Source organism: Acidiplasma sp., assembly GCF_038728925.1.
GTDB classification, from domain to species: domain Archaea; phylum Thermoplasmatota; class Thermoplasmata; order Thermoplasmatales; family Thermoplasmataceae; genus Acidiplasma; species Acidiplasma aeolicum.
Genome location: NZ_JAVYSZ010000001.1, coordinates 1 through 57,671, shown reverse-complemented (window position 1 = coordinate 57,671; position 57,671 = coordinate 1). Strand labels below are relative to the sequence as shown.

At 34.7% G+C, this 57,671-nt stretch carries 62 protein-coding genes and 2 tRNA genes (1 of these 64 running past the window's edge); 37 read left to right on the top strand and 27 right to left on the bottom strand.

The genetic code is table 11. From position 1 onward, the window contains the following. From QXW15_RS00320 to QXW15_RS00300, 5 genes are all read left to right on the top strand, one after another. Positions 1–941: the 3' portion of a DHH family phosphoesterase gene (locus tag QXW15_RS00320; protein WP_048101706.1), read on the top strand. Its footprint begins 394 nt before the window's first position; 941 of the gene's 1,335 nt are visible here — the last part of the coding sequence; the start codon falls outside the window, past its left edge; it ends in the stop codon at positions 939–941. Between the two features lie 37 nt (positions 942–978). Then, on the top strand, positions 979–2,139 hold the full coding sequence (locus QXW15_RS00315) for a M20 family metallopeptidase (protein ID WP_054964112.1): 1,161 nt from the start codon (positions 979–981) through the stop codon (positions 2,137–2,139). Then, the gene (locus tag QXW15_RS00310; protein ID WP_048101704.1) at positions 2,126–3,055 is read left to right on the top strand and encodes an LD-carboxypeptidase; all 930 of its coding nucleotides are present in this window, start codon (positions 2,126–2,128) and stop codon (positions 3,053–3,055) included. The genes QXW15_RS00315 and QXW15_RS00310 overlap by 14 nt, the downstream gene beginning before the upstream one ends. A 72-nt stretch (positions 3,056–3,127) precedes the next feature. Next, positions 3,128–4,012, top strand: coding sequence for a hypothetical protein (locus QXW15_RS00305; protein WP_054964113.1), 885 nt, complete (start codon positions 3,128–3,130; stop codon positions 4,010–4,012). Positions 4,013–4,014: 2 nt separating this feature from the next. Then, a complete protein-coding gene (locus QXW15_RS00300; RefSeq protein WP_048101702.1) occupies positions 4,015–5,046 on the top strand; it encodes a methionine synthase in 1,032 nt (343 codons plus the stop codon). Here the strand turns inward: QXW15_RS00300 and QXW15_RS00295 are convergent. Then, a complete protein-coding gene (locus tag QXW15_RS00295) occupies positions 5,030–8,299 on the bottom strand; it encodes a S8 family serine peptidase (RefSeq protein WP_052656765.1) in 3,270 nt (1,089 codons plus the stop codon). The two genes, QXW15_RS00300 and QXW15_RS00295, sit on opposite strands and share 17 nt — an antisense overlap. Positions 8,300–8,394: 95 nt before the next feature. Here QXW15_RS00295 and QXW15_RS00290 point away from each other — a divergent pair, with 95 nt between their 5' ends. Genes QXW15_RS00290 through QXW15_RS00275 form a run of 4 tightly spaced genes read left to right on the top strand, consistent with a single transcriptional unit; the run spans position 8,395 to position 11,023 of the window. Beyond that, positions 8,395–8,937: a hypothetical protein gene (locus QXW15_RS00290; protein WP_048101701.1), complete on the top strand. Its 543-nt coding sequence runs from the start codon at positions 8,395–8,397 to the stop codon at positions 8,935–8,937. 29 nt (positions 8,938–8,966) lie between these two features. Next, a complete protein-coding gene (locus tag QXW15_RS00285; RefSeq protein WP_048101700.1) occupies positions 8,967–9,521 on the top strand; it encodes a UbiX family flavin prenyltransferase in 555 nt (184 codons plus the stop codon). Between the two features lie 4 nt (positions 9,522–9,525). Further along, positions 9,526–9,972 (top strand): Mut7-C RNAse domain-containing protein, encoded by a 447-nt coding sequence (locus QXW15_RS00280; protein WP_162200879.1) that lies wholly within the window; start codon positions 9,526–9,528, stop codon positions 9,970–9,972. A 22-nt stretch (positions 9,973–9,994) separates the two neighbouring features. Continuing rightward, entirely contained in the window at positions 9,995–11,023 is a 1,029-nt protein-coding gene (locus tag QXW15_RS00275) for an mRNA surveillance protein pelota (protein ID WP_048101699.1), read from the top strand. Here the strand turns inward: QXW15_RS00275 and QXW15_RS00270 are convergent. Both QXW15_RS00270 and QXW15_RS00265 read right to left on the bottom strand, forming a co-directional pair. Next, the gene (locus QXW15_RS00270) at positions 11,016–11,378 is read right to left on the bottom strand and encodes a Mov34/MPN/PAD-1 family protein (protein WP_048101698.1); all 363 of its coding nucleotides are present in this window, start codon (positions 11,376–11,378) and stop codon (positions 11,016–11,018) included. The genes QXW15_RS00275 and QXW15_RS00270 overlap by 8 nt on opposite strands. Then, on the bottom strand, positions 11,365–12,180 hold the full coding sequence (locus QXW15_RS00265; RefSeq protein ID WP_048101839.1) for an NAD(+) kinase: 816 nt from the start codon (positions 12,178–12,180) through the stop codon (positions 11,365–11,367). Before QXW15_RS00265 ends, QXW15_RS00270 begins: the two co-directional genes overlap by 14 nt. 222 nt (positions 12,181–12,402) lie before the next feature. Between QXW15_RS00265 and QXW15_RS00260 the strand changes: the two genes are divergently transcribed. Both QXW15_RS00260 and QXW15_RS00255 read left to right on the top strand, forming a co-directional pair. Continuing rightward, positions 12,403–12,969, top strand: coding sequence for a hypothetical protein (locus QXW15_RS00260; RefSeq protein WP_048101697.1), 567 nt, complete (start codon positions 12,403–12,405; stop codon positions 12,967–12,969). A gap of 104 nt (positions 12,970–13,073) precedes the next feature. Further along, complete coding sequence (locus QXW15_RS00255; protein WP_055040924.1) at positions 13,074–13,871, top strand: sulfite exporter TauE/SafE family protein; 798 nt, start codon at positions 13,074–13,076, stop codon at positions 13,869–13,871. Positions 13,872–13,910: 39 nt separating this feature from the next. On the opposite strand, the gene QXW15_RS00250 is transcribed toward QXW15_RS00255, so the two are convergent. After that, the gene (locus tag QXW15_RS00250; protein WP_048101838.1) at positions 13,911–14,876 is read right to left on the bottom strand and encodes a ParM/StbA family protein; all 966 of its coding nucleotides are present in this window, start codon (positions 14,874–14,876) and stop codon (positions 13,911–13,913) included. A gap of 198 nt (positions 14,877–15,074) precedes the next feature. Next, positions 15,075–15,148: transfer RNA gene (locus tag QXW15_RS00245), tRNA-Thr, on the bottom strand. A 94-nt stretch (positions 15,149–15,242) separates the two neighbouring features. Here QXW15_RS00245 and QXW15_RS00240 point away from each other — a divergent pair. From QXW15_RS00240 to QXW15_RS00215, 6 genes are all read left to right on the top strand, one after another. Next, positions 15,243–17,330, top strand: a complete 2,088-nt coding sequence (locus QXW15_RS00240) for a minichromosome maintenance protein MCM (protein ID WP_048101695.1) — start codon at positions 15,243–15,245, stop codon at positions 17,328–17,330. Continuing rightward, positions 17,327–17,629: a DUF424 domain-containing protein gene (locus tag QXW15_RS00235; protein ID WP_231563423.1), complete on the top strand. Its 303-nt coding sequence runs from the start codon at positions 17,327–17,329 to the stop codon at positions 17,627–17,629. The genes QXW15_RS00240 and QXW15_RS00235 overlap by 4 nt, the downstream gene beginning before the upstream one ends. 63 nt (positions 17,630–17,692) lie before the next feature. Then, on the top strand, positions 17,693–18,172 hold the full coding sequence (locus QXW15_RS00230; protein WP_048101694.1) for a 30S ribosomal protein S13: 480 nt from the start codon (positions 17,693–17,695) through the stop codon (positions 18,170–18,172). 10 nt (positions 18,173–18,182) lie between these two features. Then, positions 18,183–18,773 (top strand): 30S ribosomal protein S4, encoded by a 591-nt coding sequence (locus QXW15_RS00225; RefSeq protein WP_048101693.1) that lies wholly within the window; start codon positions 18,183–18,185, stop codon positions 18,771–18,773. Further along, entirely contained in the window at positions 18,766–19,149 is a 384-nt protein-coding gene (locus tag QXW15_RS00220) for a 30S ribosomal protein S11 (protein WP_048101692.1), read from the top strand. The genes QXW15_RS00225 and QXW15_RS00220 overlap by 8 nt, the downstream gene beginning before the upstream one ends. A gap of 1 nt (position 19,150) precedes the next feature. After that, complete coding sequence (locus QXW15_RS00215; RefSeq protein WP_048101836.1) at positions 19,151–19,963, top strand: DNA-directed RNA polymerase subunit D; 813 nt, start codon at positions 19,151–19,153, stop codon at positions 19,961–19,963. Here QXW15_RS00215 and QXW15_RS00210 read toward each other — a convergent pair. Then, positions 19,955–20,302: a helix-turn-helix domain-containing protein gene (locus QXW15_RS00210; RefSeq protein ID WP_048101691.1), complete on the bottom strand. Its 348-nt coding sequence runs from the start codon at positions 20,300–20,302 to the stop codon at positions 19,955–19,957. The two genes, QXW15_RS00215 and QXW15_RS00210, sit on opposite strands and share 9 nt — an antisense overlap. A gap of 12 nt (positions 20,303–20,314) precedes the next feature. Next, positions 20,315–21,250 carry an ROK family protein gene (locus tag QXW15_RS00205; protein ID WP_048101690.1) on the bottom strand — a complete coding sequence of 312 codons (936 nt, stop codon included), beginning with the start codon at positions 21,248–21,250 and terminating at the stop codon, positions 20,315–20,317. A gap of 93 nt (positions 21,251–21,343) precedes the next feature. On the opposite strand from QXW15_RS00205, the gene aspS reads away from it, so the two are divergent. Beyond that, the gene (aspS, locus tag QXW15_RS00200) at positions 21,344–22,630 is read left to right on the top strand and encodes an aspartate--tRNA(Asn) ligase (RefSeq protein ID WP_054964042.1); all 1,287 of its coding nucleotides are present in this window, start codon (positions 21,344–21,346) and stop codon (positions 22,628–22,630) included. 221 nt (positions 22,631–22,851) lie between these two features. Here aspS and QXW15_RS00195 read toward each other — a convergent pair whose 3' ends face one another. Together QXW15_RS00195 and QXW15_RS00190 are read right to left on the bottom strand one after the other, a co-directional pair. Further along, positions 22,852–23,133, bottom strand: coding sequence for a hypothetical protein (locus QXW15_RS00195; RefSeq protein WP_048101688.1), 282 nt, complete (start codon positions 23,131–23,133; stop codon positions 22,852–22,854). 230 nt (positions 23,134–23,363) lie between these two features. After that, positions 23,364–24,008, bottom strand: coding sequence for a fibrillarin-like rRNA/tRNA 2'-O-methyltransferase (locus tag QXW15_RS00190; protein WP_287954960.1), 645 nt, complete (start codon positions 24,006–24,008; stop codon positions 23,364–23,366). A gap of 75 nt (positions 24,009–24,083) precedes the next feature. Here QXW15_RS00190 and QXW15_RS00185 point away from each other — a divergent pair, with 75 nt between their 5' ends. After that, complete coding sequence (locus QXW15_RS00185) at positions 24,084–24,545, top strand: multiprotein bridging factor aMBF1 (protein ID WP_048101687.1); 462 nt, start codon at positions 24,084–24,086, stop codon at positions 24,543–24,545. A 3-nt stretch (positions 24,546–24,548) separates the two neighbouring features. Here QXW15_RS00185 and otsB read toward each other — a convergent pair whose 3' ends face one another. Together otsB and QXW15_RS00175 are read right to left on the bottom strand one after the other, a co-directional pair. After that, on the bottom strand, positions 24,549–25,280 hold the full coding sequence (otsB, locus tag QXW15_RS00180) for a trehalose-phosphatase (RefSeq protein WP_055041012.1): 732 nt from the start codon (positions 25,278–25,280) through the stop codon (positions 24,549–24,551). A gap of 7 nt (positions 25,281–25,287) precedes the next feature. Further along, positions 25,288–26,598 carry a trehalose-6-phosphate synthase gene (locus QXW15_RS00175; RefSeq protein ID WP_055041011.1) on the bottom strand — a complete coding sequence of 437 codons (1,311 nt, stop codon included), beginning with the start codon at positions 26,596–26,598 and terminating at the stop codon, positions 25,288–25,290. 91 nt (positions 26,599–26,689) lie between these two features. On the opposite strand from QXW15_RS00175, the gene QXW15_RS00170 reads away from it, so the two are divergent. Continuing rightward, positions 26,690–27,202, top strand: coding sequence for a DUF2269 family protein (locus QXW15_RS00170; RefSeq protein WP_048101684.1), 513 nt, complete (start codon positions 26,690–26,692; stop codon positions 27,200–27,202). 102 nt (positions 27,203–27,304) lie between these two features. On the opposite strand, the gene QXW15_RS00165 is transcribed toward QXW15_RS00170, so the two are convergent. Genes QXW15_RS00165 through QXW15_RS00145 form a run of 5 tightly spaced genes read right to left on the bottom strand, consistent with a single transcriptional unit; the run spans position 27,305 to position 30,993 of the window. Next, positions 27,305–27,868: a 30S ribosomal protein S7 gene (locus QXW15_RS00165; protein WP_048101683.1), complete on the bottom strand. Its 564-nt coding sequence runs from the start codon at positions 27,866–27,868 to the stop codon at positions 27,305–27,307. Positions 27,869–27,872: 4 nt separating this feature from the next. Further along, positions 27,873–28,301, bottom strand: a complete 429-nt coding sequence (locus QXW15_RS00160; RefSeq protein WP_048101682.1) for a 30S ribosomal protein S12 — start codon at positions 28,299–28,301, stop codon at positions 27,873–27,875. 4 nt (positions 28,302–28,305) lie between these two features. After that, positions 28,306–29,460 carry a YchF-related putative GTPase gene (ychF, locus tag QXW15_RS00155; protein WP_055041010.1) on the bottom strand — a complete coding sequence of 385 codons (1,155 nt, stop codon included), beginning with the start codon at positions 29,458–29,460 and terminating at the stop codon, positions 28,306–28,308. Next, complete coding sequence (locus tag QXW15_RS00150; RefSeq protein ID WP_055032504.1) at positions 29,461–29,892, bottom strand: UPF0179 family protein; 432 nt, start codon at positions 29,890–29,892, stop codon at positions 29,461–29,463. 48 nt (positions 29,893–29,940) lie between these two features. Next, positions 29,941–30,993 carry an NAD(P)-dependent glycerol-1-phosphate dehydrogenase gene (locus QXW15_RS00145; protein WP_048101679.1) on the bottom strand — a complete coding sequence of 351 codons (1,053 nt, stop codon included), beginning with the start codon at positions 30,991–30,993 and terminating at the stop codon, positions 29,941–29,943. Between the two features lie 107 nt (positions 30,994–31,100). On the opposite strand from QXW15_RS00145, the gene xerA reads away from it, so the two are divergent. Next, complete coding sequence (gene xerA, locus QXW15_RS00140; RefSeq protein WP_048101678.1) at positions 31,101–31,943, top strand: site-specific tyrosine recombinase/integron integrase; 843 nt, start codon at positions 31,101–31,103, stop codon at positions 31,941–31,943. Here the strand turns inward: xerA and QXW15_RS00135 are convergent. Beyond that, positions 31,940–32,989: a polyprenyl synthetase family protein gene (locus tag QXW15_RS00135; protein WP_048101677.1), complete on the bottom strand. Its 1,050-nt coding sequence runs from the start codon at positions 32,987–32,989 to the stop codon at positions 31,940–31,942. The genes xerA and QXW15_RS00135 overlap by 4 nt on opposite strands. Positions 32,990–33,329: 340 nt before the next feature. Here QXW15_RS00135 and QXW15_RS00130 point away from each other — a divergent pair, with 340 nt between their 5' ends. The 4 genes from QXW15_RS00130 to QXW15_RS00115 all read left to right on the top strand — a co-directional run bounded on the left by QXW15_RS00130 (position 33,330) and on the right by QXW15_RS00115 (position 37,490). Continuing rightward, on the top strand, positions 33,330–34,031 hold the full coding sequence (locus QXW15_RS00130) for a tetratricopeptide repeat protein (RefSeq protein WP_048101676.1): 702 nt from the start codon (positions 33,330–33,332) through the stop codon (positions 34,029–34,031). 229 nt (positions 34,032–34,260) lie between these two features. Beyond that, a complete protein-coding gene (locus QXW15_RS00125; protein ID WP_048101675.1) occupies positions 34,261–35,862 on the top strand; it encodes an APC family permease in 1,602 nt (533 codons plus the stop codon). A gap of 113 nt (positions 35,863–35,975) precedes the next feature. Continuing rightward, on the top strand, positions 35,976–36,482 hold the full coding sequence (locus tag QXW15_RS00120) for an OsmC family protein (RefSeq protein WP_048101674.1): 507 nt from the start codon (positions 35,976–35,978) through the stop codon (positions 36,480–36,482). 54 nt (positions 36,483–36,536) lie between these two features. Next, on the top strand, positions 36,537–37,490 hold the full coding sequence (locus QXW15_RS00115) for an alcohol dehydrogenase catalytic domain-containing protein (protein WP_342789662.1): 954 nt from the start codon (positions 36,537–36,539) through the stop codon (positions 37,488–37,490). On the opposite strand, the gene rpe is transcribed toward QXW15_RS00115, so the two are convergent. Then, positions 37,485–38,135 (bottom strand): ribulose-phosphate 3-epimerase, encoded by a 651-nt coding sequence (gene rpe, locus QXW15_RS00110; protein WP_342789660.1) that lies wholly within the window; start codon positions 38,133–38,135, stop codon positions 37,485–37,487. The two genes, QXW15_RS00115 and rpe, sit on opposite strands and share 6 nt — an antisense overlap. Before the next feature lie 196 nt (positions 38,136–38,331). Between rpe and QXW15_RS00105 the strand changes: the two genes are divergently transcribed. Continuing rightward, positions 38,332–39,861, top strand: a complete 1,530-nt coding sequence (locus tag QXW15_RS00105; protein ID WP_342789658.1) for an AarF/ABC1/UbiB kinase family protein — start codon at positions 38,332–38,334, stop codon at positions 39,859–39,861. A gap of 1 nt (position 39,862) precedes the next feature. Here the strand turns inward: QXW15_RS00105 and hsp14 are convergent, their stop codons facing one another. From hsp14 to QXW15_RS00080, 5 genes are all read right to left on the bottom strand, one after another. Further along, positions 39,863–40,243 (bottom strand): archaeal heat shock protein Hsp14, encoded by a 381-nt coding sequence (gene hsp14, locus QXW15_RS00100; protein ID WP_052656759.1) that lies wholly within the window; start codon positions 40,241–40,243, stop codon positions 39,863–39,865. Between the two features lie 36 nt (positions 40,244–40,279). Beyond that, entirely contained in the window at positions 40,280–41,188 is a 909-nt protein-coding gene (locus QXW15_RS00095; protein ID WP_055041107.1) for an ArgK/MeaB family GTPase, read from the bottom strand. Beyond that, a complete protein-coding gene (locus QXW15_RS00090; RefSeq protein WP_054964082.1) occupies positions 41,175–41,627 on the bottom strand; it encodes a cobalamin B12-binding domain-containing protein in 453 nt (150 codons plus the stop codon). Before QXW15_RS00090 ends, QXW15_RS00095 begins: the two co-directional genes overlap by 14 nt. Next, positions 41,596–43,302: a methylmalonyl-CoA mutase gene (locus QXW15_RS00085; protein ID WP_048101670.1), complete on the bottom strand. Its 1,707-nt coding sequence runs from the start codon at positions 43,300–43,302 to the stop codon at positions 41,596–41,598. Before QXW15_RS00085 ends, QXW15_RS00090 begins: the two co-directional genes overlap by 32 nt. Before the next feature lie 245 nt (positions 43,303–43,547). Beyond that, on the bottom strand, positions 43,548–44,237 hold the full coding sequence (locus QXW15_RS00080) for a hypothetical protein (RefSeq protein WP_048101669.1): 690 nt from the start codon (positions 44,235–44,237) through the stop codon (positions 43,548–43,550). Between the two features lie 208 nt (positions 44,238–44,445). On the opposite strand from QXW15_RS00080, the gene QXW15_RS00075 reads away from it, so the two are divergent. From QXW15_RS00075 to QXW15_RS00050, 6 genes are all read left to right on the top strand, one after another. Further along, positions 44,446–45,387: a DUF5305 family protein gene (locus tag QXW15_RS00075; protein WP_048101668.1), complete on the top strand. Its 942-nt coding sequence runs from the start codon at positions 44,446–44,448 to the stop codon at positions 45,385–45,387. Then, positions 45,384–46,583, top strand: a complete 1,200-nt coding sequence (locus QXW15_RS00070; RefSeq protein ID WP_048101667.1) for a signal peptidase I — start codon at positions 45,384–45,386, stop codon at positions 46,581–46,583. Before QXW15_RS00075 ends, QXW15_RS00070 begins: the two co-directional genes overlap by 4 nt. A 34-nt stretch (positions 46,584–46,617) precedes the next feature. Beyond that, positions 46,618–47,049 (top strand): hypothetical protein, encoded by a 432-nt coding sequence (locus QXW15_RS00065; protein WP_048101666.1) that lies wholly within the window; start codon positions 46,618–46,620, stop codon positions 47,047–47,049. After that, a complete protein-coding gene (locus QXW15_RS00060) occupies positions 47,000–47,167 on the top strand; it encodes a winged helix-turn-helix domain-containing protein (protein ID WP_342789656.1) in 168 nt (55 codons plus the stop codon). Before QXW15_RS00065 ends, QXW15_RS00060 begins: the two co-directional genes overlap by 50 nt. 174 nt (positions 47,168–47,341) lie before the next feature. After that, positions 47,342–47,947, top strand: a complete 606-nt coding sequence (locus tag QXW15_RS00055) for a winged helix-turn-helix domain-containing protein (protein ID WP_055041036.1) — start codon at positions 47,342–47,344, stop codon at positions 47,945–47,947. A 145-nt stretch (positions 47,948–48,092) separates the two neighbouring features. Beyond that, complete coding sequence (locus tag QXW15_RS00050; protein ID WP_048101664.1) at positions 48,093–48,650, top strand: hypothetical protein; 558 nt, start codon at positions 48,093–48,095, stop codon at positions 48,648–48,650. A gap of 954 nt (positions 48,651–49,604) precedes the next feature. On the opposite strand, the gene QXW15_RS00045 is transcribed toward QXW15_RS00050, so the two are convergent. After that, positions 49,605–49,676: transfer RNA gene (locus QXW15_RS00045), tRNA-Val, on the bottom strand. Positions 49,677–49,887: 211 nt separating this feature from the next. On the opposite strand from QXW15_RS00045, the gene QXW15_RS00040 reads away from it, so the two are divergent. After that, the gene (locus QXW15_RS00040) at positions 49,888–50,946 is read left to right on the top strand and encodes an archaeosine biosynthesis radical SAM protein RaSEA (protein ID WP_048101662.1); all 1,059 of its coding nucleotides are present in this window, start codon (positions 49,888–49,890) and stop codon (positions 50,944–50,946) included. Here the strand turns inward: QXW15_RS00040 and QXW15_RS00035 are convergent. Together QXW15_RS00035 and QXW15_RS00030 are read right to left on the bottom strand one after the other, a co-directional pair. Then, positions 50,929–51,564: a hypothetical protein gene (locus QXW15_RS00035; protein WP_048101661.1), complete on the bottom strand. Its 636-nt coding sequence runs from the start codon at positions 51,562–51,564 to the stop codon at positions 50,929–50,931. The genes QXW15_RS00040 and QXW15_RS00035 overlap by 18 nt on opposite strands. 1 nt (position 51,565) lies before the next feature. After that, positions 51,566–52,138, bottom strand: a complete 573-nt coding sequence (locus QXW15_RS00030; protein ID WP_054963827.1) for a chorismate mutase — start codon at positions 52,136–52,138, stop codon at positions 51,566–51,568. A 115-nt stretch (positions 52,139–52,253) separates the two neighbouring features. On the opposite strand from QXW15_RS00030, the gene QXW15_RS00025 reads away from it, so the two are divergent. From QXW15_RS00025 to dnaJ, 4 genes are read left to right on the top strand one after another with little or no spacing between them, the layout of a single operon-like run. Next, entirely contained in the window at positions 52,254–53,210 is a 957-nt protein-coding gene (locus QXW15_RS00025) for a thiamine-phosphate kinase (protein WP_048101659.1), read from the top strand. A gap of 46 nt (positions 53,211–53,256) precedes the next feature. Further along, the gene (locus QXW15_RS00020; RefSeq protein ID WP_231563421.1) at positions 53,257–53,775 is read left to right on the top strand and encodes a nucleotide exchange factor GrpE; all 519 of its coding nucleotides are present in this window, start codon (positions 53,257–53,259) and stop codon (positions 53,773–53,775) included. A 6-nt stretch (positions 53,776–53,781) separates the two neighbouring features. Next, positions 53,782–55,656: a molecular chaperone DnaK gene (dnaK, locus tag QXW15_RS00015; protein WP_048101657.1), complete on the top strand. Its 1,875-nt coding sequence runs from the start codon at positions 53,782–53,784 to the stop codon at positions 55,654–55,656. Positions 55,657–55,662: 6 nt separating this feature from the next. Then, entirely contained in the window at positions 55,663–56,754 is a 1,092-nt protein-coding gene (gene dnaJ / locus QXW15_RS00010; RefSeq protein ID WP_055032280.1) for a molecular chaperone DnaJ, read from the top strand. A gap of 14 nt (positions 56,755–56,768) precedes the next feature. Here the strand turns inward: dnaJ and QXW15_RS00005 are convergent, their stop codons facing one another. Beyond that, positions 56,769–57,497: a hypothetical protein gene (locus QXW15_RS00005; RefSeq protein WP_055032281.1), complete on the bottom strand. Its 729-nt coding sequence runs from the start codon at positions 57,495–57,497 to the stop codon at positions 56,769–56,771. Positions 57,498–57,671 lie beyond the last annotated feature (174 nt).

The following is a 57,671-nucleotide window of genomic DNA, read 5'->3' as shown; positions in this document are numbered from 1 at the left end:
GCGGTTCAACCATGGCATATATATTTTCACTTGTACTGGACGAATCCAACAGAAATCTATTCCCTTTTTTCCTTTCAGGTGTAACATCAGATAAACAGGATATAGGTGGTTTATCCGGCCTCAATAAAACAATTTACGATGCATATAATACATATAGCATTAAGCACACATTAAACCTTGAGGGAAATCTTGGAGATGCAATTACATACTCACTTGACCCCTTTTTTAATGGGCTCACAGGAAATCCAGATGCAGTAAGGGGTTTTTTGCAGTCACTTAATATTAATTTTGATAAGAATATTCTGGATCTTAACGATGATGAAAATAAGGTCCTTGCAAATGCACTGGCGTTAAAATTACTTGAGAATAATATTGGTTCTGACGGAATCAGGTATATTGAGGGTGACACACTCTATTATTCAGATCTTAATTTTACATCAAAGGAACTTGTTTCAATTATAGACGGAAACAGCAGGGTTGGTGAAAATTCACTTCCTGTCCAGTATTTTTTGGGTGATAATTCAGTAAGGTTAGAGATGCTAAATAATATAAAAATTTATAAAACCAAGTTAATAGATTACATATACCGTGCAAATTCAGAAATAACAGAAGAAAAGTATTTAAGGTATTTTTACGCCCCAGAATCCGAAATGGCAGGGCCAATTGCCGGCGCAATTGCACTCTACCTGATGAGGCCTGATAAGCCTGTAATAGGCTTTAATTCTGGAAATGATGATATCAAAATATCTTCCAGAGGGACCAGGGCCTTAATTGCCCGGGGATTAAACCTATCTGAGGTTATGTCCATTGCATGCAAAAAGGCAGGCGGTTCCGGCGGCGGTCATGATATAGCCGCAGGCGGTGTTATACCACCCGGAAGGGAAAAAATATTTATTGAGGCCGCCAGCGAGATAATAAAATCGCAGATACACCCATTGTAATTATAAATTTATTTAAGTATAATTGGCATTAACTGTTATGTATGATGATAATTTTAGGGAACTCATCCTGGATGTATCCAGTAAAATATACAATTTTGCTGAACTTGGAAGCCAGGAATATAAATCATCCAAACTTTTAATGGATGTGCTCCAATCCAATGGATTTGTAATAACAAACCCATACCTTGGCATGGATACCGCATTCAGGGCAGAATATGGTATAGGTCATCCATCTGTTGGAATACTTGCAGAATTTGATGCACTTCCCAACGGCCATTCATGCGGCCATAATCTTATTTCTGCATGGGCCCTTGGCACGGCGATCAAGGTTGCACAATCTTTAAAGTCAGGCAGAATCGTGGTATTTGGTACACCCTCTGAGGAGGGCATAGGTCCATATGCTGGAAGCAAGGCCATAATGGCGGAAAAGGGTGCATTTAAGGATATAGATTTTGTAATGGGCATGCATCCGGATGACAGATGGGCTGTTGGATCAAAGGCACTTGCTGACGCCGAGATGGAATTTACATTTCTTGGAAAATCTGCCCATATGGCTGCCTCACCATGCTATGGAATAAACGCACTTGATGCCCTTGTTACCAGCTATACAGCAATTAATAATATGAGGGACTGGATAAAAAATGATAAGCATTCTGTCATAGGCATGATAATAAAGGAGGGTGGCAGGGCATCAAACGTTGTGCCTGACCGGGCCGTGCTTGAGGTGGATGTAAGGTCAAGCTCATCAGATTTCCTTAAAAAACTTGTTTTAAAAATAAAGAGGCTTGTCAGTTCTGTTTCAGAGGGTTTTGGAACGCAATTAATTATTAAGGACCTCATGCCGATGTATACAGAATATAAGCCTAACAAAACCATAGATTCCATACTGCTTAAAAATCTTAATAAATTTAATATAAACGCCTATAATATAGATAACGAAGAGGGATATGGCTGCGGCAGTACAGACGAGGCCAATGTGAGTTTAAGTGTGCCGACAGGGCATATTGATATGAAAATAGGAACAAACATACCCGGGCATTCCGATGAATTCAGGAATGCAGCAAATCCAAAGCGCGCAGCTAATAATCTATTTACGACAATAAATGTTGCATATAATTCTATTATGGAAATTTTGGAGAATCAGGAAACCTTGGTTAAAATAAAAAATGAATTTGGTGGTGATCATGGAGAGAATTAAGCCTCCGAAATTAAGGCCGGGGGATGAAATAAGGATAATAGCACCGGCCAGTGCACCTGATATGATCAGGCTGTCCAAGGGTATATCTAGGTTAAAGAAACTTGGCTACAGGGTAACAGTGGGAAAAAATATAAAGAAGCTTAACCAGAGAAATGATCTTGCAGCACCCGCAAAGGACCGTGCTGAGGAGTTAATGTCAGCCTTTAAGGATGATAATGTTAAGGCAATTTTCTGTGCAAGGGGCGGTTATGGGAGCATACATATACTATCACTACTTGATTATGATATAATACGTGATCATCCCAAAATATTTATGGGATACAGTGATATAACCGCACTGCATCTGGCAATAAACAGGAATGCAAATCTTATAACATTTCATGGCCCAATGGTTGCATCAGATATAGAGGATTTTGCAAAACCCAGTATAAAGGATTTTATGGATATACTAACAGGCAATTCCACAAAGATAAATATATACGAGGACCGGCTTATAAAATACATTATACCGGGAAATACGGAGGGCCTTTCAATGGGTACAAATATATCCCTTGTTGCATCACTTCTTGGTACAAATTATATACCGGATACAACCGGAAGAATATTCTTCATAGAGGATACCGATGTAACATCAGGTGACATAGACAGGTATTTCTTCAGCATGAAGCTTGCAGATATTGTGGATAAATTCAATGGTTTTGTCTTTGGTGATTTTAAGGCCATATTTGATAAGGAAGAGCCAATGCCGTCAATAGAGGATGTAATACAAAAATTTATGAACGAAATAAATAAGCCATCACTTTATGGTGCACCATTTGGGCATGGTGAGGAACAGATGATAATACCTTTAAATGCAATGGTCAGAATATCAGATGAGGAACCCTACATAAGCCTTTCTGAAAACGTTGTTGACTAATAAAATTATTACCAGGAATCATAAAAAAATCAAAAACATTTTTTAAACAATATAAAATAAGCGTTTGATAAAATGAAAATAAATACCCTTGTTTATGGCATTTATCCAAAAACAAATGAATTGCGATTAAGCATCAGCAGATGGGAAAAAGGTCTTCTTCCGGACGCGGCACTTAATGATCGCATTGACGATGAAAAGCATGAGTTCTATGACCGGTTAAATAATAATGAAATTTTATATACAGACCCATTATTTAACTGGTATGATATTTTTAGGCCCCTGGTTCTTATTACCGATGGCATGCAGCCAGGTCCCCTTACAAGATATAAGGAAACAAATACATTTTACCGCATGCCAGAGGTATCTGAAATTGGTGGTATAAAGTATTCCCCAGATAAATTCACACCATTAAATGAAAACCCCCCACTCCCCCTATATGCCGAGTATGGTAAAGATTTTAATGCATTTTTGCCATCACCCTATACATTTTTTAAAATGTCCAGGGTGGAAATGGCATATAATGACTTTGAAAAACAGCTGTTAAATAATTATGTACAGATACTTAAAAAATTTAGGACCAGAAATGTGATCCTTTTTGATTCCCTACCATATGAAAAAAACAGTGTATTAAATCTGGAGGATTTTGTTAAGGAATACAATGTAAGGTTAATAACAGCCGGAAATATATATAAGGAGAATATTAGGGGAAGACCAAAATCTATAATATGCGATAATAATGAAAACAATGTAAAAATTGCATCAGAAATTTCTGATGAACCAGGAATAAAATTAATAGACGGATACAACACAAAACTGGAAAAACCTGAGGATATAAGGAATGAGGCCCTAAAATACGATCTTGATTCCATTATTATTACGCATACAGAATATTTTGATTTTCTCCCCAGGATGATTGCAGATAAAAAAATAGAAATTATGTCAAAAATAGGTGATTAAAAATGTCAGAAAAATATTTGATATCACAGGAAATTGGTAGTTTTAGAAAACCAACGTATCTTAGTTCTGTTTTTCATAAAATTCAGGGAACTGAGGAATTTAACGTACTTGCAGGAAGGGCCACCATTGAAACCATAGACCTTTTTAAAAAGGCCGGCCTGGATAATATAGGTGTTGGCGGAGAAATGTTCAGATGGGAAATGTATGAGCATCAGGCAAACAGGATAAACGGAATAACATTCTATGGCCCGGTCAGGTCTTTTGATAACAGATATTACAAGAAAGGTAGCATAACTGATAGGATAGAAAGAAAGGAACCATACCATCTGGATGAGTTAGAATTTCTTCTTGAAAATAATATATCAAATATAAAAATTCCTGTTACAGGCCCTTATACAATGATGGACTGGTCATTTAATGAACACTACAGGGATAGATATGAAACTGCCATGGAATTTGCCAAGCTTCTTAATGAGGATATGAGGGAGCTGAAAAGGGAATGGGATAGAAAATATCCGGGCAAAAAGCTTGAAATTCAGATAGATGAGCCAGCCACCACAACACATCCGGATGAGATGAATATTGTCGTTGATTCAATAAATAAATCCGTTGATGGAATAGATAATGTTGAATTTTCGATGCACGTTTGTTATAGCATTGATTATAGACTTCTTTATGATGTTATGGATGACATAAAAATAGATGGTTTTAACCTTGAATTTGCAAATCGTGATACACTCGAACGTGGTACTGATGATTCCTCCAGACCCGGTTACACTGATTTAAAGTATTTTAATGAACATAATGATAAGAAAAAATTTATGGGTCTAGGTGTAACAGATGTACATATAGATTATATTGAGCCGGTGGAGCTAATAAAGGATAGAATTAATTATGCCTTAAAAATACTCCCGCCCGAATTAATACGCCTGAATCCTGACTGTGGACTTAGAACAAGAACCAGGGAGATCGGATATGAAAAATTAAAAAACATGGATATTGCAAGGCAGGAAATTCTTAAGGAAATTCGTTAAATATATCCCAATCCTCCTCATTTTTCCTTTTTCTAAAGAATATTTTTATCATTATTAAAATGTATGCAATAATGCCACCTATTATTAGTGCATTGATGCCGTAGTTTATCAGGTTATATGTTACCTTAACCTCTGATGTGGAAATAAATGCTCCCTGGGCCGTGTATGCTGATATAATTATATAATATGTTTTCCCCGGCTCTATATTGGTTAGCACCGTAAAATCGACACCCTGTGTAAAAATAGTTTTATCATGATATCCAACCATATTGGGATTTGTTGAATAAAATATTTCATATAGGCCAAAATCAGGACCAGAATATTGATTCCATGACAGGTAAAGAAAATAAAACATGAATGGGAACAAATATGTGATTTTAAATGGTATATATACCAGGTTTATGTTTGCCGGTGCCAATGAAACGTTCTGATTACTCATGTTTTTATTTGCATTAATGTTTAATGTACTGTTTTTATAATATTCCAGTGAAAATTTTAATGTATTTTTCCCTGCCGGTAAAAAGACAATGTAATGTCCCTGTGGGCTTGAATATCCCGATATTCTTCCATTGCTGTACACTGCCACATGCGCCAGTGCATAATTAAACTCTATATTTGTGATATAACCTGTAACTTTATACAATGAAGATTTTGGCAGCAATAAAAATTCCCTGAATACATTTTCTGAGGGATAAAGATTCATGGTAAAGTTTTTTCCGATAAATCCGGGTGAGGTAATATTTACAGCTATGTGTTCTGGCCTAATTGATTCCTTAAAAATACCATAACTTCCAGGAATGTTACGTCCATTAACAATTACGGTTGTGTTGGCATTATAGACAAAAAATGTTATTGTTATATTTTTTGGATTTAGTGTAAATGTTTTAGTCGAATTAAAATGGCCGTAAATGGTATTATAGCCATCAGAATATATTATTATACTGTTATTTCCATTAATTCCATATATACTGAAATTATTGGTATTTCCTGAATATTTAAAATAGTAATCATCAATGATATACTTTGATTCATTAAAGTAAACCGGTTCAGGAATTGTATTTATATTATATATTGATATTTTGGGTATGTATATGGTTCTTGAAACATTAATTCCAGAAATGGTTGCATTGACATTATAAACCCCAGGGTCAAGTTTATCGCTGTTACCTTTTAATCTCAAACCGTTAACATAGAAAACTGTTTTCTGGCCATTATTTGCATAAAGGAACAGCCCCGATGTGCTACTGTATGATAAATTATACAGTATTTCAGGTTTATAGCCATTCTTATACAGATATCCAGGTGTGATATTATATGAAAATGCTGCTGTAAAATTCTTATTATTATATGTTATTCCCAGATCACCGTGGTTCTCAAGGCCGGATACATGGGATTCATAGTATGCATAGGGTATTAAACTGTAACTGTTATTTTTAATTATTAAATTTGAAAAGGTTCCATGCGGTATATATGCATTGTAAATACCCGAATTTTCCTGCAGAACGCCTATGGCCCCTTTATAAAAACCGGCATCATTCAATAATATACCGTTTATTTCATTAACTTTTGAATTATTTGCCTTAAATATTATATTATAATTATTATATAGAATTGTAAGATTCGCTTCCCCGCCTCCATTGAATGTGCCATTAAATTCCACGCCCGCGTCATCTATGATATAATGATAATAATATCCGGAAAGATTTGCAAGTATTCCAAATTCAACGTAATTATTATAAGAACCATACATTGATATGAAATAATATGTGCTTCCATTGAAACCCTCAAGGTTATTATGACCAGCATCTATACTTGCTGAGATTTCAGTGAGATTTTCAGTTCCATTGAGGTAAACAATTGATCCATAACCCTTTAGTATTACCCTGGAATCATTAATCAGATTGCTTACCATGGGAGTTCCAAGGCCATCGACCGGATTCCATCCTGAATGTGCCGAGTAGCCATTATTACTGCCTGATGTAATTTGAGTGAAATCCTTTGAATAAAAATGTGTCCGTGCTATCTGATATAATAATGGATTAACCAATCCTAAAGACCTGTTATTATACTGATCCATTAATGCAATTATTCCTGCCCAGATCGGTGTGCCCACACTTGTACCACCTATTTTGTATGTGGTTCCCGACACAACAATAAGAACCCCTGTGTTGGGGTTTGCCACCATGGATACATCTGGAACACCGCGTTGAGTAGAATTATAGCCTGTTGCGTTCTGATAGTATGGTGTGGAGAAATACGATGAATAGCCACCCCCACTGCCAGACCATGCTGTCTGTGAGTATGTCCCATCATGGCAGTAAAGGCTTGTTCCACCCACTGAAAGAACATAGGGGTCTGCGGCAGGGAAGTTCACAGTTTTTGCTGATGTACCATCATCGGCACCATTATCACCTGACGCAGCAACCACTGTAATATTTTTATCAGCTGCCTCCATATATATGCTGTTAAATACCTTTAATTCGCTTGCATTTAATGAGGATTCGGCAGAACCCCAGCTAAGGGATATCACATTTTCAGACAGGTTGCCAACTGCCCATGCCACAGCCTGAACAAGAGTACTATTTGAATTTGGTGCAAGCACGAGATTTATTTTTGCATCGGGTGCTATGGCATGGCTCCACTCAACATCCACTGCAGTTTCAATGGCCCAGCCAGAATTTTCAGATGTTATTGGGCCTACAGGGGTATATATGCTTAAATTTACAGGGGGTAAATCAGTTATATTATCAAATGATTCAACGTCATACATTATATTTGGATCACCATAGGCATCAACTATCGTTATTGTTGTATTTTGACCTCTGAATCCACTATTTTCAATATAGCCAATGTCATAGGCATTGTATATATCATATGGCGTGTATGCACCACCGTCGAATCTGGATGTATTTACAATTAAATACGGTACAAATCCATTGGAATCATTTGATTTAAATGAGCTTATACCTATATTATTCAATGATGCGAATATGCTTTTTTCATTATAATAATTATATAAATTATATGTTGCAGTTAAAATATTTCCATAATATGTGTAATTAATATTATTATACCTTAAAATTTTATTAACAACAGGATGCAGGTAGGATGGAACGTATGCCATATACTGGCCTGTTTGGCTGGATACGGGCTCCACTGTAATTTGATTTTCATTGAGGCCTGAACTAGCATATGATATAAATGATAGAATCAATATGAATATGAATATGCCGGCGACAATCTTTTTGAGCATATACAGCTAAAAACAATCTTTATTTAAATACTTAATTGTGGTAATTTGGTTTTAAATAAAAAAAGATTTAAATCATATTTTACATACAGTATTAAATGTACAAAATACTGGTAGCAATATTACTATCCATGTTCTTAATCGCCGCACCGGCTGTTGCCAATTCATCCCAGAATTTGCCAGCACCACCAAGCGTGCTTCCGACCATTACGTATTATTATAATGGTACAGAATATAATATATCAAATTCAGTATGGGTTAATTTTTTTTCTAATGTTATTGACAATAAAAAGTATGTAACATATAACTGGTCAGCAGTGGATACGCAGTATCTTATTGTGTTTGATCTTTCATATACATCAATGAATCCATACGGCGCATACTTTCTTTTAAAACTTTCTGAAACAGGCAGTCCAACAATGGCAAACATGACAAAGGCATTTCTTGATACAGAAAATGTGTCCTCTCATGTTAAGGGGTATACAAACATACAGGCACTTGATGCAGGTGCATATCCTGGATTTTCATTTTCAAAACCCGTGGTGGCACGCAAAACAGTTCAGTACGAGGAGGCAGGGGCAATAATAGCCATCATAGCAGGGATGTTTGTTCTTTATTTTATCTTTAATAGAAAAAAATGAATTAAATACAATTTAAGCATTATATAATAATGAAAAAAATTGTTATTGGATTATCCGGTGCATCAGGTTCAATTTATGGCATACGCCTTCTTGAAAAAATAAAAGAGGCTGAAATACATTTAATAATATCTGAAAGTGCAAAAAAGGTAATAGAACTGGAAACTGATTATGATTTAAATTATATAAAAAATCTGGCTGATTATGTTTATGATGATTCCAATATAGCTGCCACAGTAAGTTCCGGGAGTTTTATCTTTGATTCTTATATAATAATACCATGTTCATCATCCACAATGGCCAAAATAGCCGTTGGCATATCTGATACCTTAATATCCAGGGTGGCCCTTGTTGCCATGAAGGAAAGAAGGAGGATTATAATAGTTCCAAGAGAAACACCACTGAGCACAATCATGATAAAAAATATGCTTGCACTTTCAGAAAGTGGTGTGATAATAGCGCCGGCAATGCCGGGATTTTACAGCAGGCCAAAAACAGTTGACGATATGGTTAATTCCATGGTTGGAAGGGTAATGGATTTAGCGGGAATTGAAAATGAAATTTCTAAAAGATGGAGTCACCCATAAATTTATGGCAGACCATATGGCAAAAAGGGCCTGCGAATGGCTCCGCTTTATGGGTTATGATGTTGAATATCCGGATGTACATTATGATAATGAAATACTCAAGATTTGTATTGAAAATAATTTAATACTATTAACAAGGGATATAGAGTTCTATAAAAGGTACTCGCTTTCAATATTTCTGGATAGCACCGATTATAAAGATCAGGTAAGTGAAATAATAAGCCTCTTTCCACCGGATAAAAAACTTTTTTTTACAAGATGCCCGGTGTGCAATTCAATTCTTGTGGATGTTAGCACTGATACGCTGGATCCTTTAAAATATACAATGGTCAGGCAAAAATTTAAAACAGTTAAATACTGTAAGAAATGCAATAAATATTACTGGGAAGGTTCTCATTATAAAAAAATTCTTAATGAAATTAATAAAATTTTAAAATTTAAAAGTATTTAACCGATCTTTTAATTATCATTCATTGAAAATACTGGAAAATAATATTGGAAATGATGAGTTAAAAATACGGATAGAAACACTTGACGATCTCTGGTATATAAAAAATTTACTTGAACCCGGGGATCTAATAGTATCTGATGTTTTTAGAAGGGTTGAGCTTAATGACGACATGGACAGGGCAAAATCAACAGAAAGAAAGAAAATTAAGGTAAAATTAAAGGTTGAAAAAGTAGATTTTCAGCCTTATACCGATAAGATTAAAATTCTTGGCGAGATAATAGAGGGTGATGAAGCCGGTAGCCATCAATCAATCTTTCTTGGTACCGATGATGAATTCCTCCTTATTAAAGAATTTACAGATGAGGATTTAAACCTACTCAGGGAGGCAACCGATACCTCTCAGAGTACTGGAATTTATTTTATTTCCATGGATGATGAGGAGGCAACAGTATGCGCATTAAGACCATATGGAATACAGGAACTTGCAAGCATAAAATCTGGAAAGTCTGGAAAATATTTTGATGTCAAGCAGCAATCATCAGGTTATTACCAGGAAATTGAATATGTTTTAAAAAATATAAGGGATATTATTATTTTAATCATTCTAGGACCTGGATTTGAACACTCTAAGTTTTATAATTTCATTAACCAGAATCCGTATTTTAAAAATTTTAAAAAATATGATTTTGCCGTTGAGGATACGGGCAAAAGAGGAATTTATGAATTCCTGGGGAGTGAAAAAAGTGAAAATATTCTAAAAAATTCAAGGCTCATGAGGGATGAAAAAATTATAAATAAGTTTCTTGAAGGGCTAAATAAAAGCGCCACAAGCATATATGGTTATGGGGATATATTAAAATATGCACAGATGGGTATAATTCAGGATTTAATTATTTCAGAGGAAAAATTTCATGCCCCGGAAACAAGGGAGCTTCTTTCGATTTTAAATGGATCAGCAAACATACATGTTATAAGCCGTTACTCTGATTCCGGTGAAATTATAAAAAAATTTGGGGGATACTGTGCCATATTAAGATATTCAATCAAATAATGTCCAACTTAACAGGAGTTCCTGCTCTGTTATATGCGGAATAATTTTTTAAATCATATGGGTATCCAACAATAATATGAATCTGCCCGGTATTTGAGAACATATGCAGATCAGCATCAGACGGCCTTGTATTTCCGGATGGATGTGAATGCACAGATCCAACATATGAAAAATCAATGGGTATGGAATACATTGGGAAGATAACATGGACATTTCCATTTACAGTGCCCGGAAGTATGGCTATTTCATAAATTATATTTCCCTCAGCCCTGAGCATTGCACCAAACTCATTTGGATATGAATCCTTCGATGCCTCCATTATCATTTCCATTGTCTTCTTTCTAATTAACCACATCCTTAATCAGCTTTGTTCTTAACCTTTCAAAGAAGGAATCCTTCATCTCAATAAATGTTAAATGTTCCCTGGATACCCTGATTTCAACCATGTCATTTTCATTTATCTTTCTTTCCTTCTGGCCGTCCAATATAACTATGGAATCATATTTTCCTATTGATTTAATTTTTACTGAACTGGTTTCAGGACAGACAATTGGCCGGAGCCTTGAACCAAAAGGTGCTATATAGGATATTACCATTGCCCTTAATGATGGTATCAATATTGGGCCTCCAGCACTGTAGGAATAGGATGTCGATCCTATTGGTGTTGCCACAATGACACCATCGGCGCTTGTATTTTCCATAAACTTATCATCTATATACACGCTAAATTTTCTTATTTTAGAAATTTTACCTGTATGTATGACCACATCATTAATGCATTTCCCAAATAACCTATTATTTATAAATACATCAAGTTTCATTACGCTGTACTCCCTGTAATTACCCCTAATTAAATTATAAATTGATTCCTCAATGCTGCCTATTTCAACCTCAGATAAAAATCCAAGACCGCCAACATTTATGCCGAGTATCTTTCCTTTAGAAAACTGGGCTGTTCTCAGTATTGTTCCATCACCACCAATGACTATTAAAATATCAGCTTTAATATTGCTAAAATTATAACCCTTTTTATGAAGGGCCATGGCAAGTTTCATTTCAAGAAAAACCTCCCAGTCCTCAGGAATTATTTCAAGAATCCTCTTTGCTATTTTTATACACGAAGCGCAGTTTACCCTGGTTATTATACCTATCTTCATACCAATTCCCCACGTGGACGGCACCTTAAATATTGGTTTTTCCAAATTCAGGTATAGCAATATAAAAGATATTTATTTAAGATTTTGTAGCAAAATATTATTTAATTATATGTTGTATATAAAATAAGTAAAGTATTATAAATATAGATATAATTCATAAATATGTATTTTATAGAATATTTTCAATAGCAATGAATTTATATTATAAAATAATAAACAATCATGACAAAAATATCAGACGCAGTAAAAGTTATTGTGAATAACAATTTAATTTTTTCCATGGCAATTTCAAGCGGGTTATGCAATTACACTAAAATTGCAGAAAACATTAAGGATAAGGTTGAGGCCATGACCGGAAAGCCTGTAAAATTTAATACCATTGTCAAGGTCCTTGCAAATATGAAGACGCAAAAGCCAGAATACATAGATGATCTTGACATACTTAAAAGGTCGTCATTAACAATAGAATATGAATACAGTGTTATATATTTTGATGACATTAAAAAAATTCCAGATAATGCAATACTTGTAATGAAGGAATCCAATTATTATGTGTGCATAGCAAGCAACAAGGGCAGCGAGAGCAAAATTGCGCTTATTAAGATAATACTTCCAAAGGAATCCTCATTTACACCAGGGTTAACATTGCTGATAACGGATTATCTTATGACCTATGGAATAAAGTTTACCAACATTTACAGATTGGATACAGAAATATGGATAATAATCGATAACTCCAATGCTGGGAAGGCCCTATATCACCTAAGCACGTTATTGCATGAAAATTAATCATAATAATGTATAAAATTAATATTTTTTCATAAATATGAATAATTAATGTATAAACATGAAAAACATATATATAGTAATTAGTTATATACCCTTAGATAAAAATGATAATAACAATCATTCAGTATTTATTTGCACTAATATCCGGTATAGCAGTCGGTTTTAGTTTAGGCTTAATAGGTGGTGGTGGATCAATACTTGCAGTCCCATTGTTTATATATTTTGTTGGTATTAATCATCCACATCTTGCAATAGGTACCACTGCACTTGCTGTTGGCCTGACAGCATTTATTAATTTCTATCAGCATCTCAGAAAGAAAAACGTAAATTTAAAAATAGCACCTATTTTTGCCCTTGTTGGTGTGATAGGAGTTTTACTTGGTGCATATGTTGGGCTTAAGATAAAGGGCGGTCAGCTGCTTTTCTTTTTCTCCATGCTCATGATAGCCATTGGTATATATATGTATATAAGCAAATGCCGTAGCCTGCCAACAGAGGATTGCAAGGAATTAACAAAACAAACAAGATATGACAAGGTATCTGCATTCTCACTTGCAGTGGGTTTTGCCTCAGGTTTCTTTGGTATTGGCGGGGGCTTCTTAATAGTGCCTGCATTACTATCATCCACAAAGATTAAGATAAGTATGGCAATAGGCACATCGCTATTTGCTGTTGGTACCTTCGGGATAGTTACAGCAGCAGAGTACGGATTCCATGGAGAGGTTCTGTATCTTGTTGCCATTGTATATGTGATTGGTGGCATTCTTGGTGGCTTCTTTGGAACAAAAATATCAGTTGGCATGAATAAAAAGCTGCTTAGAAAGATATTCGCAATTATTATAGTTCTGGTCGGAATATATGTTGCATACAGTTCATATCCAGCACTAATACATATTTTATAAAATTTATAAATTAAAATTATTTTTAAAATTATTGTAAAATTATTGACTTGCTGCAATTCTGTATCCAAGGACATTAGTAAATTGCATATCCTCCACGGGAACCTTAACCATGTGCCCGGGTGCAAGTTCATCCAGCTTCTGCCCAACCAGTATTGATCCACCGCCCACAGGAATTAAAGCAGTTATCCTATCAAGGTCTTCACGCATGTTTTCTCTCATATCGTCTATCACCTTCTGTGCAAGTGCGTCTAATAATGGCTGTGAAACAATTGGACCACCAACCTCCTTCTGACTGTAGACAACCTTTGACGATATTGCATCCCTGGCCACATCAGCTGGAACTATAAATCCTGTTTCCTTGGCTATCACCTTGCTTATTCCAGAAACAACATCCCCCACTCCTGCCTGTATTGTAAATGAAAGCTCAACTATTGGTTCCATGTTCTCCATATTTATTGTTAATACATCAGTTGTTCTAAACCCAATGTCTATAATCACCGCATTACCGTATTGTTTCCTAATTAATCCACGGTTTAATAAATATATTGCCGCACCGACACCCTGAGGTCTCATCACAAGTTTGGATATGGTGAATTTTTGTTCCTCACCAGCCGAGGATTTTATTTTTATGGTTTTCCCCTCAAGAAGATTCCTTGCCTTCTCCACCTCCTTTTCAAAGGACCCAAGCTGTGTACCACTGGCCAGTGTTACTTCTGTATTTTCCTTACCAAGATTTGTTACCCATAAGGCCGCTGCGAGCAATGGATATGAATTTGGATCAGAAAGTCTGCTGTCCTCCTGTGGCTGCCTAACACCTGAACCTATGGCATCCTTTCCAAATACAAATGAGTCTCCGTCATCAACAGAAATTACAGGTATATTACCACCAATACCCCAATTTCTTGACTCGGCCTTTGCCCAGCGGGAAGGGAATATATACCTTTGCTCATTTTCAGATATTACCTTGGTATCGCCGTAACCTAAATCCAAACCTATGGTAATCATTTTATTCATCCCCAAAAATATAATAAGAGATTTATATTTAAATATTTGCCTATTATTTAACATTTTTATCAAATTTAGCCATTTTTTTGTCGTACCATGTCTTACATTAACAAAATTTAAATTTTTATTAAATAATTTTCTATACTGATATTTTAACCTATAAAAATAATAAAAATTAACAATTTTCAAAATTGAAAGAGCCGCCGACGGGATTCGGTCCCGCGACCTCGTGCTTACCAAGCACGCGCTCTACCAGGCTGAGCTACGACGGCAGTACTGGTTAATCCCAAATCAATATAAATTATTTTTCAATTATCACATCTGGTTAAAAAAATCATTAAATACTTATAAATAATATTTATCTTTGTGATAAACCCTGATATAGAAACAGATAAAATAAAGAGATACTGGCAGGATTTCTTTGACCAGTATGATTATAATGACCAAATAAATAACCTAAGGTCAATATATCCAGATGAAAAATCACTTTACATTTCATATAATGATATAACCGGCTTTGATGAAACCTTCGCCCAAAGCCTGATGGAGGATCCCACACTTTATTTTTCAATTGGTGAGGAATACATAAGAGATACCATAGGGTTGTATAACAACAGAATTAAAAGAATAGATATACGGTTAACAGACGTTCCTGATATAACCGGCATTAAATATGAAATAAGGAACGTAAGAAGCTGCAATGTAGGTACATTTATTTCAATAAGTGGCATAATAAGAAAAAACACAGAGGTTCTTCCCAGGCTTGAAAGGGCAGCATTCAAATGCCCGGCATGTGGCGAACTTACCTATGTTAATGAGGACTATCAGAGACTGGTTGAACCATCCTCATGCCAGCATTGCGGATACAACAAGGGCAAGTTAAAGTTAATTCCTGAGGAATCAGAATTTGTTGATACACAAAAACTTGAGATACAGGAGAATCCAGATAACATTGATGGTACATCCCAGCCCCAAAGAATAACTGTAATAATGGAGGACGATATTGCAGGCAAGGTATTTCCAGGAGACCGGGTTACAATATATGGTATACTCAAGGCCGATCAAAAACATATAGGAACAATAATGCTAACAGAGTTCAATATATATTTATATGCAAACAATTATAAAAAAGAAACGAAGGATTTTGAGGATATAAAAATTAATGAGGATGATGAAAAACAGATAAGGGAACTTGCAAAGGACCCAAACATAATAAAAAGGTTATCAAAATCCATTGCCCCCTCAATTTATGGTCTTGAAATAATTAAAACTGCACTGGTGCTTCAGCTTTTTGGTGGGGAAAGAAAGATTATGAAGGACGGGACCAAAATCAGGGGTGATATACATATATTAATGGTTGGGGACCCTGGAACTGCAAAATCGCAGCTATTGAGATATATGACAATGATCTCACCAAGAAGTGTATTTGCATTTGGAAAAGGTTCAAGTGCTGCAGGTTTAACTGCGGCTGCCGTCAGGGACGATTTTGGTGAGGGTAGATGGACTCTTGAGGCTGGCGCTCTTGTTCTGGCTGATAATGGTTTTGTCGCCATAGATGAACTGGATAAGATGGATGACAGGGATACAGCATCAATGCATGAGGCAATGGAACAGCAGTCAGTGACCATATCAAAGGCAGGTATTATGGCAACGCTAAAATCAAGGTGTTCTATTCTTGCAGCTGCAAATCCAAAGTTCGGACGTTATGACCCCCTAAAAAGTATTACTGAACAGATTGACTTTCCACCGCCATTATTATCCAGATTTGATATAATTTTTAAGTTAATAGATACACCAAATAGGGAAATGGATGGAAAACTGGCAGAACATATACTCATGACACACAGACTTGGTGAGATATATAAGGGCCTTGAAAACAATAATGTGGATATAAAAATACCTGACGAGGAAAATTTTATACCCGAAATAGACAAGGATCTTATAAGAAAATATGTTTCATATGCAAAAAATCACGTTTTCCCCAGATTAAGCAATGAGGCAATTGATATACTTAGGGAAGAATATATTAAAACCAGAAGCTCTGGTGGTGATTCAATACCGATTACAGCAAGGCAGCTGGAATCCACAATTAGACTGGCAGAGGCCGCTGCCAAGGCAAGATTATCTCCAATTGTAACAGCAGAAGATGCATTACTGGCGAAAAGCATAGTGGATTATTACCTTAGGGAGGTATCTTCCATGAATGGCAAGGTGGACATAGATATATTGAACAGCGGTATAAGTTCCAGGCAGAGAAGTGAGCTTGAAATAGTTCTTGGTGTAATTAAAGAATTAAAGGAGGCAAAAAATCGTGCCCCTGAAGTTAAGGAGGTTCTTGATGAGCTTCAGGCTAGGGGCATAAGCCGGGAGCGTGCAGAATCAGATATAGAAAAATTAAATTCCATGGGTGAAATATACCGCCCATCAGATAAAAGAATAGATGTGTTGAAATGAATAATATTAATATGAAAATAGTTAATATTAATGGAGAGGTCGTTCTGGCAGCTGCGGATAGCGAATTAATAAACAGGGATCTAAGGGAAGGAAAGCTTCATTTAAAGGTAAAGCAGGATTTCTATGGTGATATGCGGGTTTCTGAGGATACTTTTTTATCATCCCTCTCCATATGCACGATTGCAAACTTGGTCGGAGAAAGGGTTGTGAGTGCAGCAATTAATGCAAATTACATAGACCCCGAGAACGTTATACGTATTAATGGCGTGCCACATGCACAGCTTGCCAAAATAGATTAATAATGATAAAGAATATATATACTGAAATAATAAGGAATAACTTACGTTAAACAGGATGATAAAATGGCAGAAGATAACAATAATGAGAATTTTCAGTATATAGTTAGGATCGCTAACCGTGATATTAAAGGAGAGAGAAAATTTGAGCTTGCACTTGCAGATATTAAGGGAATAGGATACAGGCAGGCAAAAATTATAGCAGCAAAATTTAATATAGACCCATCTGTAAGAATAGGCGATTTATCAGAGGATAAAATTCTTGAAATAAGGAAATATGTTGAAAATAAAGAATATGCAGATATGCCTGTATGGCTTTTAAACCATAGAAAGGATATAACCACGGGCAAGGATTTTAACCTGCTATCCAATGACCTTGACCTCCAGGTTAATGATGATATCAATTTAATGAAGAAAATGAGGTCATACCGTGGTATAAGACATGAGCAGGGTCATAAGGTCAGGGGACAGAGAACAAGATCAAATGGTAGAAAGGGTTTATCAATAGGAGTGGTTAGAAAGAAGGAGGAACCAGGAAAGAAATAAGGTGTTATTTATGGGAGATCAGAAATTTCAGAGGAAAAGTTATTCAACCCCGAGACATCCATGGGAGAAGGAAAGAATTGATTATGAACGTGAGCTTCTGATTAAATATGGCTTGAAAAATAAACGTGAGTTATGGAAGGCTGAGGCCATACTTAATAATTTTAGAACACAGGCAAGGAGCCTTCAGGCAAAAATAAGGTACAGCGACCCACTGGCCCAGAAACAGTTACAGCAGCTGCTTGCGAAATTAAGCCGGTTAAATATATTAACAGAAAACGCAACACTGGATGATATTCTGGCACTCTCGCTTGAGGACATTTTAGATAGAAGGCTTCAGACAATAGTTTATCAGAAAAATTTTGCATCAACAATGAAGCAGGCAAGGCAGTTAATAGTTCATGGGCATATAACTGTAAATGGTCGTGTCACAACAATTCCAAGCATGTTTGTTCAAAAAGGTTTTGAGGATAATATAGCATACAGTGAGAAATCACCATTTGCGGATGAAAACCATCCCATAAGGCTTGCCATTGCAGGGGCCGTTAAAGAGGAACAGGAAGAAGATAAAAAGGAAAATGTAAAGGAGGAAGAAGATGAATAAGACTGGAATAGCCCATATTTATGCATCACAAAATAATACATTAATACTTGTAACAGATCAGACAGGATCAGAAACAATAGCAAAATCAACCGGTGGAATGGTGGTTAAAAATGACAGGGATGAATCAAGTCCTTACGCTGCCATGAAGGCGGCAGATATTATATCTGAAAAGCTCCGTGAAAAGGAGATAACTGATTTAATTATAAGGGTTAGAGCTCCGGGCGGCAGCAAATCTAGAATTCCTGGCCCAGGAGCACAGTCTGCCATAAGGGCATTGTCCAGGGCAGGTTTTAAAATTTTAAGAATTGAGGAGGTTACACCCATACCCCATGATGGCACCAAAAAGAAAGGGGGCAAGAGAGGAAGGAGAGTATAAAATGCTTAAAATTATTGAATTAAAAGATAATTTTATCCGTTTTGAGATTGATGGTATTACTCCGGGAATAGCCAATTCTTTAAGAAGAACATTGATTAATGATATACCAAAACTTGCAATAGAAAATGTTGTTTTTCATCATGGAGAGATAAGGGATAAGGACGGAAACGTTTATGATTCCTCATTACCATTATTCGATGAGATGATTGCGTCCCGGCTTGGCTTAATTCCATTAAAAACAGATCTAAAACTTAATTTCAGGGACGAATGTTCATGCGGTGGGACTGGTTGCGATTTATGCACAGTTACATATTCCATTAATAAACTCGGCCCCGGGGATGTTTATTCATCAGATATTATGCCTGTAAACCGCCCGGACCTCACACCAACTGATCCCATGATCCCCATTGTAAAATTAAAAAAGGACCAGGCAATTTTGGTAACATGTGAGGCCATACTGGGACGTGGTAAGGAACATGCAAAATGGCAGGTAACCTCAGGGGTTTCATATAAATATCACAGAACATTCACCATCAATAAATCCGAATTTAATAAATGGACATATTATAAAGAAAAATGCCCAAAATCCGTGGTCAGCGAGACTGATGATCAAATTGTATTTAGCGATGACACTCCATGCAGATTTCTTTCACAGTTATTTGAGGAAGACCATGTGAAGATTGATGAGGATGATACCAGATTTATCTTCAAATTTGAAACAGATGGGTCATTAAAGGCCATAGATGTCCTTGATTATGCAATTAAAAGGCTGGAGGATCGCTTTAACACCCTAATGGAAAGCCTTTCAGATTAATTGATCATACTGCATTTTCCTGAATAAAGGAAGTATTAACCTTAATATTTCATTGCCCCTGTCTGTAAGCTCGTATGTTATATTCCCATAACTTTTTCTTTCTATAATACCAAATTTTGTAAGCTGTTTAATTCTCAGTGATATTAATGTTTTATCGGACCCTGGCAGATCATTAACAATTTTATTGAAATTTTGATTTTTTAATTTATTATTGGCAAGGAGCGTCATGATCATAATGGTATATTTTTTCCCGAGAAGCCTGAAAAGCTCTATTGAATTGTCTATGCATACCAACTCATCATTAAATTTTACCATGCAGTATTTTTGCCTCCCATCCATAGTTATACAATATCAATATTTATATAAACATATTGCTATGGAAGCCAGATCAGGACCATTTTCCAGCGCCTGATAAATTTTAACATCCCGTTTTAATGATTTCATCTCCTCATCAACGGCCATCTTTAATGGGGTGAAAAGATCCTCACCCTCCTTGCTTATGCCCCCTCCAATGAATATTGCCTCTGGATCAAGAATATTTATAATATTTACAATACCCACAGCCAGATAATATATTGTTTCCTCAACTATTAGCTGTGCAAGCATATCGCCCTCTTTCTTTGCGTCAAACACAGCCTTTGCATTAATAAATTCAGGTCTGAGTTTTGATAGTATTGTGGAGTCATTTAATCCATGAACATCCTCCAGCACCCTTGCCCTTATACCATTCCCACCTGCCAGTGTTTCAAAGCAGCCGCGCCGGCCGCATCCACATATTGGGCCGTTTGCCACCATAACCATATGTCCAATTTCGCCTGCCATGCCATGGGACCCGCGGTAGAGTTTACCATTAATAAATATCCCACCTCCAATACCTGTGCTTAATGTTATATAAACAAAATTATTGTATTTTTTTGCCCCGCCAAATATTTTCTCAGCTATTGTGCTGGCCGATGCATCATTTTCAAGCCTTACTGTAACACCAAAGTGCTTTTCAAGCCCCTCTGTAATATTATAATTTTTTAGGCCAAGGATATTCGGGGATGATACAATTAAACCACTTTTTGAATCAACAATACCTGCAAAAATTATTCCAATCATATCCGGTTTATTCAATTTATTTCTTGATAGAAGCTCCTCGCCCATATCTATAAGCTGCTGCGAAAGTCCGTTTTTACCATACTGTTTTGTTGTTTTTCTCTTTATGGAATCTATTATTTCACCATTTTCATTGCCAATAATGGCTGAAACCTTCGTACCACCAACATCATAGCCAAGTATAATCATAATATCATAAGATTATTTTAAAAATAAATATAAATCTAATTGAAACACTGGAAAAAGTTAAAAATTTAATAAATAGATAAATATAAACCTCTAATGAGAACGTACATTAATAATATAAATAATCTAGAAGATGGTTCTATAATAGAAATCGATGGATGGGTTCAGGAAATACGGAAAATAAAAAAGCTTCTTTTCCTAATAGTTAGGGATAATACAGGGTCTGTCCAGGTGACAGTTAAGGATAATATGGTAAAAAATTATGATTCCATTTATAATATTTCCAGGGAGTCTGTTATTAAAGTATCTGGTAAATTAAACAAAAAAAGCATTAGCAAATCGGGTGTGGAAATTCTTGCAAATGAAATTATAATATTAAATACGGCAGAGACCCCACTTCCAATGGGCGTTATTGATCTTGTTGATGTTGATTTCGATACAAGACTAAATAATAGATTCATTGATTTAAGAAAGCCTGAAAATCTTATTATATTCAAATTTGAAAGCGAGCTTCTTTTTGGCATCAGAGAATATATGAACAAAAATAATTTTATTGAGGTTCACACACCCAAAATTGTTGCGGCTGCAACAGAGGGTGGTGCTGACCTGTTCCCTGTTCAGTATTTTGAAAAACGTGCATATTTAAATCAGTCGCCACAGTTATATAAGGAAATATTAATGAGTTCTGGTTTTGACCGTGTTTTTGAGGTTGGTCCAGCCTTCAGGGCAGAAAAAGAGAACACTGTAAGGCACCTAAATGAGTTTACATCCATAGATATTGAAATGAGCTTTTCTGATGATGAAACAGTCATGAGGATGCTGGAAAACGCCATAGCATATTCCGTTAACCGCGCCGACTCCATTCTTGGCAAGGAATTAAAAGGTCTTGGTTATTCCATTGAGGAGGTAAGGCCACCATTTCCACGTATAGAATACTCAGAGCTTATTAATTATCTGAATGACAATGGCTTTAAATTAAACTTTGGTGATGATTTTTCCCCGGAGGCCATGAAATTTGTCTCTAAAAAATATAATGGTTTCTATTTTATAACAAAATGGCCAAAGGATTTAAGGCCTTTTTATACTATGCCTGATGATACCAATAGAAATGTTACAAGATCCTTCGATTTACAGTTACGTGATATTGAGGTATGCTCAGGTGCACAAAGAATTCATGATTATAACATGCTTGAGAACAGTTTTAATGAAAAAGGATTAAACAAAAATAATTTCGAATTTTACATAAAAGCTTTTAAATATGGCATGCCACCACACGCTGGATGGGGCCTTGGCCTTGAAAGGCTTGTAATGAACCTCTTAAATTTAAGCAATGTGCGTGAATCAACCTTATTTCCTAGGGATAGATCTAGACTTTCTCCCTGATTTTTTGTTATCACTCCATATTGTTTTTTCTAATTCATCATAGCTGGCTGTTTCGTCTTCTAGTTCTTCTTCAAATTTCTTCTTATATAAAGCCATATTGAAGACCAAATAATATATTTACAAACTAGAATATAAAGTTTTCCATTAATTTATAATTAATAAAACAAAAAATTATTTTTTATAAATTTAAGCTGTCTAAATTTTCCTAAAATTTTGATTAACTATTTTTGTAACGCACCTCTCTGTTTATTGAGTATCACTATGGTTGGAGTTATTCTGTATTTTAATTTTGATATCCTCGTTATTGATATTAATGCGGATTTCTTGTTTGAGTGCATAAAGAATTTTCTGATTTCATTTGCAAGAGACTTATTTAAGATGAGCTCAACGTAGATTGGGTTGCCCATGTTATAATAGGTGGCAATTATTGAACCCTCCCTGACGTTCTCTATATCCGACCTCTCTATTTCGAAATCATATTTTTCTCCTATCTCTATTTTCACTTTCCTTACCTTATTATGATATAAAAAACAATGTTATATAAGCTTTTCCAATTGCACATGAAATGGCATTAAATATATTATTAAAATTAAAAAATCATTTATTCAATATTTTATAATTTTAAGATATGAATAATTTCTATCATTGATATTTTTAAAAATTTTCATGATATTTATCCAAAATTTGTGTTATTTTATTATTTATTATAAAATAAATAAAAATGCCACCCATGTTAATGTCTCACCATTGATAAAAGGAAGTTGCCAGAATCAAATGGGCGTAAATCAATTATCTCCATTATTTTAAAATTTTTTATATTTCTAATGGCATTATTTAGAATAAATCTCTCATTTTTCCTAGAAGAAATCGATTTTAGTTTCAAAATCAGCATTGCATATTTTGCGCAAGTAAATAAATCAGCGTTTTTATTAAAAATATCAACCTGATTCCTCTGGGCAATATCCTGATATATAAAGTTAATCTTATCCACAAAAAATCTGTATTTCTCAGGCATATTTGCATCATCAAGAATTGGAAAAATATTACTTCTAATTTTTGCAAGGTTATAAAGTTTTACAAATGGGTCGTAGGCAAATTCTACTGCAAATATCCTTCCATTATAACAAATATCTGATATATGACTAACGGTTGTTCCTGTTGATGCCCCCAAATATAGCACATTTGTGTTTTTATTCAATGGAATTTCCTTAAGCCCCTTTATGATTGCAGCTGCAAGTTTGCTCCTCTTTGGATTCCACTCACGTAAATATTTTCCAGAATAATTTCTAATTTTTTCACCGTACACTGATTTATTATACTCAGATACTGTGAAAATTCTGTTTTTTTCCATAATTATATTTTTGTTTATTTCCTTCACATTTTAATATTAAAGCAATGTAAATAAATATTTACGAGTGCAATAAAATTATATTGTAATTAATAATATATAACCATGAACTGTGATATGTGTGGAAAACAAACAAATAAATTAATTAAGATAAAAATAGATGGTGCAATTCTCAATGTATGCGAGGATTGTGCAAGATTCGGTGAACCTGTGGAGGAAAAAAAATATAACAGTTTAAGCGAAACACTGACAATAAAATTCCCCGAAAAAAAAATTATAGTTCCACAGCATAAAAAACCATTTAAAAAGCCTTTAAACAGGGATAATCCTAAAAAAATTTACAGGAAGCCTGAAAATATTGAAAATCTTGATATAGTGGAGGATTATGCCAGGTTAATAAAAAGCAAAAGGGAGCAGATGGGCATGACGCAGGAGGAGCTTGCGCAAAAGATATTGGAAAGGAAAAATGTATTATCAAACATAGAACGCGGGGAACTCCTGCCGGATATAAATACGGCAAAGAAACTTGAGAAGGTTTTAAATATTAAGCTAATAGAGAAGGATTAACTTTTATCTTAAATTTATAATATCTATTAAAATTTCCCTCACATCTTTATACTCCACATTATACCTTGCTGATGTTTTTCCAGAACCAACCTTTATTGTTATTGCATCTTTATTATTTTCAAAAGCCTCCTCGTCTGTAATATCATCCCCGATTATTATGGCCGGCCTATTCTTATTCCTTATCTTTTTTATTGCAGTTCCCTTATTTATGCCCGGCATTCTTAGCTCAACGATATTCTTACCCCTGTATACATCCATGCTGACCTCCCTGCTGATTTTTTTAACCTCACCTATTATCTCATTAATTTCATTGCCATCATGCACATCACCCATATGAAATAACAGGCCACCTGTTTTATTAAAAATTTTTAAATTTTTATACTTTTTTGTGAAAAAATGTCTGTTTTCATATAATTTATTGCATATTCTTACATATCTCTGGAACTCACATGTTTCAATAACCTCACCATTAATATAATATATATCACCATGGAGTGCAACAATGTTATAATTGCCTATAAATTTTATAAGGTCATCAAGTGACCTTCCGGTCACAATAAAAAGTTCATAATATTTATCCAAATATTTTAAAATAAAATCCAGCTCGCTGTCTGCATAGCAGTTTGAGGGATCATTTCTTATGGGAACAAGCGTGCCGTCATAATCCAGAAATATTTGTGGTTCCAGATCTATTATGCTTTTAACGTCCCCCAAAATTTTGTTAATTTCATTCATGTTGGGATTATGCAACCTTGCTTATTATTTTTTTATACCACCATGTGCTATCCTTTTTTTGCACCTCCATTTTTAGCTTCTGGAGTCTGTCATATTTCTCACCCTCGTCCATATTTATTGCTGTTACTATTGCATCTGCAATCTCATCAAGGTTATATGGATTAACATGCAGTGCATCATTTAAATAACATGCTGAACCAGCAAATTTGGATATTATTAAAACACCCTTTCTTGTAACTGATATAAATTCCTTGCTTACAAGGTTAAGACCATCAATTAATGGGGTAATTAATGCCACATCAGCTATTTTGTAATACGATAGTAACGTGCTATCCTTTATTTTTCTATACATGTATATTATTGGTGTCCATGACATGGTGCTGAATTCACCATTGACCCTGCCAACCGTCATTTCTATTTCCTTTTTCATTTTTATATACTCTGGAACATTGGTTCTGCTTGGTGTAACATTCATTACATAAACAAACTTACCTGCAAGTTCAGGGAATTTTTTGAGCATTCTTTCTATGGCCAGCACACGATTTATCAATCCTTTGGTGTAATCGAGCCGGTCAATGGAAAATATGATCTTTTTGTTTGCGATGCCATCATATTTTATTTTCCTTGCCCTTTCATATGAGAAAAATGACGTATCTATCCCAAGTGGTATTGAATAAACTTTGCTATGCGGTTTTTCATTGAAAAGGAATCTGTATGTTTCAGTAAAATTATTGGTATATAATTTTGTATGAAATGTTAAAACATCGCTCATAGAAAGACTTTGAATAATATCCCTCCCCTCTGGAAGTATAGAATAAAATTCCTTAGATACCCATGGTATATGCCATGTAAATATTATTTTATTTTTTATACCCATCTGCCTGAGATGAAATGGAACCATTGTAAGCTGGTAATCGTTTATCCATATTACTGAATTATTTTCAATATTCTGAGATATTTCCTTTGCAAATTTTTTGTTAACCTCATTATATATTTTATATGAAACAGGCATAAATTTTATTTTATCCCGGAAATAGTGAAAAAGTGGCCATAAAACACCATTTGAATACTCTTCATAAAACCCCTGCCTCTCTCGCCTTGTTAACATAATTCTTTTTAACGTATAATTGTTATACTTTTCCTCACAGAAATTCTCATCTGCGGACCCCCTTCCCCAGCAAATCCATGTGCCACCAAATTTTTCGAGCATGGACTTTAGGGCCGTTGCAACACCCCCAACATTACTGGTTGTAACAATTTTATTGCCCTGTTTATCATGTGAAAACGGACAGCTGTTTGTTACTATTAAATAATTCATAAATATATATGTTTTTATACCTTAAATTACTTTTTAAAAAGATATTTACAAATGTGATTAATTTAATATAATTTATTAGAATAATGCCAGAATGTTTTACCTTAATTTACCGCCGGTGGAGAAAATCGGCCTAACAATTATATTATTTATACACGTTTTATCCGCCATAATATTTGTCGGGGGCTCAATTTTTATCTGGCTTATACTGTGGCCGGAGTCATATAAACTTAATGATGAGAAAATAAGAACCAGATTGCTGGGGTTTGTTGGAAAAAAGTTTGCATTATATACTAATATTAGCTTAATACTCCTTATAGCAACAGGGCTAACGATGACATATAAGTATCTGGAAAATTTCTCACTTTATTTTACCAGCACAGAGGGGCATATCCTTTTTATTGCTGAGGTTCTTATTATAATAATGATTGTCATAATGTATGGAAATAATATTTATCATGGTAGGTTAATAGTTAAATTAAACGAACAGAACAAATTTGATGAGATAAAAAAGATAAGGAAAAAAACACACGTTTTCTCATTTATAACAATGATTCTGATGGTTATTATAGTGCTTCTTATGGTTGCACTGAGGGTTTATTATTAGGTAAAACTGCATGTATAAACATTTTATAAAATTATAGAATCAATACACACTAAAAACCGAATAAATATACTTTATTTATAAATTTTAAAAATAAAAAAATACTTATCTGGCAGAAGCTGCAACTCTTTCTATTTCTTCCTTTTTGGATATTGCATATGAGTTTCCATCGTTTCTTGATGCAAGTATAATTTCGTTTGCAAGGCATTCCTCTATGTGTATTTTATGTTTAAATGAGGCTTTAGTTGCACCTATGCATATATTTCTTAATGCCTCATCAAGCCTTCTGGAGGGTGATACATCTACTGATTTCGGGACTGCAATACCACCATATTTTAACCTGGTTACCTCCTCTCTTGGAGCGCTGTTTTCTATGGCTGTAACAAGTACCTGCACAGGATTTTGTTTTGTTTTTTTATTTATTATGTCGAAAGCCTCACTTAAAACTTTATATGCAGAATATTTTTTTCCTGTCCATTTTTCTGTTCTCATAAGCTTATTTAAAAGCCTCTCGATGGTGTTCATGTTCTTCTTACCCGAAAGATAGTTTGAAAACCTTCCTCCGGTATGCAGATTAATGTAAGATGTTAAATTTATATAATTTGCAAGACCCTGATCGTGAATCTGTATCCCACTTACATCATATTTATTCATTAAAAGCTGATCCATGAAATCACCTTACTGTTTTCTCCTTCCTTCCACGAACAAGCTCAAGCAGTGATATTCCATTAACCTTTATTACCTTATATCTAACACCAGGAATATCTCCCTTACTCCTGCCCATTCTACCTCCAATACCCTCGACAACAACCTCATCATGCTCATCTATATAGTTTATTGCACCATCGCCAGGGGCAAAGGCTGATAACTGCCTTCCATTTTTTATAAGCTGTATCTTGACACACTTCCTGATGCCTGAGTTTGGCTGTTTTGCCTCAATACCAACCTTTTCTATGACTATACCCTTTGCCTGTGGTGACCCCTCAAGAGGATCACTCTTCTCTCTAAGATTAAGCATTCTTCTTTTATAATCACGATCTGACCATGCGTAATGTTTTCTAACTTTTTTTAATTTTCTGCCTGCATTCATACCATTGGGCATTATATCACCTTAAATTGGAAACAATTCTGACCACATCATTATTTAATAATTTATAATCTTTTCCTATTACTCTCTTGGTTTTTCCGTTTATGGCCCTTATAAAGTTCTTTCCAATATCTGTATGCACCAGAAAGGCGAGGTCAAGTGCAGTTGTACCATCCTTAACTATGTAGGCATCCGGAAGTATGTTACCATTTTTATCAGTCCACTTATTTTCATCTGCAACCGGATATACAACTATATAACCCAAGCCTTTTATAATATCTGTTATAATATCAGTAAATGTTCGAATGCCATTATTTTTATAAAACATTCTTATTTTTTCAAGGGCATTTTTTTGTTCCTCGCCAGATTTATTTGTATAGTTAAAATCTATTGAATTATTATTTATATAACCATTTTTGAACGCCTTGGCGAGAATAAATTCGTATTCTGCGGATATTAAAAAATTGTTATTTAAGTCCTTTTTTATTTTTTCAATTGAGTCTGAATCCAGAAGGTCTATCTTATTTCCAATATTAAAGATGGGCTTTACATATGTTAGAATATCATTGCAGAATCTCTCTACATCCACCGGTTTCCAGTCTATTAACCTTTCTGGAAATGAGTCATTGGACATAATGTAAAATAGATCCTTCTCCTTAATCCCAAATGAGGCCACCTTTTTTAAAATCTTCTCAATTAATCTTTCTGAGGTATCAGCATCCTCCTTTCTGGCAAATTTTTGCCAGTCTCTATATATTCTCTCCTTTAGCCATAGCATTATTTCGTTCCTTACCATATTAATGTTTATTTTGTAGTCACCTGAATCCTCATCGCCATTTACATCATAAAGATTTATTATTATATCTGCATCACGTATATTATCCAGAAATTCATTGCCCATACCCTTGCCCTCACTGGCACCCTCTATAAGTCCGGGGACATCAATGATTTCCACGGGAATGTATCTTATGCCATTAATACATTTGCCTTCGCGTGGATTGCATTTTGCACCGATATACCTTTCTGGGCATTCATCGGTAATATATGATATACCAACATTTGGTTTGATTGTGGTAAATGGATAATTTGCTATATCAACGTCAGATAGCGTTATTGCAGAAAAAAGTGTGGATTTTCCAGCGTTAGGCTTTCCAATCAACCCAATTTTAAGCATTTAATATTCCACTTCCCTCATATCATATCCCTTTGGGCATTTAATCTTGCCCAAAACCTTTTTGACAACAATTTTTTTGCTGCCCTTATAATTAATCAGATTGCATTTTTCTATGAAAGGGCATGTTATATAATCACATTTCATGGATTTTAGCTCCAGTGAAATTCCATCAATAAGGTGGCGGCTGTACTGTACATTAAATGTATTTGGCATCTCCTCAACCTCCACCGTGGAAACTTTATTTTTATTAAAAATAAAGCATGGATTTATCTGCTCCTTTACATTGACGATTTTATATCTTTTACCCTCTTCCAGGTTAAAACATACATTTCTTATCCTGCATTCATCGCATTTTCCAGTAAGAGGGCCAACAAAAGTAAAAACATCACCCTTTCTCGCTAAATCAACACCAATTAATGTAATTTTACCCATATAATCACATACTGTAAAAATAAATACCTTATTAAAGTTATCATTACATTATATAATTCCTGTAATTTTAAGTGCCTTTTCGGCCACCCTCGTGCTAAGATCTGTTTCTCCAAGAATTGTGTACCTTTCAGGCCTCAATCTATGGGCAATTGAAAGGGCCTTTATTGCAATATCATCAGAAATTCCATATTCTGATGCTTTTGTTTGCACACCTATCTTTTTATATGTTTCCTTCAGTTTAATCCAGTCCCCTCCCTGAAGGTACATGCTTACCAGAGACCCCATTGCCACCTGCTCTCCATGCATTGAGGTGCCCCTGCCAAGAACCTCCAGTGCATGGGCAAATAAGTGTTCGCTCCCACTTGCTGGTCTGGAAGTGCCCGCTATGGCCATAGCTGTTCCTGAGGCAAGTATTTCCTTTGTTATGAGCCATATGCTTTCCTCCATTCCCGGCTGTATCATATTTGCGTTCTCCATTAGCTCCTTGGATGTATACTCTGATATGATTGCAGCAGTGCTGCTAAACTCCTCCCCCTTTAATCTGTATGCAAGACGCCAATCCTCAACAGCAGTAATGTTTGCTATAACATCTGCTGCACCGGCTGCAGCAAATCTGTACGGTGCCTTTAACATTATTGATGTATCCGCAACTATTGCAGATGGCATAACTGCCTCCACTGAAAGTACAGATTTTCCATCTGATATTGATGCCCTTGGTGATGCAATGCCATCATGGCTTGGGGCGGTTGGTACGCTTATAAAAGGAACACCAATATCTGCCGCGGTTTTTTTGGCAAGATCGATTTTGGAACCACCACCAACGCCAATAACAACACCTATTTTTGAATTTTTAATTTCATTTTTAATGAAATTTAAGGTATCAATGGATGCCCCATCAACAATCAGGACATTATATTGTATATCATCCAGCAATTTTTCTATATATTTTCCTGCCAGTTCATATGTTTTATTTCCGGTAATTATTAATGCTTCTCCGGACCTCAAATTTTTTTTAACAACATCGTTTATATTAACTATTGCATTATGGCCAATAAAAACATCATTGGGAAAATGCATTGATCGTATTTTATTAAATATCATAATATTGACATATTTAATTTGAATATAAATTTAGCCATAAAGATACAGTAATTCATTTAATTTTTAAAAAAATATTATATATAATTAAATTGATTTACCTTACAGTTATGAAAATTGACGATGAAATACAAAAATTCCAGAAATTTTTATTATCAGAAAGGCGCAGCCCATATACAGTTAAGGAATATGCATCACTGGTCAATAATTTTCTTGGTTTTATAAATAAGGATATTAATTCTGTATCAGCTGAGGATATAGAGGAATATAAAAGCTATCTGGCCCTCACTAAAAATTATTCAAAAGCATCACAGTACCTATCAATAAAGGCTATAAAGGCATATTATTCATCCAAGAGATTGTCACCCCCATTTAATCTCGTACCACCAAGAAGGTCACAGAAAATGCCTGTTTACCTTAATGAGTCTGATGCGCGCAGGCTTCTTGAATCTGCTCATGATATCAGGCTCAGATCAATTATATCATTATTTTTATATACCGGGTTAAGGGTTGGCGAATTAACAAGACTGGAAATGGAGGATGTTGATCTTCAGGAGAATATAATATATGTACATTCAGGAAAGGGAGATAAGGATAGAATAGTGATAATTCCGGATGAATGCAGAAACGATCTTTTATCATATCTTAAGAGGAGAATAACTATAACAACAGCATCAAATAATTTTTTTATTTCCAATAAAAAAAATAGATTTGATACAAGTTCCATAGAGAGGCTGGTAAAAAATCTTGCCAAAAAAGCAGGAATACAGAAAAAGGTCACACCGCATGTATTGCGGCATACGTTCGCAACGTCTGTGCTGAGGAACGGCGGAGATATAAGGTTCATTCAGCAGATACTTGGGCATTCAAGCATTGCAACAACACAGATTTACACCCATATAGATGATAATACATTAAAGGAAATGTATATGCTTCATAAACCAAAATATTAATTTTCTCTGTGAATTATATAATTGGATAGGAACTCCAGCATTTCAAGGGGCTCCTCACTGCCCCTTATTGATTTAAGATTTTGTTTTGCTATTTTTGTAAATTCATCGATTTTTTTAAGGGAATAATCGTACGAACCTGTGTCAATAATAATTTTCTTAAGTTTGTTAAAATCATCATCTGAGACGTTCCCCGATTTAATGCATTTCTCTATGAAACTTCTCTGAAGATCATTGGAATTCTCATACGCCTTAATAATCAAAAGTGTTTTTTTGCCCTCATTCACATCGCTTTTTATTGATTTTCCAGTCTTTGCCTCGTCACCGAACATGCCGAGTATATCATCATAGAGCTGGAATGCTATCCCCGCATTTTTTCCAAATTCCCTTATATTCTGAGTATAATCATAGTTTCCTGCCAGAAAAGACCCCATCACCATAGGTCCCTCTATTGTATATCTTGCTGTTTTAAAATAATGAAGTTTCAAAAGTTTTTCCTCGCTGTATGTTTCATTGATTGTTGAGAACAGGTCAAGTAATTGGCCCTTGCCAGTATCCTCTATCACCTTTGAAAATTCATAATCAGCATTTAATAAATCTTTTTCATTAAATCCTGATTTTAACAAAACCTCATGTGAGAATGTATCTATTAAATCCCCAGCACTTATTGCTATGTTTTCTGCTATTTTCCTATTTTTAATTTTATTTTCAAAATGTTTATGGAAACTGGGTTTACCACGCCTTATATCGCTTTCATCCATTATATCATCATGTATTAAAAGATATGACTGTGCAAGTTCAATAGATGTGGATGCGCGGATTATCTTATCGTCTATGTCCCTAAAAATATTATAGCCAAGGATCATTATTATTGGTCTTACACGCTTACCACCATTCATTGTAAAATCCTTTAATACATTGATTACCTGGCTAATCTCATCATCAGAGCATTCTTTAAGCTTTTTCTCAAAATAGGTGTTCAATTCATTATTGACTGCTGATTTTAGGCTGTCGAATTTTTTAATATAATAGCTGTTATCGTTTATCAATTTATGGTTTATATATTAGCCCATTATTAATTTTTTTGTATTAAAACAAATAAGGTTATGGTTTCTGTTAACATTGTTAACAAACACCTTTGGAAGTTATTATACCAATTAATATTGGTATGCTTAAACTTCCTGGATACAACCTTGAATTCTTGCCATCATGGTTATTATTATAATATATCATTTTTATAAATAGTTGCTGGAATCACCTATAATATTATAACAGTAATTTGCTTTACTATAAACTTTATACTTTCATCTTATCCCTTAAGGAAAAAGACTCCAACCTTTTTGAGTTAAATAACTTAATCTTAATATATATGGTTTAAATATTATACACATGGCAGATGGTTATATCTATAATAAGGATGATGAGGCTGATGATTATAACGAACGTGGCATTTCATACTTTAATGTGATGCAGTATGCAGACGCTGTAAAAGAATTTACAAAGGCAATAAATATTATTAAAACAGACCCAGATTTTTATCTGAACCGGGCACTGGCCTATTATTCATTAAAAATGTACAATGAGGCAATAAAAGATTGTCAAAAGGCAATATCATTAAGCAGCGATAGGGGAGATTATCATAATACCCTTGGTTCAATATATGATGATATGAGAAAATATGATGAGGCCATAAATGAATTTAACGAGGCCATAAAAATAGAATCAGATGTCCCTGATTATTATTATAATAGGGGAAATGTGTACTGGAAAGTTGGTAAAACAGATTTGGCACTGCAGGATTATGATAAGGCGGTTTCATTAAATGATTCAGACCCAATTTTTCTTTATAAAAGGTCCCAGCTTCTCACTGAACTAAATAAATATGATGATGCATTAAAAGACCTGGATAAATGCATAAAAATATCAAGGAACCCTGCATATTTTGTTGACGAGGCAGGTATTTATGAAAAACAGGGGAATTACCAGAAATCCTTGGATATACTGAAAGAAGCATTAAATCTTTCACCGCAGGATATATCAATAAAATCCAAAATAGCATCAATTGAAAAATTAATAGAATCAGAAAAATAAATTAAATATGACCGAAAAATTTTAATTTTATTTTTATCTAATTATTTATTAATAATGCAATTTTTTTTATTTTTTCAATCCTGTTTATTATTATTTGAGAAATAAAATTGACAAAATTTTAAATTATTAAATAAATTTTGTAAAAATATAAAATAACACTTATATATATTGTCAATGTTATGTATTTCCATATCATAAAGAATAAATACAACTCAATGTTTAAATCATTATGGTTGATACAGCCGTTGAGGATCAAAATAAACACTCCTATAGAAAAGATTTGGGACTATGGAGTGTTGTTATGCTTGCTCTTGGTGGGATACTAGGTCCTGCTGTGGCATATGCACCCGTGTATACACTGGCCGATGCAGGCCCTGTAGGCATTCTTGCATGGCCCATAGCAATGATAATGATACTGCCAATAGGTCTTGTTTTTGCGGAACTTGGCACAACCTGGCCAAAGGCCGGTGGTGTTGCATACTATCCATCAAAAAGTAACGGCCCCCTGGTGGGTGCAATTAATGGGTGGTCATCCATGGTTGGATACCTTTTTGTCGGGCCCGTAATTGTTTTTGCTGTCGTTGAATATCTGAGCTTTTATTATCCGCCCCTTTATGTAAACGGTGTTTTATCGTATGCCGGCATTGCTGTGGCTGAGGTAATACTTGTGCTTGTTTTTCTTGTTAATGTGTTAAGGATTAAGCACATGGGTGGGATAAATCTGGTTCTCACCATAATAAGCATAATATTAATAGCAATTATAATAATATCACTATCATTTTATTTTAAGCCCTCAAATCTTGTCTCACCCAGCGTTGGAGGATTTGCACCTTATGGATTTACCGGTCTGTTTGGAGCCATAACAATAACAGTTTTTGGATATGGTGGATTCAGGCAGCCAATTGATTATTCTGAAGAGGTTAAAAATCCGGGCAAAAGTATACCTGTCGCAATTATAGTGGCACTGCTTGCCTCAGGCCTGATATTCTCCCTCGAATCCCTGGCATTTGCCGGTGCAATAAATTTCTCAAAATTCGGCACAGCCAACGGTAACTGGGCCTCATTATTAAATTACAGTGCACCATATGCCACCATAGCACAGACCCTCGTCCTTCCTGCAATAGTTGTTATAGCCATAATAGCCGCATTAATAGCCACCTTCAAGGACGGTGTTATATACTATGGGAGTACAGCAAGGGTTGGTGAAATACTTTCAAGGGAGGATAAATATTTCCCCAGATTCCTTGGTAAAATGAACATACGCGGAATACCAATTTACTCAATTATCATGGTACTCATAATAACAATAGTCCTGGTTGCACTGGGAAGGTCACTGGCAACCATTATAAATATCATGGTTGATGGATTTTTATTATCCTATGCCCCGGGGGCAATTAGCCTTATGGTGTTTAGAAAGACGGAACCAAATATAAAAAGGCCGTTTAAGCTTCCATTTGCAAACGTCCTGGCTCCAATAGCTTTTGTTGTTTCAAATCTTCTTGTTTACTGGTCTGGATGGTCTGCCATTGAAATCATAGTACCGCTGGATTTTGCAGGCGTTGTTTTTGTGCTTGTATACAACCATTACAATAAACTGGATGCAAAATATGCAATGTACGGTATCTGGCTTCCTGTGTATTTAATACTTATAGTTGTATTATCGTACATAGGCAGCAGCTTCTTTGGAGGCCATAATTACATACCATTTCCATACGATACATTTGTGTTCATAATAATCACGCTAATATTTTATTATATAGGCACTGAAATGGGCATAAGGAGTGTTAATTACATAAGAAAGAAGAACGGTAAGGCTGCGGCCGGAAATTAAAAATTAATAAATTATAATTTAATCATTTAAAATTTTATATATTTTTATGTTATTTTATTATTTTCCATTTAACAATATTTAAATTTGGCATGATATTTAATTTTTGATATAAAATGGTGAAAATTATAAATAATATAGATATGGAGAAACTTGAGCAAACATCTAAAAAGGTGCATGAAAATGGTGGTCATTTCGGGTCGGAAAAACATATAAAAGGTGAATTCCATTTTGAAGGAAGTCCGATGTTTACAGCAGAATTATCATCAGAAAAGGCAAAATTTATACTGGGTGCTGATGAACCCGGCGTTCTTGGCGGTCAGGGCACACATGCAACGCCGCTTAATTATTTAATGATGGGTGTTATGTCATGTTTTGCATCCACCGTGGCAATACAGGCTGCAAAGAGGGGTGTCAGGCTAAATAAGTTAAATTTCACAGGTCATTTATATTATGACATAGGTCCAGTTGTTGAGGATTCAAATTTCCCAATAATAAAATCTATAAAAATAGATGTTGAATCAGATAAGGATATCAGGGATATTTTAATAGCATCAAGGAAGGCATGTCCGGCTCTGTATGCAATGATAAATCCTATACCCACAGAAATTGCCCAGATTTAAATCAATGTTAATGTCACATACCAAAATTTATTAGTTTTTTATTATTTATATATCATGAAGGCTGTAGTAATTAATAATTTTGGCACTGAAAACCTAGAGATAAGGGATGTGGATGAACCATCCGGCGGAATAAAGGTTATGGTTAAAAAGGCAGGGCTTAATCCACTTGATTACAACCTAATAGCCGGAAAGGTTGTTTATGGTGTGTCACCAATGCCTCATATACCTGGTTCAGAAATTATGGGAATTGCCATGGAGGATGGAAAAAATATTAAAAAAGGAGACCGTGTAATAGTTTATAATCGAATATTTGACGGAAGCTGCGAAATGTGTATTTCTGGAAATGAACATTTATGCTATAATGGTGGAATATGGGGAGTTGTGACCAATGGCGGATATTCCGAATACATATCAGTGGATGAAAAAAATCTTTTTAAGGTTCCGGATGTAATAGATGATAACACTGCTGTTAGCATAGGTATAGGTGCATTAACAGCATACCGCGCAATTAAAATGGCCAGGCCTGCACCGGGCTCCAAAATACTGGTTTATGGTGCTGGAAACACAGGAATTTTTACAGTCCAGATTGCAAGGATAATGGGCCTTGATGTGTATGTGTATTCAAGAAAAAATGAGCTTGGCAAATTCGGCATAACCGTATTTAATAAAATACCTGATGATTTTCAGGCAGATACTGTTATTAACCCTCTTGGCAATGGCCTTCTTTCAGAGTCATTGAAGTATGTAAAAAGGCGCGGTAAATTAATTACATACGGTGTTTTAACCGGAAGAAATTTTGAGGCCGATATAGCAGATATATATACAAATGAAAAGCAGATTATTGGGTCCACAGGTGGAACAAGACAGGACCTTTACGAATTACTAAAAATAATGAGTTTAAACAGGTTCTATCTTCCTGTGTACATGGAATACAGTTTGTGGAACATTAAAAAGGCGCTGGAGGATTTTACAAACAGGGAAACTGGAAGGATAATATTAAATCTATAAATTTTTTAATGTTTGAATGCTCTTATATATATCATTGTTAAAAATGTAGGATGCTGATACAAGGATCTCAGCACCATTTTCAACGCACTGTTTTCCGGTTATATCATTAATTCCACCATCCACCTCTATTCTTGTTTTTAAATGTTCTGATTTAATATAATCAGAGGCCTCCTTTATTTTGGGAATTATACTGTTTATAAATTTTTGACCCGAAAAGCCAGGATAAACAGACATTATTAATAAGATCTCAGATCCTGGAAGGTATTTTTTAACCTTTCTAAACTCTGTATCTGGGTTTATTACAATTCCGTACCTTATACCATCCCTTTCAAACTTATTTATAAGTTCTCCTATATCCACGGGAGATTCATAATGAATTAAAAGAACATCCGCACCGGCAGATAAAAAATCTCTGTAATATTTATCTGGGCGGTTTATCATTAAATGCGCATCAAGTCTAAGCTTTGTTGATTTCCTTACTGCCCTGATAAGATCAGGTCCCATTGTTATATTATCCACAAAATTTCCATCCATTACATCAAGATGAAATGAACCTGCACCTGCATCCTCGCATTTTTTAATTTCACTCCTTAGATCTGATAAATCGGAAGAAATTATTGACGGTGATACCTCTATATTTCGCATATTTTGTAATTTATTACATTCATATATGCTTTTTGCAAGATTTTTTTTATATAAAAGTAAATCGTTAAATGGCAATACGGAAAGTTTAAGCATATTTTGATTATTTAAGATAGCATATTAATGCCTTATTAAATAATTTAATACAATGTTAATATAATTGTATGAATGCATTAAAAATAATATTAGGGGGATACATTTGCCGGATGAAATTAAGGATATAAGAAAACTGGAAATAAAATATATGATTAAACTGCTTCCTGTATTTAGACGGTTTCTTAGGGATAGAAAAAAATCAAAAAAAAGTGAGGAATATGATTATTTAATAGAAAAAAATGGAAGAAAGGCAGTGAATGTGTTTATTGAGCTTGGCCCCACATTTATAAAACTTGGGCAGGTTCTATCTGCAAGACCGGATCTGCTTCCCAAGGAATATCTAAAGGCCTTTGAGGATCTTCAGGATAATGTCCCACCTGATGACTTTACTCTGGCAAGGAAAATTATTGAAAAAAATGTTGGAAGGATCGAGGAGAATTTCGAGCAATTCAATGAAAATGCAATATCTGGTGCATCATTGGGCCAGGTGTATATTGCCAGATATAAAAACCGTGATGCCGTTGTTAAGGTTAACCGTTATAATATTACATACATACTTCAAAGAGATTTAATAATCATTAAAAGGCTGCTCAGGCTATTCAAAAGATTTATTGATAACTACCTTTATATAAGCATATCCAGTGTTATTTCAGATTTTTCTGTTAGAATATATGATGAGGCCAATTATTTTATAGAGGCCGAAAATCTGAGAAGGATAAAATCAAATATTTCAAAATATGGAATAATTATACCGGAAATATTTTTTGTTTCACGTGAGGTTATAATCCTTGAATATTTGCCAGGAATTAAAATAACAGATGTCAAAGGCTTAAAAGAGGCAGGCGTTGATACAAAAAAACTGGCCTATAAACTTGACCTCACATTTATAAGAATGCTGTTAAGAAATGATATATTTCATGCTGACCCCCACCCTGGAAATATTGCAGTGACATCACAGGGCAGCATAATACTGTATGATTTTGGCATGGTTGGAAAGCTTGATGATAAAACAAGATTTTCCCTTCTTAAACTATACGATGGACTTATAACAAAGGACCCTGATATTATAATAGACTCGCTTTTAGAATTAAACGCATTATCACCTGCCGCAAACCGGGGAATAATAAGGAAGGCAATAGAATTATCCATAGCAAATCTGTCAGGAAGGAATGTAAATGAGATGGATATATCAGAACTTCTTGAAATTGCAAATAATGTCATTTTTGAATTTCCATTTCATCTTCCAAGGGAGCTTGTACTTTACATGAGGATGTCCTCACTTCTGGAGGGCATATGTAAAACCCTGGACCCTAACTTTAAATTTGTGCTTGTTCTGCAGGAAATACTGTATAATGAGGGCATGCTCAACGAACTTTACAGAAAGGAGCTTTCGGATTTTATCTCAAAATCAGTCATATCAATCGAAAAGGGCCTTGATGTGCTTCCGCTTTTAAAAAGAAGGCTTGAAGAACAGACGGATGCGGTAAATCAAAAAAATAACAAAATACCGGTTACCATATTTTTATCAGCCATTTTAATATCGCTCTTTATATTCTCCCATAATTATCCTGTGATTGCATATCCATTGATGGTTCTGGATATAATATTTTTTATAATATATATAAAAAAATAAATTATTCTATTTTAACCGTTTTAACATTTTTCACAGGTATCTTTACTGTTAACACACCATCCTGGTATTTAGCTGTAAAATCAGCCTCACTGTCTATCTCAACGGGAAGAGAAATGCGTTTAAAGACCTTCTCTGGCCTCTGATTTTCATACAGATTACCATCGGGTTTAATTTCCCTGTCAGCCCTTATTATAAGGGCATTTTTTTCTGCCGTTACCTTTATTTTATTCTTGTCAAAACCAGGTAGATCTGCCTCTACAGTTAATTCTCCCCCATCCTCATAAATGGTAACCGGTGGATAGGCATAGCTCATTATTTCCCTTATGCGGTCATTAATATTCTTCATAAATTCGTCTGAATAAAATTTAAGTGGCCTGTACATAATAAACCTATTATTTAGGTATACAAAAACTTTATGTTATTTTTCTAGATAACCAAATTTTTGACCAGCAACATTTTTCATTATTTTTTCAGCAGCGTAATACGGGTTTTCATTCTCAATATCAGCAGAGTCTATATTATTTATGTATTCTGAATATATTCTGTAAATTTTTTCCATTATTATCTGCTTTATTTTTCTTTCGTTTCTTCTATATTTATTTTGGTATTTCCAGTCATTTATATATTTAACAAACCTGTCATAATTTTCAAGTGTCAATGAATTCAGTCCAATAACAGGAATATCTGCCTTATTGCTCATATTTAACGTTTCCCTAATATCTTTAATTGCCATGTAGGAATCCTCCCTATCCATTTTATTAACAATAAAAATATTTCCTATCTCCATTAAGCCTGATTTCACTGCCTGTATTTCATCACCAAGTCCTGGTGCAAGTATTACACAGGTTATGTCAGCTATATTCATTATATCAAGGTCAGACTGTCCAGAGCCAACTGTTTCCACTATAATATAATCACTGCCTGATGCCTCCATCACCTTAATTATATCCCATGAATATTCAGACAGGCCACCCTCATAAAGCCTATTTGATGTACTCCGCATATAAATGTTGTACCTGCTTAATGCCTCCTGCATTCTTATTCTATTGCCCAGTATTGACCCCCCTGAAAATGGACTTGCAGGATCAACAGCAAGTATTGATACCTTGCCGGTTTTTGCAAGCATTGGCGCTAGATTTCCTATTATTGTACTCTTTCCAACACCCGGAGGGCCTGTTATGCCTATAATTTTTGCACTACCGTGGCTGTATATCCTTCCTATTATTGCCTCCCTTGCATTTTCATCATTTTCAATCAATGAAATTGACCTTGCAATCATCCTTTTATCCCCGGCAAGGATGCCGTTTACAATATCATTTATATTCATTTTTTCTCAGTTCCCTTACCTCTAATGCCCTTTTTGTTACATGGTCAATTATTACATCAAGCCTGGTGCCGGGGCCAAAATTTCCGGTAACACCCATTTTTTCAAGTTTTGGCTTATCCTCATCAGGTATGATTCCACCACCAACAACAGCTATATCATTTATTCCACGCTTTTTAAGTATGTCCATGACCTTTTTAAATGCAGTCATGTGGGCTCCATTTAAAAGGCTTAGGGCTATAACATCCACATCCTCATTAACTGCTGTGTCCACCACCTCCTCCGGCGTTGGAAGCAAACCAGCGTATATTACCTCCATTCCAGCGTCCCTAAAAGCCCTTGCCAGCACAAATATCCCACGGTCATGTCCATCTATGGCCGGCTTTGCAAGAAGGACTTTTATTGGTGGCTTAATAAATTTTTGGTTCTTTCCACTCTCCAAATATCTCCCTCCCTACATTTGATATTTCCTCAATGGTTGCATAGTTTCTAACACAGTCCATTATATATGGCATAAGATTAACATTTTCATCCTGCATCGCATCCCTTAATTTATCCAGTGATCTGGATACCATCTCATTATTCCTGTTTCTTTTTAATTCCTTAAGCCTCTTAACCTGATTTTTTTCTGCTATTTCATCAATTTTTAATATATTAATTGGCTTTTCATCCTCCTCAACATATTTATTCACACCAACCACTATGTCATCCATGTTTTCTATTCTAAGCTGCTTTCTATATGATGTCTCGGCTATTTCCTTCTGTATATAGCCCTTTTTAACTGCATTAAGGATTCCACCCATTTTTTCTATCTCATCAAGATATTTATAAACTGCCTCCTCCATTTCGCTTGTAAGCCTTTCAACATAATACGATCCACCAAGTGGGTCTATAACGTCTGCAATGCCGGATTCCTCAGCTATTATCTGCTGTGTTCTTAATGCAACCTTCACAGCCTCATCCGTTGGCAGTGCCCAGGCCTCGTCATATGAATTTGTGTGGAGACTCTGGGTTCCACCAAGCACCGCAGCCATGGCCTCTATTGTCGTCCTTACAATATTATTTAATGGCTGCTGCCATGTAAGTGTATATCCTGAAGTTTGTGTATGGAATTTTAACTGCATGCTTCTTGGATTTTTTGCCCCATACTTTTCCTTTAATACAGTTGCCCATATTCTTCTGGCCGCCCTGAATTTTGCAATTTCCTCAAAGAAGTTAATAGAGGAATTGAAAAAGAACGACATCCTTGGTGCAAACTTATCCACATCAAGCCCCGCATCTATGCCTGTGTCAATATAATAAAATCCATCTGCCAGCGTGAATGCAAGCTCCTGAACTGCACTTGATCCAGCCTCCCTTATATGGTATCCTGAAACACTTATGTAATTCCATTTCGGAACATTTTCTGTGGAGTAGACAAGCATGTCCCTTATAAGTCTGATATGGGCCTCAGGGGGATACATCCACTCCTTCTGGGCAATGTATTCTTTAAGTATATCGGCCTGAACAGTTCCAGATATTCTGTCTAAATTCACACCCTTTTTCTGGGCAAGAACAAAATACATTGCGGTTAATATTGCGGCAGGTGCGTTTATTGTCATCGATGTACTAATTTTTGAAAGGTCTATGCCGTCGAATATCCTCTCCATATCAGCCAAAGAAGAAACATTAACACCGCATTTCCCGACCTCACCCTCTGCACGTGGGTTATCACAATCGTAGCCATAAAGTGTTGGCATATCAAAGGCTATGCTCAATCCAGTTTCACCGTTGCTTATAAGATACTTTAACCTTTTATTGGTGTCCTCAGGTGTTCCAAACCCAGAAAACATCCTCATTGTCCATAATTTGCCACGGTACATGTTTGGATAAACGCCCCTTGTGTAAGGATATTCTCCAGGCATTCCCAGTACCTCATCAAGATTCTCTGGGAGGTCTCCCCTTGTGTAAAGCTCCTTTATTTTAAAATCAGATGAATTTGTGTAATTTTTTTCCCTGTATCCTGTTTTTTTATTCCAGTCAGCAAGTGTTGAATTTTTCCATCTTTCATATTTTTCATCTATTTTAAATGATTTCTGAATCTGGCTAACTTTTTCCTCATAAAATGAATTCTGCATACTTGCTTAAGTCATAAAAGAATTAATATTTTTCTTTTTTGAATTAATTCATATTTCATTAAAAATAATGTTGTTAATATGACTATTGGTCATGGTCTTATACCAAAATTTTTAACATTATATTTATTTTTCTTAAGGTAACCTTAAATTAAGTACTTATAAAATTTATAATGCAAATATAATTAAAATTATACAATTAAATTAAAAAAATTAAAAGGTTAAAATAAAAAATTAAAAAAATATTTTTACGGGTCTGATACAATATCCAGAGTTATTGTAAGCGAAAAGTCAGATCCCTGGTAATGGTTTACATCATGTCCTCCACTGTTGCCCAGGCCTATCCATATTTGCATTAATGCTGTGCCCTCTGGGCTAAGAGATGTGTTAAATCCGGATATCTGATTTACACTGTATATGTATCCAGTGCTTGTCTCAAGGTCGCCCATAAATGCCTGTTGAGTAACTCCCATTGCATTTATTGGTTTTGCAGGTGTGTTGTATTCAGGGTTTGATGATGTTGTAAAGGTTGGTGCTGGTGATGATACCATAAATCCTACTGTTCCATTGTTTGTTATTACAGCCTGAAGTTCAACATACTCACCGGGTGCAAGATTTGTCACATTCACAACGAATTCCTTTCCACTAGTGGCTGTCGTATAGAACTGGTTTCCAAGAGAAAGGTTATATATTCCACTGGTGTGATGGTATGGTTCTGCTGCCCCTATCTCGTATATATGTCCGTTTGGTCCCTCAACTGTTATTGGCGTGTTATTGGCATTTGTGCCAATAAGGCTCATATCATTTTCCCAGGTCAGATGACCTGCTGTGTTATTAATGGTAACAGTCGAATTCCCAGAGAATGCGGAGAACGCAAAGGTTCCCCCCAGTGCTATGAGAATCGGCACTACCAATAATACGGCTAACTTTTTATTCATTTAGTCACCAGAAATTAATTTTTTGATGGCTAATAAAAAATAAGAAAATAATAATAAGGCTAATATTTTAATAACTGTTATCACAATAAATCCTTAAAATAAGTTGGCAAAAAATATTATACATAGCTATTATACTAACAATTATTATTTATCATTACTAAGTATATTTAATAAATAAAAGTTAAAACATTCCCGGCCCTTAACATTTATGAACAAAAAACTATACATTACATTAATTGTAATTTTTGCATTACTCATTATTTTCTCATCAATAATAATTATGGAGCCAAGGGAGCACACAAAAAATATTAACGTTACAGATTTTGCATCAAATGCTAAGATTAATGTTAATGATTCTTTAAAAAATAACAGCCTTTATAGTGTTAGTACACTGTATAACCCATCAGTAATTTATAAGAATATATCAAAAAACATGACAGTATATGTAACCGGAAATTTCCTTGCATCCGAGGCACAATCGGTTTTAATTCAATATACTGTATATGCTGTCTCATCTGAACCCTCGTGGACAAGAATATTTATGCAAAATTCAAGCAGTTTTACCTTTTCCGGGAGCCATGAAATTAATGATATGGTTATTCCATTAAATATATCCGGCATTTACAATAAGGCTGCAAGCATAGATAATGAACTGGGTTATACGTCCAGCATGCCTGCAATTGATATAAACTTAACAATAATTGACGCAAATACCGGAACATCATCATCAACAGGGATAATAATAAACGGTGCAAATAAAGAATATACAATATCTTATGGAAAACCGGCTAGCATGACCTCTGATACTGACGTTAAGGATTCCTATGGTGGCAAACCGGTAATTCCAGAACCGCAACTTTATGGATACATTATAATGGCAGCATCCATTGCATCAATAGTTATAATATCACTGTCCTTTTTGGGCTTCCCAAAAAAGAGGAGTGAGATGGATAAAAACATCGATGAATACTCAGACAGAATTATTGAAATTAAATACATGCCCAGGGGAACATCTATTAAGGTTGATTCATTCTCGGATCTTGTTAAACTTTCTGACGCATATCATGAACCGTTATTTTACATAAAAGAAAAAAACCTATTTTTTGTATTTCACGATTTTAAGAATTATGTATACGGTGATAATATATGAAAAAAACATTTTTTCTTATTATTATTGGATACATTTTTTCATATCAAATGATTTTACATTATACCAAAAACGCATGGCTAGCTGTAATACTACCGGCTATTATATTTATACCATTGATACCCAAAATAAAAATAAAATTTAATAAAGATGTAATAAAACTGGGCATACTTGCATTGTTCATGGAATTTTTTTTAATAGAACCTAGCCTTGTATTTAAAAAAATTGTATTTCATTTTTATATAATCCCATTTTTAACAAGCGTTGTTTATTCCATCATAACTGCATTTATTTTTATACTGATTCTCATGGCAATTAAGGAAACCAAAATCAAGAGTTTCCTGCTTAGAGGTTTACTCTTTGGTTCATCTGTTTTACTTTATTATTATCCATACAGTGCCCTGATTAATACAAAAACAATCTTCTCATTTGCCGTTTTCAATATAATTTTTATATTTTTTCTGGGCATTACAATTATATTTATTTATAATAAAAGCGGTTATAATTTCCTTGCAACATTACTTTTTATTCTTATTTTCGCAATTTTTGCATCGTTCCCTATCATTATAGAAATCTCAAAATATTATTACCTTATCTGGCAGATGATTACTCTTTCACTTATAATATTTTTAACAGATCTTATGATTAAAAACTCCTTTGAATTTTTAAATATTTTCAGGAGTAATAAAATTAATTTTAAAAAATTGCTCAAAAATTCCAAATATATTATAATATTTCTGGTGGTTATTACCATTCTCTCAATTGCAATATCACCTGGAATAACTGAACACAGTTACTTTGTTATAGGAGACCCCACAGGAAGCATGTATCCTGTTATTAAACCAGGGTCTGTGCTTGTTGTTGGTCCTATTAACACAAAATCAATTAAGGTGGGCGACATAATAGTTTTCAATGCCCCCTGGGAAAATGGAACGCTTTTCGCACATCAGGTTATAAAAATATGTCACATCGGAGGGCATGAGTATTTTAGAACCAAGGGTGTTGCCAATCCAGCCCCTGACCCCAAACCGGTTCCACCATATGACGTTAAGGGACGCGTTTTGTTTGCAATTCCATATCTAGGTTATGCATTAATTTATTCAAAACTTGTCCTTGCCGTTGTATTTGTTGGAATAGCCGGAATTTTAATATACCCCGGAAAGCGGGGTTCATGGAAGAATACTAATATGAGGTGGTAGGAATGGAAAATTATAAAAAAATGAGGTGTGAACAATGAGTGATAATCTTACAGTTTTTTTCGACAGTTCTGAATGGGAAGAATCATTTAATGAATATCCTGGAAAATTAAGTAAAGATTACATCCCGGATATTATTATAAAGTCAAAATCTGGAGAGGAGCGGATACCGGTTCTTTTATTATCCGGGGAATCTAATAAAAAATTGAAAAAACTTCAGGAGTTCATTGATTATGTGCCTGGAAGCTCATTTAATAGGAGAATCTGCATATATTCTGGTAATATAACACCGGAAATAAGGATAATGTGCAGTAAGTACAATATTACCCTGTGCAGAAAAATAGTAATTAACCATGGAAGTTTTTATAAAACAATAGAGGCCACAGATATTAAAAAAAGCTCAGGTCCCAACGATGGCCATGGCATTGATAAAATCCAAAGAAGGGAAAAAAATCTTTATAATACGTGAGATGCTGGAGGCCATAAAATTAAGTGATGGAATGAACATAACAAAAATAATCTATAAATGCAATTTAAATTATCAATATGCAATAAAGCTTCTTGAGGATCTTGCCGGCAGGGGGTAATTCAACTTATAGATTATAAGGGAGGTATAAAATATAAAATTACTGCAACTGGTATTAAATATCTTAATGATCTTAAATCAATCTGATTTAATCATTTAAATGCTTTTATTATACAAATGATCTATCATAATCATCATAACACAAACTTTATTAATACGATAATGTTTAATATTTATGAACAAAAATAATGAACTTCAGGTTTTTGATTTTGAACATTTATGTCTTGATAATTCAAATTTTTTGTTGGAAAACGCCAAAATCATACTAACAGAAAGGGGGAAAGTTTTGGTTTTGTTTCTTTCTGGAACCATAATTGAAAAGATAAATATTTTAAAAAATATTAAAATTCCGGAAGATATTCCATTATATGCAAAAATTGGTATATACGCTGGAATGGTAGATAGCAACATTAAAAAAATTGCCCATGAACATGATATTAAACTAGTTAAACAGCTCAGCTTCAGATCAAGTTTGTATAATATTATTATACGGACAAACGATAATAAAACAAAAATAAATTTTTTTGATAGGGAATCAAAAAGATCAAAGATTCAGATAGAAAAGGAAATACTTGAAATATTGAATTCTAGGGAAAAAATGCCAATAACAAAAATAGTTTATAAATGCAATTTAAATTACAAGTACTGTTCAGATTTACTTAACGATTTAATAAAAATTAATACCATTGAGGTTCTTGAAGAAAAGATGGGTATAAAATATAAAATCACACAGTTTGGTAGGGAATATTTATCCAATTTAAAAAAACTTGGAGAGATTTAAATTCAGGCGCCTTTTTGGATATCATTGGAAGATTTATTTTTACCGGTACCGATTAAAAACATCCTGTATAATTATATCTTGGATATTTAAGGTTTAGAACATTCATACATATGCATTTAATAAGGGGCTTTACAATATTAAAATAATGCTTTATGAATTCCTAACCCTGATAATATATTTCATACTTCTCTTTGTATTTTTATTATACATAAAAACCAGAATGGCAACGTTGCTTAACTTAATGGACAGAGAAAAAAATCTTACTGATTTACTTTTTTTAAAAAAGCTTCTTAAATTTATCTACAAAAATAATCTAATAAAAAATCTTGAAATAATTTTAGATAAATTAACCATATACAACGATTCAAGTGTTATGGAAATATTTAATGATATAATTCCTGAGGCAGAGAGTGATATAATTGATATATATCAGCCATTGAATAGATTTGGGGAACTTAAAAAAAAGTATGATATGATTAATGAAAACTATGTTTGGTTACTCTATTTTTCAATAACATATCCCGTTATTTTAATTATTATTTTTATAATAAATCTTTTTAGGTTAAAAATAATATTAAGCCTTTATTTTGGACTAATATTATTCTGGGCAATTTTAATTATGGCCGTAATAACATCAATAGCCATGGCAGTCCATACATTAAAACTCATAATGGGAACCTTAAATGAAATAGGGTCTGTATAAACATTTATTTAATTACCGGTCACTGGTAGAAAATCTAAATACAATAAATTCAAAAGATTATGGGCTCTAACAGATTTTATTAAAGTTTTAATCCAATACAATAATTCCAATAATCAGAGAGTAATATTCTTATATTTATGGTATATATTCTTATTTAGAATATATGGTGACTTTAAATTTTGGCATCTGTAAAAATTGCGGTCATGAAATTGTTTTCTTTGAAGGTCAATGGAAGCATCACATAACCCGGGCTAATCTATATCATGTCCCACACTGGCCTGCAGGTCATGTTATAACCATTGACTGCAAAAGGGATTCCTGTAAGTGTTTAATGCCAGAACTTGATGAATCAAAGGGGCAGAAATCAAGAATGGTTTTATTGGATAGACATATGGACAGATAGGGGAAGATCATGCTGCTATACACTGTAAACAGGATCATGACCGTCGCGATGTATATAGGTATACTTTCTCTTCTTATAGTATCGATTGGGTTATATTTATATTACTCTGGTGTGTACACAGATAGCACATCAAACATCTTCAATATTGGAAAGTCACTATTTTTATTGTCTCTAATTTTTCTCATTGTTGGCTGGATATACAAAGTCAAGAAAGGCAAAGCCAACAAAGGATAGGTTTAAGAATATAATAATTCAATGACATTGTTGAGGGCAAAAAATTGAGTTTTGGTGAATATATTTATCATATAATATTGGTCACAATTGTTTCCATGGTCTTGTTAGTCATGAATATTATGGCTTTTAGCAAAAGATGGGGCCAATTATCTCTTTATTTTTGACCTTGCATACGTAGTTGAAATAGGGTAGATTATGTTGCCCTATCCTTATATCCCGGTGTGGAAATTAAAAATGAAAAGGGATAATTATTCGATTAAAATAATAATTTACTGCCTGCCTATTCATTAAAAATAAGACTCAATGATAACTGTAAATGGGCCCGACCGGATTCGAACCGGTGACCTCCTCCGTGTCAGGGAGACATCATACCACTAGACTACGAGCCCAGTGAAGGTTTATTTTAAGATGATATATAATTTTTTACTTTTAATGAAAATTAGGATTATATGGTAAAAATAATAATATATATGTTATATAAATTAAAAGTTAAATAAGATGATATTGATAATTTTTTAAATTCCTATGCAGATTATAAAAGAAAATAAATGTTTTTTAAAAGGATAATTATAATATAGATCATTAACATGTTAATTTAATATGGAAAGCAGGGAACTATCACTTTATATTAGAGGTTTAATCCCCGGGGATAAAAAAGATGCAGATGCAAACAGACCTGTTTCAGTATGGAAGGAGCTTGACAGGTTACGGGGATTTCCTGAAAAAACAGTTGTCTGCATATTTAGAACAACTGGCTGTGCATGGTATAGGTTTAGTGCATGCTCAATGTGCGGGTACTTTAATGATACATCAGATAATATTATTGATGAGAATCTTTTTAAGCAGGTTGATGAACTTTATAATTCACTTGGGGATGCCAGGGTCGTTAAGATCTTTACCTCTGGAAGCTTTCTTGACCCCCGGGAGGTATCTCCATCTGTAAGGAACTACTTCTTTGAAAAAATGAAGGGAAAGGTTGACAAAATACTGGTTGAATCAAGAACAGAATACATAAGGAAGGACATACTTGAAGATATTAAGCGCCATAATATTCCTGTAAGAATTGCAATAGGTCTTGAGAGTGCCAATGATTATATTATGAAATATTCAATTAACAAGGGCAGCACGCTGAAAAAATATCTGGATGCAGCAAGGCTCATTAAGGAGGAGGGTTTTGAGCTGAGAACCTACCTGCTTTTTAAGCCACCGTTTATATCGGAGCTATCAGCAATAGCTGATGTTGAAAATTCTGTAAAAATATCTGCACAGTATTCAAACGATATATCAATAAACCCAATGAATATACAAAAAAATACACTTGTTGAAAAATTATGGAAGAAGGGTTTGTACAGGCCTCCAAGAATGATATCACTTGCAAGGATTTTAATAGAGATGTCAGGGCATAAATATCCTGTTCTTTCTTATCCCACAGGTGGTGGCAAGGAGCGTGGCGTTCACGATGATAAGTTTGATAAAAAACTTCTTGATTTAATAGTTAAATCATCTCTTGAACAGAATTTCTCGGAACTTAAGGAATACTACTCATCACTGGATCTTTCATTGTATAATTATGAACTTGATCTTGAGGATAAACTTTTACTGCAAACCGACTATAATACCCTTGTAAAAAGAATATCGAGATCATCCATTTTTTATTAAATTTTTGATGTAATCAAGGCCCCCCTGAATTTCGTCTATTACATTCTGAGTATATTTATTCATTAATATTGTATCATAAAGTATTTCCTTGCTTTCCTGTGAACTAATGCTGCACAGGTCAAGATATTTTTCATAGGAACTGGTTTTTATACTTCCATTCTGAGGTCTGGAAATCATGGAAATAATATATGGTTTTACCAGTATTTCAGACATTAATCTATCATGCTGGTCTGCACTCAGGCTGATTATATTGTAATCTGGAAAAATATTTTGAATTTTCCCCATGGAATCAGGTGGTGATATATCGTTTATAAATACTATATCCTTAATCTTACCGTAACTTCTTGGACCAAAAAGTGGATGTATGCTTATTATGCTGTTTTTAAATTTTAAAAATCTTAGCTTCACTGATGATAATTCTATAAATCCGGTAAAAAATTTGTATTTGTTTATTATATTTTCCTCCTGGTCAGGTGGTATTGCCAAAAATGCATAATCTGATTTCTTTAAATAATTAAAAAGCTTTTCCTCATTATCAACATCGACGCCGTATGAATCTGGAAATATTTTCATTAAAAGCGAACCCAGATTACCCTTACTTCCAACTACCGTAAACATACTATCTTATTATTACCCTGTATATATTTTCTCTATTCTCCAGAAAATTCTTTGAAATTAGCATTTGCCTGCCATTGATTATTATGTCACCGCCATAATTACCATTTACATCTACATACACGTCAGGGTCCTCAATTTTATGGTTTATAATATGTATACCAGGGCCGGATATCAAATTTTTATATTCTTTATTTTCAGAAAATACCACGGACCCTGGATTTAAAATAAATTTTAGCATTCCAAGCAGATTTTTGGTCTCTCCATTAAATTCCATGTAATTATTTCCATTAATATTTTTGTATACATACCCTGGTAAATTTAACTGGGAATTAGACTCATAATGTATGGAAAATTCAAAAAGTATATTTAATACAGACTGTGTAAATCTATCCCCGGAGATAAGCTTTATTATCTCCCTTTCACGGTTATAATCATGTATCTCCCCGCCGTTCATTTTTTTTATCTCCCCAATTTTCTGAGCCAGTTTAATTCTCTGTTTTAGCAGCCTTATTATTTCCCGTGAGTTTTCAAGCATTTCCCTTCTGAGATTTTCAAAGTCTGATATTAATTCCATCACCCATGACAATATTTATCACACATATATATAATTTTTTGAGGGAAAATATAATCCCTGATGTTTTTTATAAAGTAATAAAAAACGTTAAATCTCTCAAGGCAATAACTTTCTGTTGAAACTAAGTGATATAGGTGAAAGGCGAATAATAGATTTAATATCGAGGGATAGGGAACCCGATGATTGTGCAGTGCTTAACATGGGATCATTTGATTTGCTGTTATCCACAGATGTAATAACCAGAAAAACTCATATACCGGAGGGGGCAAGCCCTGAAATGGCTGGAAGCTTTTTTGCAGCCATAAACCTGAGCGATATAGCTGCAGATGCGGGAATACCTGTGGGGTTTCTGGTATCACTTTCAATATCCCCAGATTATGACATGGAATATTTAAAAAGATTTTATTCCGGAATATACAGTAAATTATCAGAATTTAACATAGGCATTATAGGCGGGGATACAAAGGAGGGTGATGATTTTACGGCCTCAGGAACAATAATTGGAAGGCAAAAACCCTCACTTATTCGCAGGAGATCAGACATAGCAGTAAACCATTATGTGCTTGTAACAAATTCTCTTGGGAGATCAGGTGCAGGCTATCTATTTTATAAAAATTCATATAAAACTGAATATGGAATAAAAAAAATGCTTGAAATTCATCCAAGGATAATGGAGGCACAGATTTTAAGCATGGCCGGTGCCCGGTTTATGATGGATTTATCGGATGGGATATACTCATCCATATATCAGATGAAGCACGATTATAATATAGGATTTAAAATAGATTATAACAAAATTAAGAAGGACCCTGATGTTTCCAGGGCAGCGCAAATTTCTGGTGTTTCAGAATCAGATATTGTAATGTCCTTCGGTGGTGATTATGAATTATTTTTTACAGTTGAAAAGAATAATTACGATTCATTTAAAAATAGGATAAATAAATACAAAATAGATGCATACATAATAGGAGAAACATATGATGGTCCAAATATGGTGTATTATGATAGCTGGGTTAATGTAAATGAAAGGGGATATGAACACTTCCTTAAGGACCCGCTGGATAAAAAGTAAATGTTTATATAAAAAATATTTATATAGAAGAACATATAGACTTATGATGAACCAAAACAAAGAATATATAGACCCCTTAGAATACGATATTGAAGAAGCCAGAAAGAGATTAAATATGTCAAAGAAAAACAATGAACTTGAAAAATATATGGAAATGTATAAACAGACCCTGGAAGATCTTAATGACTACAAGAATCTTTACATACGGCAGAGATCAGAGATGGAGAACTACGCAAAATACAAGGAACGTGAGATTGAAAACATCAGAAAAAATGCCGGCAGTGAGATAATTAAAAACCTTCTACCGGTGCTAGATACACTTGATGCTGGAATGATACACGATCCAAAACTTGAACCAGTGAGATCGCAAATAATAAAAATATTAAGCTCATACGGACTAAAGGAAATAGCAGGTAAGGGGGAAAAATTTGATCCTAACCTTGAGGAGGCCATAGGTGTATCAGATCAGGGTGAGGATGGAAAGGTGCTTGAGGTAGTTCAGAAGGGATATATGTTAAACGGAGAGGTTTTAAGAACCGCAAAGGTAATAGTTTCAAAAAGGTGAGTTAAAATGAGCAAGATTATAGGTATTGATTTAGGAACAAGCAATTCAGCAGCAGCAGTAGTTATTTCAGGCAAGCCAGAGGTCATTCCGGCAGCCGAGGGAGTCTCATTGGGTGGAAAATCCTTCCCAAGCTATGTTGCATTTACCAAGGATGGCCAGCTGCTTGTTGGTGAACCTGCAAGAAGGCAGGCTTTACTGAATCCAGAGGGTACAGTTTACGCAGCCAAAAGAAAGATGGGTACAGATTACAAATATAAAATATTCGGAAAGGAGTATACACCCCAGCAAATATCCGCATTTATTCTGCAAAAAATTAAGAAGGATGCAGAGACATTTCTTGGAGAGCCAGTGACAGATGCTGTTATTACCGTTCCTGCATATTTTGATGATAATCAGAGGCAGGCAACAAAGGATGCAGGTGCAATTGCCGGTCTAAATGTAAGGAGAATTATTAATGAGCCAACAGCAGCATGCATGGCTTACGGTATTGATAAACTTAATGAATCGCTTAAAATATTAATATATGATTTTGGTGGGGGTACACTTGATGTAACAGTTATGGACTTTGGTCAGGGAGTATTCCAGGTGCTTTCAACGTCTGGTGATACCCACCTTGGCGGCAGTGATATGGATGAGGCTATTGTAAACTTCCTTGCAGATGATTTTAAACAGAAGGAGGGCATAGATCTAAGAAAGGATAAATCTGCATACATAAGATTGAGGGATGCCGCGGAAAAGGCAAAAATAGAGTTATCAACAGTTCTTGAAACTGATATAAACCTTCCTTATATAACTGCCACGCAGGAGGGTCCAAAGCATCTTGAATACAAGCTTACAAGGGCAAAGCTTGAGGAGCTTGTGGCACCAATAGTTGAGAAATCAGCCGAATCATTAAATAAGGCCATAGAGGGTGCAAAGCTCAAGAAGGAGGATATAAATAAAATCATACTTATAGGTGGACCAACAAGGATGCCATATGTTCACTCATTTATAGAGAAATATTTTGGCAAAAAGCCTGAGGGTGGTGTTGATCCAATGCAGGCTGTGGCAATTGGTGCCGCAATTCAGGGTGCTGTACTTACCGGGGATATTAAGGACATAGTGCTTCTGGATGTCACACCATTAACACTTGGAATAGAAACACTTGGTGGTGTAATGACACCGTTAATACCTGCAAATACAACAATACCTGTTAAAAAATCCCAGGTATTTACAACAGCAGCGGATATGCAGACTGCTGTAACAATACACGTTGTTCAGGGGGAGAGGCCACTTGCCAAGGATGATGTATCCCTTGGAATGTTTAATCTTGAAGGTATTCCTCCAGCACCAAGGGGGGTTCCACAAATAGAGGTTACATTTGATATAGATGCCAATGGCATATTAAATGTTTCAGCAAGGGATAAGGGCACAGGAAAGGAACAGAGAATCACAATATCCGCATCAAACAAGCTTTCCAAGGAGGAAATAGAAAGAATGAAAAAGGAGGCTGAGGAATTCGCCGAGAAGGATAAGCAGGAGAAGGAAAATATAGAAACATTAAACAATGCGGAGAGCCTTGCATATACCGCTGAAAAAACAATCAATGATGCCGGTGATAAAATAGACAGCGCAACAAAAGATAATATAAAGGCCATAGTAAAGGACTTAAGGGATGCAATTTCACAGAAGGACATACCAAAGGTCAAGGAGATTACAGAAAAACTTACCAAGGAAATTCAGGAGGTTGGGGCAAAGATGTATGCCAGTGCCTCGGCCAATAACCAGAATAATACAGGTAATGCCGGCACTTCCGGTGAGAATCAGTCGGATAGTTCAAATGATAAGACATCCGGTGAAAACAGCGATACCGTAAACGCAGATTATAAGGAAAACAAATGATGGAACATGGCAGAGGACTACTATAAAATCCTGGGTGTCGACAAAAATGCAACGCAGGATGAAATAAGGGCAAAATTCAGGGAACTTGCAAAAAAATACCATCCTGATTTAAATCAGGGAAACCAGGAGGCCGAGGAAAAGTTTAAGCAGATTGCCGAGGCGTATGAGGTGCTGTCAGATCCACAAAAAAGACAGCAGTATGATGCCACCGGATCTGCCGAATTCAATGGCGGCGCATCCAACTTTAACTGGCAGGACTTTACGCACTTTGATGATATTAATGATATATTCAGCAAAATTTTTGGCGGTTTTGGCGGCTCATCCGGCGGCGATTTCTTCGGCGGCGGATATACAAACCAGCCAGATCTTGATATATACATCAGGGTTAATATAACACTGGAGGACGCATATTATGGCACATCAAAATCTGTCAAGTACAAGAGGGATGCAATGTGCGATGCCTGCAATGGTACAGGCGCCGTTGATGGCAAGCTTATGACATGCCCAACATGCCACGGCACAGGCCAGGAGAGAATAACACGCGGCCAGGGATTCTTCCAGATGGTTACAGTAACAACATGCAGAACATGCAACGGCAGGGGTAAAATACCTGTTAAACCATGCCCGGTATGTAAGGGTACAGGCACGGTACCAAAAATGGAGAATATATCTATAAATATACCCAAAGGTGCAGATACAAATATAAAGCTCAGGGTTGCAAAAAAGGGCAACTCATATGGTGGTGTTACAGGGGACCTCTATGCCGTAATATATGTCCAGAATAATTCAGAGATACGCAGATCAGGGGATAATTTATATGTAAAGCATCACATAGACTTTCCAACAGCTGCCCTGGGCGGCGAGGTTGAGGTTTCATTGTTTAAAGAAAAATTTAAATTAAATATTCCGGCAGGTACACAGCCTGATGATGTTCTAAGAATAAAGGGTGCAGGAATGCCCAGAATAAACTCACATGGTTCCGGGGATCTTTTGGTTATCATTAAGCTTGATGTTCCAAAGCATCTAACAGCAAAGGAAAAGGAACTCATAGAGGAACTAAAGGGTGAACCCACCAAAAAATCATGGTTTCACATATAAATAAATTTTTAAATTTATAATAAATCTATATTTTTAAGTCTTTCCTTAAAATCATGTTCTGTTGTATCAAACAACGATGTTAATTTAATTAAATCCTCACCCTCAACCAGCTCCTTTGCCATGCTCCTGTATGGGTCAAGATCATTCTTATTTATTATGCCCTTTTCTGCAAGGTCAATTATTGTTTCCCATCCATTGAGCCTTATATACTGATTTGGTGATTTTAATACATTAAAAAGAAATTTTTTATATTCCTCATAATCGCCATCAACAATTACACCCCCGGACTTTAACAGCGGTAGCATATGCCATGCGTCACTTACAACACCTGCATTCTGGCTTTTAAGGCTCTCTATAAACACGTTCTTATAGGGTATAAGGTATGTTTTGTCAAGGTAATTTCCAAGAATCAGGTCTATGGCATTCCACCATGCGGTTAAATCCCCAGATTTTATATATGGAAGCAAATACTCCTTTCTGGAAACAATATCCTCCTTTGTTATGTACCCTGCATCAGCAAATCGCCTTGCAAGAACCCAGGCATGAACCTTAACCATTTCATCATCAGTTGTTAAAAGGCCCAGAAACTGATTTTTATTCTCTATCACATAGTCCTTTGTAAGTATCCCATTGTCTATTAGAAAATCAACCTTGTACCATGCATCAAGTCTTGAAAACTGGTCTTCAAGAGATAATGACTTTAAATAATATTCCTTATTTTTTTTAATAACATCCTCTGCCATATTAAAATAATGTTATTTTATTATAAAAAACTTTTTTTAATAAATTATCATGTATATTATTCAAATTCATGATATTTTATTCATAAAATCAGAAATTTATTTATATAATTCGTCAATATAAATGATAAAAATTCCTAAATAGGATTTTTCTTTAAAATATAAATTAAAATTATA

What these genes read in the sequence shown, in the direction of transcription:
- QXW15_RS00150 (WP_055032504.1), bottom strand. Translation starts at nt 29,892, where the DNA reads ATGGGTAAAATTACATTAATTGGTGTTGATTTAGCGAGAAAGGGTGAT.
- QXW15_RS00005 (WP_055032281.1), bottom strand. Translation starts at nt 57,497, where the DNA reads ATGGCAGAGGATGTTATTAAAAAAAATAAGGAATATTATTTAAAGTCA.
- QXW15_RS00055 (WP_055041036.1), top strand. Translation starts at nt 47,342, where the DNA reads ATGAACAAAAATAATGAACTTCAGGTTTTTGATTTTGAACATTTATGT.
- QXW15_RS00145 (WP_048101679.1), bottom strand. Translation starts at nt 30,993, where the DNA reads ATGATATTTAATAAAATACGATCAATGCATTTTCCCAATGATGTTTTT.
- QXW15_RS00220 (WP_048101692.1), top strand. Translation starts at nt 18,766, where the DNA reads ATGAATAAGACTGGAATAGCCCATATTTATGCATCACAAAATAATACA.
- QXW15_RS00085 (WP_048101670.1), bottom strand. Translation starts at nt 43,302, where the DNA reads ATGCAGAATTCATTTTATGAGGAAAAAGTTAGCCAGATTCAGAAATCA.
- QXW15_RS00235 (WP_231563423.1), top strand. Translation starts at nt 17,327, where the DNA reads ATGAATAATATTAATATGAAAATAGTTAATATTAATGGAGAGGTCGTT.
- QXW15_RS00280 (WP_162200879.1), top strand. Translation starts at nt 9,526, where the DNA reads ATGGCAGACCATATGGCAAAAAGGGCCTGCGAATGGCTCCGCTTTATG.
- QXW15_RS00185 (WP_048101687.1), top strand. Translation starts at nt 24,084, where the DNA reads ATGAACTGTGATATGTGTGGAAAACAAACAAATAAATTAATTAAGATA.
- QXW15_RS00265 (WP_048101839.1), bottom strand. Translation starts at nt 12,180, where the DNA reads ATGAAGATAGGTATAATAACCAGGGTAAACTGCGCTTCGTGTATAAAA.
- aspS (WP_054964042.1), top strand. Translation starts at nt 21,344, where the DNA reads ATGAGAACGTACATTAATAATATAAATAATCTAGAAGATGGTTCTATA.
- QXW15_RS00255 (WP_055040924.1), top strand. Translation starts at nt 13,074, where the DNA reads ATGATAATAACAATCATTCAGTATTTATTTGCACTAATATCCGGTATA.
- QXW15_RS00035 (WP_048101661.1), bottom strand. Translation starts at nt 51,564, where the DNA reads ATGTTTACGGTAGTTGGAAGTAAGGGTAATCTGGGTTCGCTTTTAATG.
- QXW15_RS00020 (WP_231563421.1), top strand. Translation starts at nt 53,257, where the DNA reads ATGAACCAAAACAAAGAATATATAGACCCCTTAGAATACGATATTGAA.
- QXW15_RS00250 (WP_048101838.1), bottom strand. Translation starts at nt 14,876, where the DNA reads ATGATTACCATAGGTTTGGATTTAGGTTACGGCGATACCAAGGTAATA.
- QXW15_RS00295 (WP_052656765.1), bottom strand. Translation starts at nt 8,299, where the DNA reads ATGCTCAAAAAGATTGTCGCCGGCATATTCATATTCATATTGATTCTA.
- rpe (WP_342789660.1), bottom strand. Translation starts at nt 38,135, where the DNA reads ATGCGAAATATAGAGGTATCACCGTCAATAATTTCTTCCGATTTATCA.
- QXW15_RS00080 (WP_048101669.1), bottom strand. Translation starts at nt 44,237, where the DNA reads ATGAATAAAAAGTTAGCCGTATTATTGGTAGTGCCGATTCTCATAGCA.
- QXW15_RS00070 (WP_048101667.1), top strand. Translation starts at nt 45,384, where the DNA reads ATGAAAAAAACATTTTTTCTTATTATTATTGGATACATTTTTTCATAT.
- QXW15_RS00120 (WP_048101674.1), top strand. Translation starts at nt 35,976, where the DNA reads ATGGTGAAAATTATAAATAATATAGATATGGAGAAACTTGAGCAAACA.
- dnaJ (WP_055032280.1), top strand. Translation starts at nt 55,663, where the DNA reads ATGGCAGAGGACTACTATAAAATCCTGGGTGTCGACAAAAATGCAACG.
- QXW15_RS00305 (WP_054964113.1), top strand. Translation starts at nt 3,128, where the DNA reads ATGAAAATAAATACCCTTGTTTATGGCATTTATCCAAAAACAAATGAA.
- QXW15_RS00270 (WP_048101698.1), bottom strand. Translation starts at nt 11,378, where the DNA reads ATGTGGTTAATTAGAAAGAAGACAATGGAAATGATAATGGAGGCATCG.
- QXW15_RS00230 (WP_048101694.1), top strand. Translation starts at nt 17,693, where the DNA reads ATGGCAGAAGATAACAATAATGAGAATTTTCAGTATATAGTTAGGATC.
- QXW15_RS00030 (WP_054963827.1), bottom strand. Translation starts at nt 52,138, where the DNA reads ATGGAATTAATATCAGACTTTGAAAATCTCAGAAGGGAAATGCTTGAA.
- QXW15_RS00095 (WP_055041107.1), bottom strand. Translation starts at nt 41,188, where the DNA reads ATGAATATAAATGATATTGTAAACGGCATCCTTGCCGGGGATAAAAGG.
- QXW15_RS00060 (WP_342789656.1), top strand. Translation starts at nt 47,000, where the DNA reads ATGGCATTGATAAAATCCAAAGAAGGGAAAAAAATCTTTATAATACGT.
- QXW15_RS00300 (WP_048101702.1), top strand. Translation starts at nt 4,015, where the DNA reads ATGTCAGAAAAATATTTGATATCACAGGAAATTGGTAGTTTTAGAAAA.
- ychF (WP_055041010.1), bottom strand. Translation starts at nt 29,460, where the DNA reads ATGCTTAAAATTGGGTTGATTGGAAAGCCTAACGCTGGAAAATCCACA.
- QXW15_RS00050 (WP_048101664.1), top strand. Translation starts at nt 48,093, where the DNA reads ATGCTTTATGAATTCCTAACCCTGATAATATATTTCATACTTCTCTTT.
- QXW15_RS00065 (WP_048101666.1), top strand. Translation starts at nt 46,618, where the DNA reads ATGAGTGATAATCTTACAGTTTTTTTCGACAGTTCTGAATGGGAAGAA.
- QXW15_RS00285 (WP_048101700.1), top strand. Translation starts at nt 8,967, where the DNA reads ATGAAAAAAATTGTTATTGGATTATCCGGTGCATCAGGTTCAATTTAT.
- otsB (WP_055041012.1), bottom strand. Translation starts at nt 25,280, where the DNA reads ATGAATGAAATTAACAAAATTTTGGGGGACGTTAAAAGCATAATAGAT.
- QXW15_RS00210 (WP_048101691.1), bottom strand. Translation starts at nt 20,302, where the DNA reads ATGGATGGGAGGCAAAAATACTGCATGGTAAAATTTAATGATGAGTTG.
- QXW15_RS00260 (WP_048101697.1), top strand. Translation starts at nt 12,403, where the DNA reads ATGACAAAAATATCAGACGCAGTAAAAGTTATTGTGAATAACAATTTA.
- xerA (WP_048101678.1), top strand. Translation starts at nt 31,101, where the DNA reads ATGAAAATTGACGATGAAATACAAAAATTCCAGAAATTTTTATTATCA.
- dnaK (WP_048101657.1), top strand. Translation starts at nt 53,782, where the DNA reads ATGAGCAAGATTATAGGTATTGATTTAGGAACAAGCAATTCAGCAGCA.
- QXW15_RS00160 (WP_048101682.1), bottom strand. Translation starts at nt 28,301, where the DNA reads ATGCCCAATGGTATGAATGCAGGCAGAAAATTAAAAAAAGTTAGAAAA.
- QXW15_RS00175 (WP_055041011.1), bottom strand. Translation starts at nt 26,598, where the DNA reads ATGAATTATTTAATAGTAACAAACAGCTGTCCGTTTTCACATGATAAA.
- QXW15_RS00225 (WP_048101693.1), top strand. Translation starts at nt 18,183, where the DNA reads ATGGGAGATCAGAAATTTCAGAGGAAAAGTTATTCAACCCCGAGACAT.
- hsp14 (WP_052656759.1), bottom strand. Translation starts at nt 40,243, where the DNA reads ATGTACAGGCCACTTAAATTTTATTCAGACGAATTTATGAAGAATATT.
- QXW15_RS00040 (WP_048101662.1), top strand. Translation starts at nt 49,888, where the DNA reads ATGGAAAGCAGGGAACTATCACTTTATATTAGAGGTTTAATCCCCGGG.
- QXW15_RS00165 (WP_048101683.1), bottom strand. Translation starts at nt 27,868, where the DNA reads ATGGATCAGCTTTTAATGAATAAATATGATGTAAGTGGGATACAGATT.
- QXW15_RS00205 (WP_048101690.1), bottom strand. Translation starts at nt 21,250, where the DNA reads ATGATTATACTTGGCTATGATGTTGGTGGTACGAAGGTTTCAGCCATT.
- QXW15_RS00125 (WP_048101675.1), top strand. Translation starts at nt 34,261, where the DNA reads ATGGTTGATACAGCCGTTGAGGATCAAAATAAACACTCCTATAGAAAA.
- QXW15_RS00075 (WP_048101668.1), top strand. Translation starts at nt 44,446, where the DNA reads ATGAACAAAAAACTATACATTACATTAATTGTAATTTTTGCATTACTC.
- QXW15_RS00290 (WP_048101701.1), top strand. Translation starts at nt 8,395, where the DNA reads ATGTACAAAATACTGGTAGCAATATTACTATCCATGTTCTTAATCGCC.
- QXW15_RS00215 (WP_048101836.1), top strand. Translation starts at nt 19,151, where the DNA reads ATGCTTAAAATTATTGAATTAAAAGATAATTTTATCCGTTTTGAGATT.
- QXW15_RS00130 (WP_048101676.1), top strand. Translation starts at nt 33,330, where the DNA reads ATGGCAGATGGTTATATCTATAATAAGGATGATGAGGCTGATGATTAT.
- QXW15_RS00170 (WP_048101684.1), top strand. Translation starts at nt 26,690, where the DNA reads ATGTTTTACCTTAATTTACCGCCGGTGGAGAAAATCGGCCTAACAATT.
- QXW15_RS00115 (WP_342789662.1), top strand. Translation starts at nt 36,537, where the DNA reads ATGAAGGCTGTAGTAATTAATAATTTTGGCACTGAAAACCTAGAGATA.
- QXW15_RS00315 (WP_054964112.1), top strand. Translation starts at nt 979, where the DNA reads ATGTATGATGATAATTTTAGGGAACTCATCCTGGATGTATCCAGTAAA.
- QXW15_RS00310 (WP_048101704.1), top strand. Translation starts at nt 2,126, where the DNA reads ATGGAGAGAATTAAGCCTCCGAAATTAAGGCCGGGGGATGAAATAAGG.